Consider the following 57671-nt stretch of genomic DNA (forward strand, 5'->3'; position numbering starts at 1 on the left):
ATTCAGTCTCCGCAGTTACCGGTAAGATCGTTGTTCTTTGTTTCAGCCAATGAAAGGCTTCTTCCAGTTTATTGCCTGGAATATCAAAAGCAAGGTGGTAAACCGGATTTTCTTCCGGGGAATTTTGAAAAGAAATCAGCGTTTCGCCCAGTAAGAGAGAAAGTTCCTGCTCATTTTCTGTTTTTATGGCAGCGCCAAGTACCTGAGTATAAAATTGAGCTGTATTTTGTAAATTATTCGTCAGCAGATGTAGTTCCTTAATTCTCATGATTCTTCTCGTTTTATCGTATTCCTGTCGGGAGCCTAAAGTAGGAATATTCCCTTACAGCAATGTCACAGACAGGTATTAACTGAAATTCTCATTACTGTTTCGTAATTTATAAATATTCAACTAACTTATGCTCACCAAGATGGTTAAGATATAAGGAGAATTACTATGTCAAATACGAACAACTCAGCCAAACCGATTAACCTTCAGGGATCGGCCCCTTTATTGTCTGTTTTTAATATGCCTGCATCGGTTCGCTTTTACCGCGATTTACTGGGTTTTGATCTGGTACAAACTGATGATAAATCAGAGCGAAAAGATGATTTCCAATGGGCTTTACTTCGGCTAAACGGAATTGAACTCATGTTAGAGCCCAGAGGGGAAAAGAGCTGTCCGAAACCAATTACCGCAAATGCCTGGCTTGACCGCCATGACATGTCGATCTATTTTGGCTGCAAAGAGCTCGATAAGGTATACACTTATCTGTCGTCAAATGGGGTTGATGTACAGGAGCCATCGACAACCTCTTATGGATTTAAAGCATTATATGTCAGGGATCCGGATGGTTTCCTGCTCGTATTCCATTGGCCTGAATCTGAATAGACAGCACAGCATCCTCTTTATTTCTGAAACAAGCAGCGCGATAATTTGTTATCCTTATATACTTAAAGCAAAAAACATGACTACGCCCATAAATCCGGAAGACAATGTACCTCTAGATGATGCTGTAAACTCAGAATCAGATGATCAGCAAAGCCAAAAAGATATTCATTCCAATGGTTTCGATGAAAACTTCGACCTTCCTGAAGGACATGAACAGCCCGATACGGAAATATTGAAACAGGCTTTCGACGCTTCGGAATCGGCTTATACCTTAAATGTCGACAGAGGGATTGCACCTAAGAAGGACCAGAAAGAGAAAGACAAAAAGAACTAATTGACGGGATGCCCGTAATTCTTCTATTATGATGATCTTTGCAGTTTCAAATTTGATACTGTACCCTTTCTATGCTTCTGCTTAAATCGTCCTTCCCTACTTTCATTGTTAAAATCAGTTTATCGCTACTCCCCTTACTCTTCATCAGCTCTTTCGTGCGCGCGCAGGTAAAAACCGGAATTTATAAGGTTGAGCACCACACAGACAGCGCTTTTATAAATACTTATTTTCGGCCTTATGCTCAACAAAACACCAATCCGGATTTAAACATCAGCACCTTTTACAATTACCAGTACAAGCCACTCTTAGACAGCGCCATTGGTGTCAGATATGTAGTGGTCATCAACAAGAACGACCCGAACAATAAGGAATATTACCCGATCCAGATGGTTTGGCTGAATCAACATTCCCCGGATAATTTCCACATCACCTACAGTGACTCCCTGGTCAGAAGATATGTAGGCATGGAGCTCTATATTGGAAAACAAAGAAACTACTGGAATCCTGCCAGGCCATTTTTCAACAATGGTTTTATATGGAATCAGGCATTTGACAATTACTCTTCAGCAGACAGCTACAGGTATCAGCTAAGTGACAGCAATTTTTACTCAGATAAAAACCTGTTTATACTCAAATCAAAGAAATTTGAGCTGGTATCTGATTCTGTAAAGGTCGATTCGGGTACTTATTACAGCTACCCTTTAGGGGATTTTGGTTACAGGACCGCAAAAAAATACCTGAGCTACAAACAAGCTTTTAGCACTTTTAAACTGAAAGCAGCAAAAGCATATCAGTCTTTCTTATACTTTCCGGTTGATGTTAAATTTTATAACGGAGCTACCGGAAGCGATCAGTTTAAACAGCTCTATGCAGGTGATTTCATTGCCGTTACAAAGGAAACCGACGAATGGTACGAGGGGGAGCACATTTCAATTGATGGCCAGGTAACTCCGGGAAGGATCTACATTGATGATTTATGGATCGGAAAGCGAAAACTTCAAACCATAAACGGCCTGCAGCTGCGGATAAAATATAGTTCCTATCCGGAAGACCAATCCTTTCCTGATGCCTCAGTTCCTATTTTAGGGATAAAGATCTATAAAAACAACAAATTGATCCAGGTGATTAAAGAACCTGGTCTGGTAAACGATACGACTCAGATCATTCATCCTGTAGACGTCAATTTCGATGGTTATCCTGATTTACAAATCTACTCACATTCGGGAGGCGCCGGCCCAAACTATGGCAATAACTACTACCTGTATAATCCCAAAACAAAACATTTTGATTATCATCAAAAACTATCTGATTTATCACAACCTGCCATTGATGTAAAAAGCAAAACCATTTCCGCCGCCTGGCGCAATGGTGCCGGAAACTGGGGTTCTGAAAAATACAAATGGATCAATCATAAACTCAGACTGGTAGAATACTACGAAATCAGGTACCTTGATGAGGATCAGATTTCCGAAACACATGATAAGATGATCAAAGGAAAAATGAGAAAGAGGACCCGTGTAGTCAGAGAAGAAGAACTGAGGCAACCGTTTTAGCTTACTTCTTACATCTTCAAAATACGCATATTTAATCAAAGGTATCTCTAATTCACATTACACAAATGTCATTAGTTATACCAGTCATGGGCGATCTATGTGATCATCTTTCCATCAATGAAATAAAGAAACACTAAAAAAATGTCATAAAATCAGCACAAACATCAGATGTTTAAGGATTAACACCTACCTTTGAAACATCTGATGTTTAAATATGAAAACAACACTAAAACTTTCCGATAAAGTCATCATCGGAATCCAGAAAGATATCGCTTCGGGGAAATTGAAAAAGGGAGAAAAAATCCCCGCAGAACCGGAGCTCATGGCATTTTACGGCGTGGGACGTTCCAGTATCCGTGAAGCCATAAAAACACTGGCCATTTCCGGAATTCTAAAGGTACAGCAGGGTTCGGGGACTTTTGTTGCCTCGAAAATTAAGGATGAAACACTTTCCCAACGTTTAAAACGGGCTGATTTCGAAGAGATCAACAGCGTGCGTTCCTTGCTGGAGAAGGAAATCGTCAGGCTAGCTTGTCAGCATCGAAGTGATGAAGATATCCTTATGATGCAGGAACATTTACAACAGCGCAAGAAAGCCATTGAGGGCAATCAGCAAAAGAAGTGCGCAGAAGCAGACATTGCTTTCCACATCAGCATCGCAAAATCATCCGGTAATCATGTCCTTTCTGATCTGTATGAGAATTTCAGCACGGTGATGCGCAACTTCTTCTCCCTTCGGGATGCAGAAGACATCAAAAATTTTGCCGGCAGTCAGCATTTACATGAATCACTGGCTGCAGCCATTGCACAAAAGAACCATCAGCTTGCAGAACAGCTGGTCCTAACCATTTTAGACAATAACTATTAACATTATGAATATTTTATTCTTTACCCTCATCCTTTTACTGGGTGCTTATCTTGCAGGCCTTGCTGGTTCATTAACGGGTCTGGGCGGAGGTGTGGTGATCATTCCTCTGTTAACACTAGGCTTCCATGTGGATATCCGTTATGCAATTGGTGCCGCACTGGTGGCTTCTATAGCGACTTCTTCAGGTTCAGCCAGTGCCTATGTAAAAGAAGGCATCACCAATATCAGACTTGGAATGTTCCTCGAAATTGCCACGACCTCTGGTGCAGTCATTGGCGCCATCCTGGCGATTTATACGCCTGTAAATATTGTAGCCATCCTGTTTGGGGTAATGCTTATTTTTTCTGCGGCCATGACCCTGCGAAAGAAACATGAGACCGCCCTGACAGAAGGCAGTAAGCTCTCCTATGCATTGAAATTAAACAGCAGCTATCCGACAAAGGAGGGTATCATTGAATATAAACTAAAGAATGTTGCAGGCGGATTTTCCATCATGACTGTAGCAGGGGTTCTTTCCGGTTTATTGGGAATTGGTTCTGGTGCACTCAAAGTCCTTGCGATGGACAGCGCCATGCGGGTACCCTTTCGGGTAAGTACCACCACCAGTAATTTTATGGTAGGTGTCACTGCTGCAGCCAGTGCCGTAGTCTATCTTCAAAGAGGATATATCGACCCAGGCATCGCCTTTCCGGTGATCATCGGCGTACTTGCAGGTGCTTTTACCGGTTCTAAACTGCTCATGAGAATTAATGTAAAATGGCTGAAAATCATCTTTTGCAGCGCAATCACCCTGATCGCCATCAATATGATTTATAACGGTATTCATCATAAATTTTAATACAATGAAGATAGAAAAGATTAATAAAGTGACCGATTACGACATGCAGCAACTTATCGGTCAGGTTTTGCGATATGGTGTCCTGATTTCAGGAATAGTAGCAATTATTGGCGGGATCTGGTATTTATATCAGCACGGATCGGGAATTCCCCATTATACCGTTTTTAATGGGGAGCCTGCAGGTTATACCAGTTTAACCGGGATATTAAAAGGCCTCGGAGAGGGAAGTGCCAAAGAGATCATACAACTTGGTGTTGTCATCCTGATTGCAACCCCCATTTTGAGGATCGGGTTTTCACTGCTGGCCTTTGTATTGGAAAAAGATAAACTTTATGTGTTGATTACAGTTATTGTCCTTTCGATCATCTTATTTAGCATGTTCGGCGGACTAAAGGTTTAACAAAAAGGCTGTCCGAAAATGAAGTATACTCCAAAAAACGGACAGCCTTTTTCTATATTTCCAGTCTAATTACTGGTATTTATTCAGATAATCCTGTAATCCACCATTCATGCCCACGCCTACTGCTTCAAATTTCCATTCTCCGTTTCTGCGGTAAATCCGGCCAAACTCTACAGCCGTCTCAATAGAGAAATCTTCTTCCAGCTCATACTTCATCAGTTCTACACCATTGTGGTCAATGATGCGGACAAATGAATTTTTCACCTGTCCAAAATTCTGTTTGCGGGCATGTGCTTCGTGTATCGTCACGACAATACAAAGCTCCGAAACCTTCGGATCTGTTTTAGTAAGGTCAACTTTAATGCTCTCATCATCACCATCTCCTTCACCGGTAAGGTTATCGCCGGTATGTTCTACCGCGCCATCCGGAGAATTCAAATTGTTATAAAAGATAAAGTGTCCGTCCGAAACCAGCCTTTTATCTTCACCAAGCATAAAAACTGAAGCATCCAAATCGAAATCATGTCCGTTTGAACTATTCGTATCCCATCCAAGTCCAACAGTAAATTTTGGGGCATTTAAATTCTCCCTCTGCCCTTTTTGTAAGTTAATAGCCATATGTATTGATTTGTTTTTTGCTTTACTCTCAAATATTGCCACATTATTTTACATAAACAATACCAGGTCAAATTATTTTATAACAAATCTGTTATGCTATTTGAAAAGAACAGCGGAAAAAACTCAGGCCACATCCACATTACCCAAAGCGCAACATTATAAAGCCAAAACTACAGCAGGTATTAAAAAAAGAGAATAAAAACACAAAAGAACAATTAATTGTCCAAATAAAACCCGATTCAGCTAAATCAATTTAAAACCAATAAATATGCCTAATTTTGGAAATGACAATTAAGCACCTATTAACAAAGGAACAGGAAACCTTTCTAAAGAAACACAAGATCTCATCAGAACTATTGTTCGATGCCGAGGGGGGAGATATCACAGAAGATCTACAGAAAAGTATGACTGAGGCGGACAAGGTGATCGCCTGTAACACTGCTGCATGCAGCGAAAATGACACGCATACCTTAAAAACTATCGGAGGCTTTTGTCCACAATGCGATACGACTAAAATTGCTGCTGCCCTGAGAGAGCTAAAACCAGGCTATATCTATATCTCCGGATCAAGAAGAGGTGGTTTAATAAAAATTGGTTCTTCCAATGAAGGAAAAAGTAAAACACTAACCTTAAATTTAACCACAGCAAGAGATGGTGGTTATGATGACTGGGAATTATTATTCAGTGCAAAAACCGCAACCTTAGGAAGAGTAGAACGTATGTTTCAGGACAAGCTGAGCGAATATAAAGCGGCTTATCAGCATGAAAAGAGCGGAAAACTCCAAAATGGAGGAGAATTATACCGTTGTGCTTACCTTAAAGCCAAAGAAGCCTACCTTTCCCTGCAGGAAGAAGAACAATTCGAATTCACTCAGATCAGTGAAAAGAAACACATCATTTCTGAATACCAATTCAAGAACTTAAAAATAAAATCTAGTACGGTCGTTACTGAGGCCTAAGATTCTACTTATAGACCTCATCAAGGTCATCAATTATTATGTATCGAAGCATGTTTCCAATGCTTCGATACGTTAATTTTCTCCGCTCAGCCGGCCCTCCCCTTCCCACATTCCCAATTGGAACGCTGTTTATTCAGAAATTTTTTATCGATTTATCTATACCATTTTTACAGATAAAATTATATAAATTTATTTTTAGTAGACCAATCACCCCAATATGAACAAAGAACAGTTAAAGCAACTATTTGAAGAAAATCACCTCTCCAGAATATGGGAAATTGCAGCGCCGAAAATAAAAAACGGCATTCACATTACTTTAAATAAAAAGGCAGAGACACAAATCCATTTAGGACAATCCAAAATCGGAGGATTACCTGACTTACCGGAAAACATGAGCTGGTTTGCGAATGATGGCGCTCCGATGTCTTTTATAGCCCAGATCAATCTGGAAGAATTACATCATCTTGATCTGGAAGCTAAGCTACCTGCAACAGGAATCCTTTACTTTTTTTATGACTCCAGTCAGGAAACCTGGGGTTATGATCCTGAGGATAAAGACAAGTCCAAAGTATACTATTATAAAGGCCCTCTCAGCGCCCTGGTGAGAAAAGAAAAACCGGAGCAACTGGAAGACTGGGCATTTTTTGAGCCGGCATCTCTGACTTACAGTGCCGCTCCCGACGTTCCGGACTACCAAAGCAGCCTCATGGAAGAAGTCAATCTCAGTGATGAAGAATACGATAGTTATTACAATTTGAATGAAGACCTTAATGAAGGAAATGTCAATAAGGTACTGGGGCATTCCAACAACATTCAGGGTGGAATGGAATATGAGTGTGAGCTCGTTAGCAATGGATTCTATTGTGGTGATGCTACCGCTTATGAGGACCCCAAAGCACAATCTTTAAAAGACAATTCCGGAAATTGGAATTTACTATTGCAGATAGACAGCAATGAAGACGAATGTGGAATGATGTGGGGAGATTCAGGCAGGCTATACTTCTGGATTAAAGAAGCAGATTTAAAGGAAGAAAAATTTGAAAACAGCTGGCTGATTCTCCAGTGCTGTTAAATATCAGGATCATCAGAAAGGCCATTAAAAAGGACAACATGCCCTTTTAATGGCCTTTTTCAATTTATAACTGTTTGCTCAATAATTCTCCAACTACTTTTTTCAGACTGCCGGTGATGTGCCAGGTCTTGAGCTGAGGTATCTTCTCCAGATCTGCGACCGAACCATTTAAGGCAATCAGTTCATGGTAAATTTCCAATAGCTTTTTAAGGTTTTTAACCGGTTCTGTTTCCAGTTGGGAAAGTAAAGCCACAATCAGCTCTTCCAATGCCATATGATGAGCGGTACTCAAGCCCATCATATGGCTCATCATCAAATCCGTTAATCTTTTCAGAGGTGCCCATTCTATCCGTTCCAGCAATCCCAGTATCCTGCCGGTCTCCGCGCTGGTAATCCTTCTTTCTTCAACCCTTTCAAACCAAAGTTCTGCGGCATATCCGCGGACCGTTTTATCAGAATGGAGCATCCCTGCAGCAACAATTAAATTCCCTAAAGGCGACAACTCTCCATTCAGCTGACGGAGCGACATCAACATTTTGATCAGCGCCCTTAACCCATCACTCTCCGCATAGGAGATTTTAAGATATTGATTAATCCGGCTGCTTAAGATCAGGTCAGGATGGTTAGGAAAAGCAAAGATCAGCCTCGGGACATCCGTTTCCCATGCTTCCTGAAGTTCTTTCTCAAAGAAGTACTCTACAAACAGATAGCGCGCTCTTTTTTTGGAAGCATGGACGGGATATTTCACTAAAATCTCCGGACTCCAGGCTTTATAACGTTCGGATTTACCCGTTTCGTAATTGTATTCCCCATACGCAAGATACTCATTCAAAGAAGCTTTCCATTCAAACTCCCCCTTAAATAAAGCCTGAAGCACTTCCTGCTCAGCCTCAGCCTTCAGGGCTTGTGGGATCTGTCCGTCTTTACGGAGTATCGCCGCAGTTAACCACCAGTTGGGATGTATGACCTCCCCGTCAAGGGATGCATTTTTGTCTAAAAAGTAAGTCAGCAGCGCTTTATACTCTCCCTGCAATTCAGATTGCGCCATTCCCAAAGCCTCCCCGGGATCATCCAATGCGCATCGCTGCAACGCCAGCTGTACATCCATGGCATCAGGCTCCGCTCCTGCCTCCTGATAGGCCTTAAACCTTTGCACGAGTATTCCCGGATCAATATATGAAGGAGTGTGAGTCGAGGTAGACAACAAAGGAATTGAAGTCCCTTTTTTTATTTGCTCCAGTACCGAATCGAAAATCATTTTAAACGGATCAAACAGGTGGCAATCGATCCGGCGTCCCCAGGAATCCAGGTCCAGGTCCCCTGTCGGGTACTGCTTCTTTAACTTGATCAGTCCGGAGGCATGTTCCGGAAATTGTACCGTCAGGTAGCCACTATAGCTGATCAGAAAAGCGGCAAGTAAGCGATCAAATAAACCCAATCCGGAAGACCATTGACTGTTCGCTTTATAAGCACGCAAAAAAGCAGGTTCCAGTTGTGCGATGGTTTCTCCGGTAATCTCCTTGCTGAACTGTAGTATTGCTGCCGGCAACAGGTCAAAATGATAAGGTTCATTATTGTCCATCGATTGTCCGGCAAGAAAAATAAGATCCGTGAGGTCTTTCAGTTCCGGAATGCGGTGATCTGCACTGATCAGGCGAAACTGCAGAGGATCTCCTTCCTCCAGCTGCCCAGGACCTCCCTGATCACCAGCCTGCCCCGGTTCAAGGGTAGTTAACCAGGGTTGCAATAAAGGCCTCACCGACATAAGGATGGCCTCTGTATAAGGAACAACTGCTTCCTTTAATTCAGTATTGTCCATATCCCCATATTTTCTGATCAATTTCGCTGACTGTAACTGTAAGGCTTCATCTTTACTCAAAAAGATATTGATTGCCTGGATACAAATATCCTGCCTGCGGTCAGGCGCAGCTTCCGCGATCTTCTCTGCGATAGAAAGCGCTGTTTTCGCTACAGATTTCACCTCGGAAGAAAACAATACAGACAGCTGTGCGATAAAATCAGTCCTGCGAAAATCAGGATGGGCATATAGCTTTTTAAAAAGGATCAGTACCGCTCCTACCGCTTTAGACTGTACACTGGACAATGCAGAGAAAAGCTGATCCTGCAGCCAGATCAATTCTTTTTCTACCGGATTCAATAACAGAAAAAGATCCACAAACCAGGCTGTCTGCGTTTTGTTGAAATTACGGTTAACCGCCAGCAAACTCTCTTTTAGCACCCTCATTCTGTCCATCTGCCCGCTTTTAGTCAGCCGCTGAATTACATCCATCCATTTCTCCTGTTCCTTTTCTCCGGCAATCACGCTTAAAAACCGTTCTACTCGATTCACGATGCTGGGATATTCAAAGAGATACCAGATGTGCTGCTCCAGTGTAGTGGGGTTCTTTTCCAGCTCTTCCGGACGAAAATGAAAAGAATGTGCTATTTTATCGTCCTTTACATAGATCGACATGGGCAAAATGGCCGCCAGCAATTCCGGACTTGCAGACAGGTATCCTTTTTCCTGCCAGTCCAATACATATAGATAAGGAACCGGAAGAAACTCCTCATCCTTTAAACCATGAATAAAAGAAGAAAACCAGGAAGGGCAATGCCATTCCAGAATTTCGTCCATATCCTGGTAAGCCCGCCAGGTCCAGCCCTGCAGTGCTTTTCTATCTTCAGATCCAAAGCAGATGAATGTGCTCACAGACAGGATCCATAACTGTTCATCAGTTGCTATTCTGGAATATTTACCATTGCCCCTGAATTCATATTTATCTAAACGCCGCTCTTCCTTTTTGATCGTCTGAACAAGCGCATGTCTTTCTTTAGCGGTATATGATTTTAAAAAGGGAATCAGCAAATCTTTCCTGCCTTCTTCCAATATATCGAGGTACGCTTCTATCATTATCAATTTAAATATTCGTAATCATTTTTTTAACGGCAAGTACATGTTTACATGCGCCCCGATCTCCCTGGTACTTGCTAAACCAGGTGCAGGTACATCTGGCTTTCTCTCCTTCAAGGACGACGGTATGTTTCAGGCCGGACCCCTCCACTCTCGCATCTACTTTGCCTTCATGGCGACTGACGATCTGAACCTTAGCTTCAAGAATCAGTTTCTCCGCATCTCTCATTCTTGGATTGAGGCTCATGATCCGATCCAGGCGATAGGGCAAACGACGGTAAAAAAAACGGTTGTCGTCCAGATCAAAGCCCAGCAATCCCATCGCAGCCAACCTTCCGGTCAGGTTCTCTACCTGCCTGAAATCCAGGTCTTCTTCTACTGCCAATAAAGAAGGATTAAACTCCTGATTGGCGTAGCTGTATTTGTCCATCGCGTCCACCCAGCTATCCGGAACATCTTCAATCAGCGCTTCAAGTGCAGCCCCTTCCCCCGAAAATCCACGCCAGGATTCCCTGGATAAAGAGAGACTGAATCGCAATGGCCCGAAATAAAGCTGCCAGGTAGTAGATTGCATCCCCGGATGAGGAAATACACAAAGTTTATCCAGGTATGGCAATAAAGGTTCCAGTAAACGCAGGCGCTGAAGACCGCCGATACAGACTGCTCCCGGTGATTTCAAAGGAGAAAACAAGGGGCGGTTCCCCCGGTTAACGAGGTAATAATCATTTTTCAACACGCCTTTCGGAATGCCCTGGAACAATTGTAAGGCCTGTAATTTGTTAAAGGTATGAGATATGGCGGATTCGGACAGAAAAATTTGTACGGTCGTCAGACCTTTAATCCATTTCAATGGAAGGGGTACTTTTTTCTCCAATACTGTACCCCCTTCTTTATGCAGGGAAAGTTCCTGACTTCCAACAGAAAGCATGACCTGTTCTTCCGGTCTGATTCCGCCTAATGCCGAGATCATCGGCTGATTAAAATCGACATTGGTGGTCCCATTTTCAATAAACTCTCCGTCCAGGCCATCAGGCAAAACATCTACACGCGCATAAACACCTGCACAATGTGAAAAGCCTTCGAAGCGTAATTTTCCATTTCCGGCGGTTACAATGGGATCTTTGAGCTTCGCCGATTCTGCCGGCGAGAGGTTAAAAGACGACTGTACCACATTCGATAAGGTGATCAAACAGCGGGACAGCAGGAAAGGTTTATGGAGCTTCCCCCAGAAAAAGCAAGGTGCGACTGAACCTTTCTGGACTTCGCTATAATTGGAGAGCAACAAACTTTCATGCGCGGCTGATTTCAGTAACACAGAGGGCTGTGCATACTGATAATTGATCATGGTCTCTGTCATTTCTATTTCTTCCTGACGATCATAAAATCATCCAGACTAACCTGCTCAGCCTTCAGTTTATCCAATTCAACCTGTCTTTTTATCAAAGCGCGGCCTTCTTCTTTTGTAAATTCATTATTGCCCAAAGCATAACTTGTTCCGGCAATCTCCAGCTTTTCTGTATAGCAATCCATCAGCAGGTTATAGGCAGAGAAATCCGTAACCGGGAAAGTCATCTTATCCCATTTTATGGCGGTAGAATTTTTCTTAGCCGCATCAAATGGGTAGCTGCAACTAAATATTTTTGTTTCCTGGGGCTTGAAAATGTCTGTGCCGGAAGATCCTTTGCTGCAGCTCCAGCCATCATTCTCATCCTCTGTAGAAGAATATCCGATTACGGTGGTATAATTAAGGATTGCCCGGTCGCCCTGATTGGTAAAAGCACAATAAATGATCAGCTGACCATTCAAAAGATCTGCTTTTACAGGTTTCGCCTGCAGCACATTTAACTGAGCTTTTAGCTGATCAGTTTTCTGCTTTTTAAGCGCTTCCACTTTTACCTCAGCTTCCATTTTCTCTATTTTTCGCTGATGATCTTCTTTTACGAAGTTTTCAGCCAGAACGAAGACCTCTGGCACGGATTTTCCGTTGACTCTTTTTCTTACCACCTCATCAAAAGATCGCTTTTGGTTTGCCGGCTGATCTCCCCTTTCATAAATCACAGAAAGGGCCAATACCCTCATGGCGACCTCCAGTTTGTCTTTTTCCTTTTCAGTTATTCCAGCCTCTATTTTCTTTCTCGACGCTTCAAACTTCTCTTTGGATCCTCCTTTGAAAACATCCTGACAAATGGCCAGAGCAGGAAAAAGGATCACTAAAAGGAACAGGGGTAAACATTTTTTCATAGATCATGCACTATTTTAAATAACTAACGTTAATTGTATCACTCCTATTATACATGTTTTTCTGCCGGTATAAAAACTTAATTTCCTTAGCCAGGTGATATTACATTTCTAATACAAAATATTCCGGGCATTTAATTTATTCCAATAAAAAGCCCTTTACATAAACACGTTCTGCCTGCTATCTCCGTTTCCCGTCCTCCTTTTCAGGATCTCCGCCATCCTGATATGTCCATTGCCTTTATCTGCTCTAACATGGAGAATACTGCGGAACATTCGTTAAAAATAGTAAACTATTGAAAAGGTTTTTTGTTAATGAACTAATCATCACTGTATTTACCTTGTTCATCACCAATGACTTCAATTCCGGTCTCTTCCTCAGGAAAGAATAAAAAGAAGCTAAAGCTTGTTCTTGGTTTCACAGCCCTGTACCTTCTGGCGGAAGTTGCAGGAGGGATCATCACCGGAAGTCTGGCACTTCTGGCCGATGCCGGGCATATGCTGACTGATGTCGGAGGTCTGGCGCTATCGCTTATTGCCATCAATCTCGCGGAGCGACCTGCAAATGAACAGCGCAGTTATGGGTATTACCGGGCAGAAATATTAGCTGCATTAACCAATGCGGTCATCCTCATTGTCATCTCGATTTATATCCTTTATGAAGCCTGGCTGCGTTTCTCTGATCCCCCTAAAGTAGAAAGCAAAATGATGCTGATCGTTGCCGCAATCGGCCTGTTGGTGAACATTGCAGGAATGATGATTTTACGAAAAGGTTCCGGAGACAGCCTGAACATGAAGGGAGCATATTTCGAAGTTTTATCGGATATGCTGACCTCAGTAGGTGTGATTGTTGCCGGTGTAATCATGCTGACCACCGGATGGTATTATGCAGACCCCATCTTATCCTCTTTAATCGGCTTGTTTATCCTACCGAGAACATGGATCTTACTGAAAGAATCTGTCGGCATTTTACTGGAAGGAACACCAAAAGACATTGATATTCAGGAGCTGAGGCAGTCGACTGCAAAACTGAAGGGGGTTGCAGGAATTCATGACCTTCATGTCTGGGTACTGACCTCCGGAGTAAATGCAATGAGCGTACATGTGGTAGCCGAAGAGGGACAGCTTTCTGATGTAGTGCTAAAAACCGTGCAGCAACACATCCGGAACAACTTCAACATCAGTCATACCACCATTCAGGTGGAAGGCCGGGATTTTGAGGAGGAAGCAACCCATGACTAAAAACAACGTTTCCATTTACAGTGCTTTGGCGGCAAACCTCCTCATTGCAGTGACCAAATTTATTGCCGGAGGGTTCACAAACAGCTCTGCAATGATTTCCGAAGGGATCCATTCTCTGGTCGACACGATCAATCAGGTTTTGCTCTTATACGGACTCAAAAGAAGTAAAAAAGCACCGGATAGCAGCAGGCCTTTTGGCTATGGAAAAGAGCTTTACTTTTGGTCTTTTATTGTTTCCATTTTGATTTTTGGTCTTGGCGGAGGCATCTCTATTTACCAGGGAATACAGCACATTATCGAACCGGAACCCATCAGCAACCCTTTGGTAAACTATGCTGTACTAGGTTTATGTATTGTTTTTGAAGGCTGGTCCCTGTCTGTTGCAATCAAAGAATTTAATAAGGTCAGGAATGGAATGAACTGGTGGCAGGCCATCATAAAAAGCAAAGACCCATCCAGTTTCCTTGTCCTCTTTGAAGATGGTGCGGCTGTTATGGGTTTACTGATCGTATTGGTCTTCATGCTCATTGGACACAATTTTGATCTGGATTATATGGACGGACTGGCCTCAGTCCTGGTGGGGTTGTTATTGGTTTTTGTATCTGCAATTCTCGCGAGAGAAAGCCGGAGTTTATTAATGGGTGAAGGCATTGCTCCGGAAACAAAAGAAAAAATCAGACTGTTGACAGAACAAGACCCGGCTGTGCTCCGTGTTTCCAATGTCATGTCTATCTATCAATCACCGGAAGAAGTGCTATTGATGATTATGGTGGTTTTTAAACCTGATATGGACACAGAAGAGATCACCACTGCCATCTCAGGCATCCGTGAAATCATTAAAAAGGAATTTCCCTTTATACGCTTTGTGATCATCCAGCCTGCAGAAGGCTAACTTAATCAAGGATCTCATCGATACTCTTTTTCTCATAATCAGGAAGGTGCTTCCCTCCCATTTCCAGCAAAGTCGTTTCGATCATTTGTGCCATCGCATTTAAAGCCAGATCATTGGGGGCTGTACCAAAAGGCTCTTCTATCTCATCCGCAATCGCCTCGAGTGCAACAAAAGTATAGGCGATAAAAATAACGATGAAAGGAGTGAGCCAGCTGAGGCTGTCTACAAATCCAAACGGTAAAAGAAAACAATAAATATAGACGGTGCGGTGCAGCAGGATATGATAGGTATAAGGAATTGGTGTAGAAGCGATCCGTTCACAGCCTCCTACAATATCCGATAGTTTATTCAGGTTTTCATCGAATGCGGTCTGAAGGATGGTGTCAATTTTTCCGCTTTCCTTAGCCTGCTGAACCCATAGCCCCATTTCCTTCATCAGCATGATGGGTTTATATATAGCAGTGCTTAATTTTTTTGCAAGTGTCGGATCGAGTCTTTCCCGGAGGTCTTCGGTAGCATCCGTTCCCCTTAACTGATGTTTTAAAGCATAGGTAAAAGCAATCAGGTAGCGAAGAAAGGTATCCACCTCTTTACCATCCCGGTGATAACCGCTAAAGGTAATGGCTTGCCTGGCGAGCGAACGCGTATCGTTCAATAAAGCTCCCCAGAGTTTGCGCGCTTCCCAAAAACGGTCGTAGCTCGCATTGTTTCTGAACCCCAGGAATAAGGCCAATGCAATCCCAAAAAGGGTAAATGGCGCCGGGCTCAGGGGGATTTTGAAATGAAACAATGTCCCTTTAAGCCATACAATTCCCACCGACATCAGAAACAGCATCAGCAGCCTTGGAAGGAGTTGCGGTAAGACAGAGCCTTTCCAGATAAAAAGCATGCTAAACCAATGTTCGTTTTTCCTTTGGATCATGAGTTCAAAATTAAGCATTTATTGCAAAACAACGTTTTAAAACCCAATCTCCTCTTCAATTGTTATATAGATTATGAAAGCAACAGAAATTCCGAATCAAGGCTTTTATTCAGGAACCAGTGGCCTGCTCCTTCCCTTCCCCAATAAACAACATTATCCGGAGGAATTTCGCGATAAAAGCCGCTTAACCTTTTACGGAACTTTATTCAACAGCATAGAGATCAACAGTTCTTTTTATAAGATCCCGATGGCTTCCACGGTACAAAAATGGGCAGAAAGTGTTCCTGAAGATTTTACTTTTACCTTTAAGCTCTGGAAAGAAATCACCCATCGCCATGCGCTGGAATTTGATCCTGAGGCCGTAGGCAGGTTTATGACCGTTATCGCAGCAGCGGGCAAAAAGAAAGGCTGCCTGCTGCTTCAGTTTCCACCCAGCCTCAGAAGTGATCAGCGGAATCAACTGACACAACTGCTCCATCAGGTCCGGCTGGGCGATCCGCAGCAGCAATGGAAGGTTGCCTTAGAATTTCGCCATCCTTCCTGGTATCAGGAAGACACCTGGCAGTTGATGCGCGAATTCCGGATGGCCATCGTGCTTCATGACAAACCCGGTTCTGCCAGCCCCATGAGGACACAGGAACAGGAGTTTGTATACCTCCGTTTTCATGGTCCTGAAGGAGATTATAAAGGTGGGTATACCGATGACTTTCTGATGGAATATGCCGGTTACATTAAAGACTGGAAGGAGGAAGGAAAAACGGTATATGTTTACTTCAACAATACCATTGGAGATGCGCTTCAAAACCTGCAAAGCCTGAACAGGCATTTGAGCTCAGTTTCCATCCCAGCTTTCTGATTTTATTTCTGGGCAGTCAGCTCATTTAAGAGGTTTTGTATTTCTATATTATAGCCCTGCATTTCCTCTTTGTACTGTTCTGTATTTTCGGCAATGGCCTTATAGGCGAGATCATAGCTTTTAATCCGCAGTTCACAATATTTTTTAAGCATCACGTTCCGCTCATGAAATACAGCAGGAAGGTTCAGTTTATCCAGCCCCTCAATGATCTTTAAACTTTTTTGCCAGTTGTTCCGGCCATCCTCTTTAAGCCCTTTCAGCAGCTGCGCCTTAGGTGCATCTTTTGGCAATTTATAGACCTCCAGCGCTTTAGCTTCCAATGCGGTAAATTCGGCGAATTTCTTGTCGTAAACACCATAATCATTTGGAATTTGCCGATAGACCACAAAGGAGCTTGTCAATATCAATACAGCCATCACTCCGATGGTTCCAAATTTCAAGCCTGCATGTGTTGGTTTTTTCAACCCCGGAAGGAAGGCATAGCCAATGATTAATCCCCCGACCAGCCCGCCGATATGAGCAGCATTGTCTATTCCTCCCCGAACGCCATTTAAGAGGTTGAAAGCAACGAAAATCATAATACTGGTCAGCAATGCTTTACGTGCTGTTTTTTCGATATGATTTGTGGTCAACATGGCCAGGAATACACCGTACATTCCAAAAATCGCGCCTGAAGCACCTGCACTCACCGTCAGGTCATTCCACCACAAACTGGCAATACTTGCCGTGATGCCGCTGAGCAGATATGCCGAAATAAACCGGACCTTCCCCAGATAAGGTTCCAGAAGCAATCCGATATAGACCAATGCATACATGTTCATCAGCAGGTGTAAAATCCCGATATGTAAAAAACAATTGGTCAGTAATCTCCAGGGTTGCCCTTCCAAGGTCAAAGGGCGAAAATTAGCCCCCCAGCTGAGCAGGCTTTCCGTAGAAGGTTCAAAAACATTCACTCCGGCAATGGCCATCACAATGAAAACCAGGATATTCAGGTACATTAAAACTGGCGTAACCGTGTATCCTTTTACCGGCCTGAAAACATAGAAGAACTCTTTAATACTTTCTGCAGTTGTTGCCGGAGGAAGCTTGAGCACATCTTCTTCCGGAGCTACGAAATCCGCTTTCAACAATTCATACTTAAAGGAAAGTTCTTCCGGAGAAAGGGTTGCAAATTCATTGTAAGCCGCTAAAAACTCGTCAACAGTCTTTTTATTTCTGCCCCAGTCTATCATCTCGCTTCCTGTCGAAGCACTTTCGATCTGCACCTGTTCGGCTTCAATCGTTACCCTTAACTCTGCATTCCAGGAGAAAGTGCCTTTATTTGTATAAGCGATGACGCCTGATGCACTAAGCTGAAGGACCTTCCAGCCTAATTGATGAACTGCTTCTACACTGCGAACCAGAGCGCTTTGGGCCTCTCCGGCATTTAAGGGAATTTCTTCTGTATATTTCGGGGTAAATCCTATTGCCATATTTTTCAGGAACGTTTATGCGGTCAAAGGTTCATCTTTTATTTATGAAATACAATGATTCCTAAAAAGATCGCCATCCCTGTGATTAGTCTTTTTTTGAAAGCCTGCGGACAATTCCATTTAACAGGTAAGTCCTCAGCAGCTCTTTTGCCCTGTCAGACCGGTCCAGTTGTCTGGCCAGAAAGGGAGAAACGGCATAGTAAAACCGGACAAAAGCCCTTCCTGCTAATGAATTCATCAACTGTTCATCCCTGAATGCCCTCAATATCAGCACCTCGGGAGCAGCATAGTTTCCATAACAGGCGGTGGCAATAAAACAACCTGATTTGGGTTTCAACTCCTGTTGCTTCACAATATCGGCCAGCTGTGTTTCTCTGCTTCTACCTGCAGGACCTGCGTTTTTTAAGGGCTGTTTATCCAGGAGGGAATTCACATAATCTACACTTTCTTTCAGCCCTGCTCCGGTATGATCCTTGTAAAACTTTACGGCCTCCATTTTTCTGCCTTCCCCGATAAAGGAAAGGAGTTCCCGTTCCATATCAGCGGGATTAATGGTCAATGGTGCAACAGCAATACGTCCAAAATCATCTATAAAGTCTTTTGCCTCTTTCAGGCCGCAGTGCACGTTATCCTTGACCAGTTTAACGGCTTCAACTTTTTTTCCTTTTGATAACAGCAGCCGAATGTTACTTTCCAGTTCTTTAGAAATGTCCATAGTTCAAAAATTACCTCCCCAGGCTAAAGGAAATGGGGATATTATAAAGTACATTGACCGGCATCCCTCTTTGAACCCCCGGGATCCAGGCCGGGCTTTGCGCCATTACCCTAACCGCCTCTGCCGAAAGCTCCGCGTCCAGAAAGTTCATTACCCTGATGTCTTTTAAAGCTCCATCTTTCTTCACCACAAAACGCACATATACGATCCCTTCTATACCCCTCCGTTGTGCGCCTTTTGGATATTGAATTTTCCGTCCCAGGTATTTATAGAATTGATTGATTCCTCCTTTAAATTCCGGATGGGATTCTTTCTTTGTATAGGGGTAAACTACGCCAAAGGCGTCCCTGCTTTCTCCGGAAAGTAATTTCCCGTTTTCGTAAGTTTCTTCGAATTGAATTCCGGATTTCTTGTCTCCGCCGGTCCAAATACCATCACAAGTCCCATTCTTAACCTTCCCCTGCTCTGCAATTTCATTAAAATCAGCATTATAAAAAATCGCTTCTCCATCGCCGTTCTGCACCAGAACTCTTCCTGTAGAATCCATAACCGTATGTATATACGTTTCCCCTAATAAATTCTGCCCCGGCTTTCCCGACCAGACCATACGGGTATACAATTTTCCATTTGGATAATAGGTATCAACACTGTCCCTCAGCACTCCATCAATATAATTTCCGACGACCCGTTTATTTCCATTTTTGTAATAGGAAATAAAGGCCCCCTGGTACAATGGGGGATCTATCGTTTTAGAAAGGCCCGAACTCTTTTCTGTTCCATCCAGATAATATTCATTTACTTTATATAGCTTGGTTCCCTGTTCCGGCTCCTGCACAATCCGCAGGTAATCCGCGCTGTCACGAAGGCTTACCCGGGCCCCGTTGTCCTTAAAAAAATACTGATTTTGTCGTTGTGCGAATGTTCCTGAGGCTAGGCCAAGAAAAATAATAAAAAGTAAGCCGGCTTTATTCATGTTTTATATCAATTACCCCACTAAGATATCTAAATTTTCCTGAAAATTAATTTGGATTAATGGTCTAAATGAGCATATCCCAGGCGCTCTATATCGGCCATTTGTTTCACCAGATGGACATTTTCATCTGCCAATACATAAAGATCATCAGCAGCATCAATCACGTGGCGATACAAGTGGTCCGTAATCAGAATGCCCTTGTTTTTCTTTTCTTCTTCCAGATGTTCCCTGATCACTCCGATCATCAAAGGGCTCAAATGAGAAAAAGGTTCATCCAGCAGAAGGAATTTCGATTTGGACTTCATCACCACATACAATTCAAGTAAACGCCTTTGTCCGCCGGAAAGTCCGCTTACCCGGCTTTGATACTTTGATTTAAACTCCGGAAAATGCTTTTCAAAAGTGCTGTAGTCCAGATCAAAATCTGTAAATACCCTTTTTAGCGTTAAGCTTGCGGGGATAAAATTAAACTGAGGAAGATAGGCCAGTAATCCGGGAGTGGCATAAGCCTTTGGAACCGATACTTCATTGAAACGAACCGATTTGCTGTTGGGAATGAGGCTTCCGAAAATGATGTTCATCAGACTTGTTTTCCCATTTCCGTTTCTTCCCAGCAAACCACTTACCTTTCCCGTTTCACATTTCAGGTATACATCAGATAAGATTCGTCTGGAGCCATATTCGAGAAGAACGCTGTCTACTTCAAGTTTATTCATCATACCAGTTTTAAAGATAAGATGAAGAGCATCGCAAATATCAGCAGCTCAATACTCATGGTACAGGTCCAGAGAAAAACTTTAGAGATCCCCAGATTTTGATAGTAAAGGAATTCCTTATACTTATAGTTGCTGATATAATAGGTGATGATGCCAAGTGTAAAGACCTTAAACCAGATCAGCAGCGTTAACGAAGCCATCCCCAGGTACATAAAAAGACCCGTACAGGCCAGAGAAATCAGGAATGTAGCCGGAAAGAAGCCGGAATAAAAAGTCAGCAGCAGGCGCAGTGTTTTTCTTATGGTCATCTCATTAAAAAATAGAATAAATCAGGCCCCCTTAATCCAAATATAAAACATGTATTTGAATAAACCACACTGCCATAGGGTTGTCAGTCTGGCTTCTTTACTTTATACCGGAAATCAAAAAAAACACAAGACATGCACAATTTTAAGATAAATGAAGCTGATGAACTGATCATCAGTCCCGCCATCTCCTCTTCGGCCAGCGATTTTGACTTTTACTTTGGAAAGTGGAACATTAAAAATAAAAAACTGAAAACCAGATTGGCCAATTCTGAAGAATGGATAGAATTTGAGGCTACCGAAGAAGCCAGTCCTTTATTAAGGGGATTTGGAAACATGAACAGGTTCATCACATCGCTGGATGGAGAGCCCTTTGAGGGCATGGCCGTTCGCTTGTTTAACCCACAAACCAAACTTTGGAGCATTTACTGGGCCGATAGTAATGTAGTTTCATTTGATCCGCCACAAATCGGTTCCTTTGATGGGGATATCGGGAAATTTTATGCCTGGGATGTATTCAATGGTCAGCAGGTATTGGTCTTATTTCAATGGGACAAGAGGGACCCGGATTATCCGGTATGGAGCCAGGCATTTTCAACAGACCGGGGTAAAACCTGGGAATGGAATTGGTACATGTATGCCAGCAGGACAAGTGTCTGAGCCGGCAATTGTTTCAATTCTAAAACTATTTCCTGATCAGGATTGTTAAGCCCAAATGTATTTCCGAAAGGAAACCATTGAATTGGATCTAACAGCAGTATCAAATGGACAAGAAAACAATCATTATCAACGGGGGGAACTTTTCAGAATTAGCCACATTTTACTTAGAAACAGATAAGGTATTGAGTAAAGATCTGGACTGGCAAACCGGCCATAATCTGGACGCTTTCAGCGACCTTTTGGAAGGTGGCTTTGGCGTCCATGAATATAAAGAACCCATAAAGCTCATCTGGAAGGATTTTTCAAAGAGCAAACTGGACTTGGGAAAAAAGCTCGCCGACAAACTCGTCAGGATTATCGAAGAACATGACCATATTGAATTTTCTAAAGCTTAGTCTTCGCGTACTTTCGCGTTAACGACCAAAAGAGCAATGCCAGGAAACTAAATCCTGCACCCAGAACACAGACTCCTTTCCAGCCTGAGGCCGCAAATACTGTAGTCGCCGTGATGGATCCCAGTCCGCTGCCAATGGAATAAAAGATCATATATCCTGCAACGATCCGGCTCCTTGCTTCCGGCTGCAAAGTATAAATCATACTCTGATTGGTCACATGAACGGCCTGAACGGCGAGGTCAAGTATAATGATCCCCAGCACCAGTGCCCAGAGGGAGGATTCCGTAAAACCAATCGGAAACCAGGACAGCAGCAAGAGCGATAAGGCGATCCCTGTGGTCCATTGTGCCTTGCCCCGGTCCGCAAGTTGTCCGGCCTTTGCTGCCCCTAATGTACCCAGCACCCCTACCAGGCCAAATAGACCAATCTCTGTGGAAGACAGCGAAAATGGCGGGGCACTCAATGGGAATACCAGGGCTGTCCAAAGCGTACTGAAAGCAGCGAAAAGGAACATGGCAATCAGCGAGCGAATCAGCAGCAAAGGTTCAGCAGCAAATAGCCTGAACATAGAAATCAGCAATTTCGGATAAGAGGTAAATGTCTTGTTCGGATCAGCTACCGGCAAGACCTTCATCAGGATCCCTGTTAAAATTAAAGTCAGGCCCGCGGAGAGCAAATAAACAGCACGCCAGCCGCCAAGGTCGGCCATTGTTCCGGATATCGTACGCGCCAGCAATATGCCCACTACGATCCCGCTTGTAACCAACCCAACCACGCGTCCACGTTCAGATGGAGCGGCTAAAGTAGCAGAATAGGCCACCAGCACCTGCGTCACTACTGCAAGCAAGCCCAATAATACCATTCCGCCAAAGAAAACAAAGCGATGGTGGGCGAAACCAATGATCAGAAGTGCGAATACCGACAACAGCATTTGTCCGGAAATCAGTTTCCGCCGGTTCAGCACATCTCCCAAAGGGACGATCAGCAGCAACCCAAGCCCATAGCCGGTTTGGGTAATGGTTACAATTATTCCTGCAGCGCCTTTGGGAATTCCAAATTCGGCAGCCATGAGGTGGAGCATTGGTTGTGCATAATAGACATTGGCAACGGCCAATCCAGCTGCGATGGCAAATAGCAGAACCATTAAAGGGGGCAGCTGAGGCTGCGGAATTTCTTCTTTTTCAAGGATCATTTTGAACTGTATTTATACGAATTGGGGAAACAAAATCATTATGTACCAAACGGTACATAATAGGATAAAAAAACTACAGCAACACTTTCAGTTGCATTTCTATTAAGGGACTTAGCGATCCTGACTGAGAAGATATCCTTCTGGAAATCCCCAGACCATTCCACACGGTAATCAGATGACTGGCCAGCAGGGCCGGGTCTTCGCTGGTCCTGAGCTGTCCTTTCTCAAGGGCCCGTAGAATGACCTGATGAAAGATTTCTTCCAGCTGCTGTAAATGCTGAGCGGCGATATTGGTTAAAGCCAGATCTCTGGCAGAAAAATCGGCGATGGTATGACCGAACAGACAGCCTTTTTCATTGGTTTCTCTTGAGGCGAGGCCGATATTCCTGAAAAGGTCTTTGATGATCTCCACCTGGTTCTCCGCAATGGCCAGCCTATCCCTGAGCTGCTTCAGCTCCTGCTTGCTGACCGCTGTTAAGACCTTCTCAAAAAGTTCTCTTTTACCGCCTTTAAAAGCCAGGTAAAAACTCCCCTTTCCGATTCCCATAGCCACCAGCAATTCTTCTGTAGAACTGGCTTCGTATCCTTTTAACCAGAACAGTGCCGCAGCTTTACCGACGACTTCTTCTTCCTCAAATATTTTTGGCCTTCCAGACATATTTCTAAAAACTAAGCCACAAAGATATACTTTTTTACCGATCAGTACAAAACTATAAAACAGGCTTGGAATATCAGACCTGATCAACGGTTCCCATGCCCTCTGCAAGACCTCCCCGATCACTCAGCAAACCGAATCTATGCCTGAAGCTGTTATCGTTCAAATTCCTTTTTACAAAAACGGGGTTTTCTGTTTCATCAGAAAACCCCGTTAAGACTATAAAAGAATAGTGAATTACTTCAGGTTCACATCCACCAGAATAGGAAAATGATCCGAAACATATTTACCATGATAGGTATCGGTCAGGATCCCCCATCGCTTTGCAGTGAAGCCTTTGGTTACAAATACATGGTCAATAATTTCATATCCCCCAACGTCTTTTCCCCAGGAATTAAACGAGGAGTTATTTACATAAGGGTGTTTCACCTGTGTGTAAGTATCCGTTAAAAGACCGGAGTTCGCCAATGTTAAATACCATTCACTTTTTTGTCCCCCATTCAGGTCTCCCGTAAAGACTGCCGGGCTGGTTCCTGCGATTTCTTTAATCTTTTTCAACATCAGCTTTCCGCTTTCTACTCTTGCAATTTTTCCCTGATGGTCAAAATGCGCATTAAAGTAGTAAAACTTCTTTTTGCTTTTAACGTCCTCCAGATATACCCAGCTGCAGATTCTGTTGCAACAGGTTGCGTCCCAACCCAGTCCTGGTTTATCAGGTGTTGCCGACAACCAGAAATCTCCTTTATTCAACAGCTTAAACTTATCCTTGCGATAGAAAATAGCAGAATGTTCTCCTGCATCTTTGCCATCATCCCTTCCTAAACCATAATGTACAAACTCAGGTAGTAAGCCATCCAGATCGCTGATCTGGTTTTTCAATCCCTCCTGGGTACCAAAAATATCGAACTGATGAAAGCGAATCAGGCTGGCCGCTACAGGTCCCCTCTTTTCCCAGCGGTTGCCTTCATCTCCTGCATTGTCATAACGCAGGTTAAATGAGCCCACTGTGAATTGCTGGGCGGAAGCAGTTATGCTCAGGCCTATAAAAAATGTGGATAATATTAAATATTTGATGTTCATTATATGTGATTTAAAAAATGTGATTGAATTATAAATTACAGACCCAGCCAATCCGGATGCTGTTTAAGGTTGGGATTGAACAATACATCCGCTTCAGGAATCGGATATACATAATGTCTCTGCTTAAAAATACGGGTAGTGCCGGCCAACCAGGTGAGTTCTCCGTAAGTATCATTTGACAAACGCTGAGGATTGTCCTGACCGTTCACTTTTGCAGCAACATTGACATAGGTCACTCCCGGAACCTTTGTGGCAGGCATGACCTGATAAAAACAAACATCCATTACCCCATCTTCGTTAAGGTCCATCGGGACATTCAATGCCGGAACATAAAAACCGTTCCAGACCTTAGTCATCAGTTCCCCTCTTTTCCACCTCACAATGTCATCAAAGCGAAGTCCTTCCAATGAAAGTTCAATACCGCGCTCCCTGCGAATCTCTAAAAGCGTCGCATCAGTAATGTCAGGGAAATAATTATCCCTCAGATAAACATCCGCTATCACAGGTTTTGAGGCTAAGCCTCCGGTGATACCAGCTCTTTGGCGTAAAGCACCAATCGTTGTTACCCAGTCTGCATCATCAAATCCACCTAATTCTGCCTTTGCTTCCGCATAGTTGAGCAATATTTCCGCATAACGCATTAAAGAAATAGAATTGATATTTTTTTCACCACCGTCATATCCCGTTTCATCAAGCACCCACTTGATCGGCTGATAGCCGGTATAGGTATAAGAAAATATAGGGGGAGCTGCTTCTGGTGTCCCACCATTTAAGCGTTTATAACTTCCCATTCTAATGGTTTGTTGTAACCGTTTATCCCTGCCCTTAACCTCGTCTTTAAACGGAAGCGTCTGATAACCTGCACGGCTTGTGAAGGGTGTACCATCAATATTAAGGTAAGTGTTGACAAACATTCTTGTAAAGCTGATTCTGGAACCATAGGTTGCACTTGTCCACCACCAGTTTGCATCATTGTAAACCGCCAGGTTTGCGTCGGTTACCGAAGCCAGCATCACCTCTGTGGCTAGCGGCGAAGTACTGATGAAAAGATTTCTATACGCCATATCCGTACCACCTGATGTATTCAGGCTAAAGCTGCCTGAGCTGATAATCTTTTTTGCCGCATCGGCCGCGTCCTTTAACCATTGATTTGCAGTTCCTGTAAGCGATGCTTCTGTATGGTATTTACGGTAAGTTCCTTCATATAAACAGATTCTTGATTTAAAACCAAGAGCCACATACTTAGTGATCAATGAACGGGAATTATCGGTTGTTCTGGTCAGGTTATCACAAGCATAATTCAAATCTGCCAGTACAGAATCCATCACTAAGCTACGGCTGTCCCTCCCCTTATAAAGGTCCGGATCATCTACTTTAAATGTTTTGTTGATCCAGGGTACATCGCCAAATCTCCGGACTTTATCATAATAAAAATAAGCCCTGAAAAATCTCGCTAATGCATTATACTGTATTCTTACTGACGCAGGTACTTTGGGATCATTGTTATTCTCCAGGAAAAAGTTAATGTTTCTGAGATTTTCCCATTTCCAGCCATCGCTCTGCCTTGAGCCAAAAGCGCCCTCCAGCAAGAAATTGGGTGCCTGACTGCGTGCCGCATAGTCAGACATGGCGTCTCCCTTATGGGCATCCGAAGCCCTGGGCAACAGCTTATAAAATGAATTTGCATACAGCTCCAGACCTTTCTCGTTTCCAAATACAGCAGCATTTGTTGCAGTATCCTCCGGTGTCTGGTCTAGTTTTTTACAAGCCGAAAATAAGATTCCGGTTGCCATAAACCACAATAAGAATTTTTTCATATGAATATCTTTAAAAATATTGTTCATTTGTCCTGATTAGAAAGTTGCCGATAAACCTAAGCTGAAGCTTTTTAGAATTGGGTAGTTATTTCCGTTACCGGAACTTTTAGTCTCATCTGGTTCTAATACGCGGTCTGATTTTCCAATGTTCTCCACATCCAGATCTCTGGTAATTTTATACAAAGGCGACCAGGACCAGAGGTTTTCTCCCGTAAAGAAGATTTTTAAATTGCTTAGTCCTATTCTTTTGATGAAAGCTGGCGGCACATTATAACCAACCTGCAGGTTCTTCATTCTGATATAAGCTGCATTCTGAAGGTATTTGGTTTGTACCTGTGTAAGCGTTGCCGAGCCATTCTGAGCGATATAGCCCCTGTACCTTGGGAAATAGGCATCCGGATTTTCCGGCGACCAGATATTGCCGAGCTGAGATTTCGGAACCTTATTATACGGACGGTTGTATTGCCCCCAGAAAGTTCCGTTTTCAGAGCCCGGATACCAGTCCATCTTTCCTACACCCTGAAAAAAGGTGCTGAAGAAAAAGCCATTCCAATCGGCTCCAAGAGAAATCCCGTAGGTATAACGTGGGGTAGAATTACCGATGATCTTCCGATCTCCCGGAGTACCTACCGTATTGCCCCCGTTATTGATGACCCCATCTCCATTCAGGTCAGCAAACCTGATGTCCCCGGGAAGGATCTTTCCGGTATTGGATGATTTATACAAAACCTGGTTAGGTGAGGTGGCGATATTCTCCGCGGTATAATAACCATCGGTCACAAATCCCCAGATCTCCCCTACCGTTTGCCCGGCATAATAGTCATCCAGCCTTCTTTCCGGATTGTTGAATTTGAGGATCTTGGCGGTATAATCAGCCAAAGTCAACCGAACTGAGTAATTGAGTGGTTTGCCAGCAGCCTCGAATTTATCATTCCAGGAAACACTCGCTTCCCATCCTTTAGTCTTCAGATCCGCATAGTTCCCCTTAGGAACCCCTATTCCAAATACTGCAGGAAGGGTCATCCCTACGGTAAACATATCTGTAGTTTTACGGATGTAGGCATCTCCGTTAAAGTTTAAACGGTTGTTCAGGAAAGCGATATCCAATCCAAAATTCTGCGTCGTAGAAGTCTCCCAGGTCAAACCATCAGGAATTACTCCAGGCTGACCGGTTTGCTGAGGGCGTACACCATTTAAAACCCTGTCTGACTGCGCAATATTGAATTTCTCCATAAAAGCATAAGAGCCAATATTACCATTCCCTAAAGAACCGTAGGATGCACGGATCTTTACATCGGTAATTGCATTTGGACTTACTTTCCAGAAAGGTTCCTTGCTCAATCTCCATCCCGCTGAAACTGAAGGGAAGAAAGCATAACGCTGGTTAGATGGAAACTTGGAAGAACCATCATAACGCCCGTTCATCTCCACCAGATAGCGGTCTTTAAACGCGTAGTTTAACCGGTAAAAGCCGCCTAAGATCGCCCATTGATCATATCCTCCATTTGTAGTAATGGATTGTCCGAGCGCGAGACTGATGTCTTTGGCATCTTCAAAAATTAAACCATTACGTACGGCCTCCAGACGCTTGTAAGTAGACTGTTCATAATTATAACCTGCAAGCACTTTCACATAATGGTCCTTTCCCAATTTGGGCTCATACTCTCCGTAAATATTGGTAGCCAGGTATTGCGTTGTTCTGTACAGCTCCTGAAGGTCATTATAATTGGTCCCTACATATTCAATTACCCCTGGTTTCCTGCTATAAGGAACCGGAACACGTCTTCTGCTTTCATTATTATTGGTATTCTGAATGGTAAAATCACCTTTTACCCTGAATGTATTGTCAAAGAAATTACTGCTGAATCCTGTAGTATTGCGGAATACTTTCCGGTCCATATCAATCCCGTTCTTGCCATAATATAAATCCCCTACACCATAGGCAGCGGAGAAAGTTAAAGTTCCATCCGGATTAAACATTGGGGCAACATTATGTCCTTCATCCGCAATATTTCTCCAAATCCCTCCACCTTCTCCAACGTTAACCGGATTGTGGTATTTAATTGCAGAGTAATCGGCATTGTTGTATACTTTTAACCAGGGATACAATTCAATCGATCCCTTGGCCCTGAGGTTATAAGACTGGTAGTCGTCGGAATTATAACGGAACAGTCCCGATTGGGTAAATGACCTTCCTGAAACATAAAAATCTGTTTTTCCACTTCCTCCCGATAGGGAAACATTTTGATCTGTAGCCATATTGTGGCTTTTGTACAATTGCTCATACCAGTCGGTACTGCCATAATACACATATTCTCCGTTACTGTTTACTTCATACTTCGGTAAACCCGGGTCTTCCGATCTCCGTTTTAATTCTTCCAGATAGGCCGGAGAGAATTTCACTGTTTTATTGATGTTCTGAGGCGTTTGAGAATAGTCGTTCCAGGCCGACCAGGACTCGTTAAACATACGGGCGAAGGTGTAACCGTCAGTCACATAATCAGGAACAGTTGTCGGTTTCTTGATCGACTGTGAGATCGTATAACTGATAGACGTTCTTTCTTTTGCCGGGCTTTTAGTCGTGATCAAGACTACACCAAAAGAACCTCTGGCACCATAAATCGAAGCAGAAGCCGCATCTTTTAATACCGTAACACTGGCGATATCATTGGGATTGATTCTTGAAGGATCTCCCTCTACACCATCGATCAATACCAAAGCATTACCGCCCTGACCAATTGAAGTCGTACCTCTGATGTTATAGGCCGGCGACTGGATCGGTTTTCCATCTCCAATGCTAAGGTTCAAATTCGGGATCATCCCCTGCAAACCCTGAGCAAGATTTGGAACCGCCCGGTTCTCCAGCATTTTTGAAGTCACCTGATCGACGGCACCAGTCAGGTTTTCTCTTTTCTGAGTACCATATCCCACCACCATCACTTCATTTAACGTCCCCGGTTCTGCCGTTAAAGAAACATTTAAGCTGGTTGTCTCTCCGGCTTTTACATTTACTTTAGTCTGGGTCACACTGCCATAAGAAATATAACTCACCACAAGTGTATAAAGTCCGGGAGCGGCGCTGATGCTGTAAGTGCCATTTGTATTGCTCTGTACTACTGCATTCAGCTCTATAACTTTAATTGTTGCTCCAGGCAAAGGTTCTCCCTTTTCGTCCACAATTTTACCGCTGATCTTACCTGGCTCCTGGTTGCGGAGCAGGGTGATCATCCCCGGCACTTCTTCTCTAAAAACAATATCTGTTTCCTGGAAAATGCTCATCAGGATGGAAGAGATTCTTTTCTGATCAAAGTCCATTTCGCCGACTTTGATTTTCCGAAGGTTGAGGTAGGCCGGGTCGTAGGCAAAATCGACTCCGCTTTTCAGCCTCAATTGCTCAATAACGTTCAGCAGGTTCTCTCTTTTGAAAGAGATATTGATTCTTTTATCTAAGGCCTGTCCGTTGGAACTTTCCGCAAATAACAATTGCGAACAGGCGATAATAGCGCAGTAAACAAGAAGAGTATGACGCATAATTTTCTGCAATAGCAGTAAATGTTTTTTCATATATTTGATACATTATTGATAAATAAGATTCTTTTTAAGATCCAACAGACAGAGGGTCTCAAGCTTATGCTGTTGAATTTATCGCTCCGGATCTGCTTCAGATCCGGTTTTTTATAGATTAGTAGATCACTATTTCATTTCCTGTCCTCCTATATTTATTCTGATGTACGGAACAAATGATCTTCAATGTTTCCGTTAGTGAACGGGTCGACCTGATTTGCAGGTTATAGACATAAGTAGCCGTATGTTTATTGCCACTTCTGATTTTTACGCCGTAATTGATTTCTATGATTTTTGCAAGCTCATTAAATGAAGCATGGTTCAGGTTAATGACTTTCTGAAACCAGACATTGTGCTCCCTGATGGCAAAACTACTGACCTTCCATTGCTCATTTTTTGAATTATAACGGAGCCTCCTCCCCGGAATCAGGTCGTCCAGAACCTGAATTCCATTGCTCACCCGGACTTTTCCTTCGCTTACACTGACTTCAGTAAGCGCGGCTTTTTTGGTACTGAGGGCAAACTTTGTACCCAGCACCAGCGTTTTGATTTGTCCGCTATGGACCACAAAGGGATGATGCGGGTCTGTTGTTACTTCAAAAAAAGCAAGCCCCTGATCCATGTAAACCGTCCTGTCCTTCAGTTTAGCAAATTGCGATGGAATCCTTAAACGGGTTCCCGGATTCATCTGAATGACCGTTAAATCTTCCAGTGTCACCTTTTTATATTCACCGGCATAAGTCTCGATCACCCTGAAGTCTTGTTCTGAATTGGGCTTAGCCGGCTTTTTAAGAAAAGGCTTTCCTAAAAAAACTGCAGATATTGCGATGGCCAGTACCGCAGCATATTTATAATATTGCCGGAAGGAGAATTTTCTGATCTCAGGAGGATTTCTATGATTTAAAATCGCCTGCTGCATTTCTTTCCTGACCAGTTCTTCTTCCGCCTCATCAGAAAATACCGCAGCCTCATTTTCCCGGTCATAGGAATCATACCAGGCGGCGATGAGTTGCTTTTCCTCCTCATTTGCTACGCCATCGGCATAACGCGTTAATAATTTTTTAAACTCTTCTGGTTCCAAGTTGGTGCTTTCTTTATTACAAGTACCAACAGAACCCGGAAACTACTTTTAGAAATCGTTAAGCTTATGTTAACTAATCAGACGTTCCGGAAATTTATCTCCCAGCTTTTTCCGGAGCCTTCGCATCGCTTCGGAAATATGATTGGACACCGTTTGCTCAGCAAGGTTCAGCTTCTTTGCGATTTCTGCAGTAGACAAGTGGGCGTGCCGCATCAGATAGGCATGCCGCATTTTTTCGGGAAGTTCCTCTATTTCAATTTCAATCAGCTTCTCCAGCGCTAAATAATCAGACAGTTCATGAATAGAAACGGTAGCCCCTTCCAGCTTTTGAAGCGTATATTCCATTACCCGCTCTTCAATCTTTTCTGTTCTGAAATAATTGAGCACCTTTAATTTTACCGCACCAAATAAAAACTGATCCAGAGAGGCATTGATCTCGAGAGTATCTTTTCGTTCCCAGATGCTGATAAAAACGTTCTGAACAATATCCTTCGCAGCATCCTCATCTTTAACCCGGCTCAAGACATGGATATAGAGTTTTTTCCAATATTGCTCATATAAAAGGTCATAAGCTACCTCATTGCCCATTTTTAACTGCCGGACAAGTTCCTCATTATTTCCACTACCTTGAAGCATACCCCAAAAGTAGAGAACCAATGTAAACAAGATGTTAAGTTCCAGAAATGGGAAACACCAATGCTAAATCGAAGTACTGAGATTAAAATCAATGCACATGTACACCCGGTTGACTGAAAATATACCCGGTTTTTGCTTTCTCTTTTTTAACCATTTCTTTCACTTCTTCCAGCAATTTCTTTGCATCGTATACAATTCCATCCTTTATCGTATACTTTACTCCCCCTACCCGGACCACTTCATTTTTAGCATTCAGTTTAATCGCCCCGGTGCCATAAAGGACCTGGAGGTTTTTTAAAGGATTTTCTTCCACGATGACAAAGTCCGCAAGCTTACCGATCTCCACACTCCCGAGCGATTTCTCCAGTCCCAATGCCTGTGCACCATTCATCGTTGCGGCTTTAATCACTTCCAATGGATGGAAACCAGCTTCCCGCAGCAATTCCATTTCCCGGACATAGGCAAAACCAAACAATTCATAGATAAAACCAGCATCAGTTCCTACCGTCACCCTGCCACCTTTGTTTTTATACTCATTGATAAAAGACATCCAGAGCCTGTAATTTTCCTTCCAGTCGTTCTCCTGTTCCGTGCCCCAGGAATGCCAGTAAGAACCGTGTGAATTCCGGCTCGGACTATAAAACTCCCAGAGTTTGGGCATCGTATAATCCGCATGCCATTCTACCGTCCTGGCCCGCATGAGGTCTCTGTTGGCTTCATAAATATTAAAGGTAGGATCTAAGGTAAAATCCAGGGCCAGCAATTCATTCATCACCTGTTTCCAGCGCTCCGAAAAAGGTGCCGCGGCCTGTCTCCATAAAGTTCCGGCTTCCCCAAAGCGATCCTGTTCATTCTGATAATTATAATCAGGGGAATAATTCTGTACGGTCCGGTCGGTAAACATCGCTTCCGGTAAACCATACCAATGTTCTAAGGAAGTCATCCCTGCCTTCGCGCTGTGCAAGGCATTCCAGCGCCCCACATCTGTCTGTGCATGATGCGCCATCGACCTTAATCCCAGTTTTTTATTTTCGTCAATCGCTGCAAACATCACCTCCGGGGAAGCGCCAAAGAACTTGATCCCATCGGCACCTTTTTTCGCATTTTCGCGGGCCCAGGCCCTTGCTTCGGCGGCGGTAGAGATGGCCGTTTTACTGCCTTGTCCAAAAACGGTATAAGCCATGATCCGGGGAGCGGTAATCTCATTCTTCGCACTTTTGGCCTTTTCGTCCAACACCCAATCCAGTCCACTCATACAACCCGGCTCCCGGATGGTCGTTACGCCGTGTGCCATCCAAAGTTTAAAAACATAGTCCGCATCTGAACCTTTTTCGGCTCCCCCGATATGGGCATGCATGTCGATAAACCCAGGCATCAGGTACATCCCTTCTGCCTGCAATTCCTTACCTCCGGCTTTTAACTTTGGTCGTCTGGCCGGATCGATGGGCAATCCCGGAGCACCTACGGGTCGTATGGCCGCAATCCTGTTTCCCTCTACCACAATATCTACCGGCCCCATTGCAGGGGCTCCGGTGCTGTTGATCAGTGTTACCCCACGGATGATCAGCTGTGTCCATGGTCCTTCCCATTCCTTTCTGGCACTGGCTTTTTGGGGTTGCCCAAAACCATTCAACTGAAGCAATAGAAAAACCACCAGTAATTTCAAACTCGTTTTCATGTGTGATCAATTAAGATTTACGATCATTTCCGGATAGGTAATAAACAGGAATGCCAATCAGCACCAGTACCAGTCCCCAGCCGCAGGTACTGGTTTTATAATACAATAATCCTCCGCTTAGAACTGCCGCACAAATCATGTATAAAGCAGGAATTACCGGATAACCAAAGGCTTTGTAAGGGCGCTCCGCATCCGGATACTTCCGTCTTAAAATAAAGATCCCTCCAATGGTCAGGATGTAAAAAATCAGGACCACAAAGATCACATAGTCCAGCAGGTCGCCATACCTGCCCGTCAGACATAAAAGCGAGGCCCAGATGCATTGTGCCCATAATCCCCAGCCGGGTACCTCAAACTTATTGAGCCTGGCCGCCTGCTTAAAAAACAAGCCATCCTGGGCCATCGTATAATATACGCGTGCACCGGAGAGGATCAATCCATTGTTACAGCCAAAAGTAGAGATCATGATCATCACGGCAATCACCAATGTTCCAGCGGTTCCAAAAATATATTGGGAAGCAGCAACAGCAACACGATCTGCGGGGGCCCCTGCGATTTCCTGCATAGACAATACCGCCGTATACATGATATTCGTAGACACATAAATCACCGTCACGATGAGCGTTCCAAGAAAAAGACTCAGGCCGATGTTCTTACGGGGGTTCCGGATTTCTCCGGCAATAAAGGTCACATTGTTCCAGGCATCGCTGGAAAACAAAGAACCCACCATTGCAGAAACCACCGCAGCGAACAACGTTGCCCCGCCAATGCTGACTGCAGTTTGCGTTTCCGGATTCCAGTTAAAGGGGCTAAAGACATTTTCCCAGTTCGCATTCCAGACCTCAGACCTGAAGGCGAAAAGTAAGCCCATAATGATCAGTCCAAAGAGCGACAGGATTTTGATCACCGTTAACAGGGTTTGAATTACCTTTCCATTTTTCACTCCCCTGCTATTGATCCAGGTCAGCAGTATGATGGTAACAATAGCCACCAGTTGTGCCGCATTAATTTTAAAACTGCCGGGTTCATATAGGACATTCTGATCTCCAAGAGGTTCATATAAATAGGCCGCGAATTTCGCAAAAGCCACCCCTACTGCTGCGATCGTTCCCGTCTGGATGACCATAAAAAAGGACCAGCCATATAAAAAAGCCACCAGTTTATTGTAAGATTCTCTCAGGTAAATGTATTGTCCCCCTGCTTTTGGGTACATCGCGGAAAGCTCCCCATAGCTCAGAGCAGCCATCAGGGTAATTACCCCCGTCAGCACCCAGATGATGATGAGCCATCCTGCACTTCCTACATTTCTGGTGATATCGGCACTAACGATAAAGATTCCGGAGCCGATCATAGAGCCGACCACCAACATGGTGGCATCCAGCAGACCGAGCTCGCGCTTCATTTCATGATTTTCAGTTTGGTTTTCCATTATTGCTATAGCTGGTTAGGCTGTTAAAGGTTAGTTTTGGTTTTCAAAAGCCGGACCTGATTTGATCTTTAATCCGGAAAGGCTTGTTTTCAGTGCATCGGCTTTTGCCTGCTGACCTCCGGCAACATATGCTGGAATCAGTTCCGCATAAGCCAGAAACAGATAAGGATTGAGCGAAATGGCCTGTTCATAGGCAGCGATGGCTTCGGATTGCTGTCCTCCGGCAGCCATCAGTTTGCCCTTAGTATAATAATAATCGGCCATATAAAAAGGTTCGCCCTTGGCGGAGATTTCCTTAAATACGGATGCTCCCGCCTCCTGATGCCCCATAGCTGCAAGCAGGGTCACATACCTCAATTTATCCCCATCTCTTACCGGTGTCTTACCAGTTAAAAAGGGCTGAAGGTATTCTTCAGCAGCCGTCTTATTGGCCTGGGCCTCATAAAATGCAGCAATCCGGAGGTTGTAATCTGCCCTTGCATTTCCCGAAGCAGCGAGGATGCGCTGTGCCTCTTTCAATGTCTGAATGGCGGCATCATATTGTTTGTTCAGGGCCAAAGCATCTGCATACATATTCCGGTACTCAAAGTTCTGGGGCTTTTGTTCCACGAGTTCTTTCAACACCAGGACAGGTTCTTTATAACCCAATCCGGATTGAAGTACCGCTGCATAAGCCAATGCATCATCTCTCCTGTCTCTCAGGTAAGTAGAGACCGTTGCCCCGCTTTTTCCGTATTCCTGAGCAACGGCTATCGCTTCCGGAATCATTCCGTTGCGTTTATACATTTCACGCAGCTGCATGTTCACCCTTGCCAGTTCCTGGTAATCGTCTTCCAGCTGGAAGGATTTTTTAAGATAGGTTGCCTGTTCCTCAACCGCTGTTTTCTGGTCTGTTTCATTCGCCGCAAACTTCGCCGCGGTCAAACCTGCATAGGCAGAATAGATCGGGGCATATTTCGGGTCAATCTGTTCGGCTTTTTTAAGCCATTCCTCCGCTCCTTTAAAGTCCTTTTGTTCTATCCTGAGCTGGGCATAATCCAGATAGGCAGGTAAGTATTTCCGGTCATAAACCAATGCCGTATCGATGTAAGCAGCAGCCAGTGCCGGATTGCGTTGTTTCACTTTCGTACTCAGGTTCAGGTATACTTCAGACCAGTTACAGGCCATGGCTTGTTGATCTCCCGCCAGGTAAGCCCGTTCCTTTTTTACCAGCCCATCCAGAAAACGGTACATTTCCGGATCTTTGGATTTGAGGTCTGAGGTGGTATTCATGGATTTAAAATCCAGCGGATGCACTTTTACCGGCTCAAAATACGCAGGATAGGTTTGTGCAAAATACTCACTCTCATTGTTCTGGGAATAATAATCCAGGGTCCTTTTCTCTTTCATTGCCTGATAATACAACGACCTGATCTTCCGGTTTTCGGCATCGGTCAGCACCCGTCCATGAAAAAGATGAACATATTCATGGAGGATCACGTTTCGTTCCAGAAAGGCCCCGCGTTCCACGTATTCTATCGCCGCAGCACCACTTCCTACCCCTCTGATGTCCATCCACTGACGGTTATCGAAAGTGGTCATATAACGGAAAGAAGGAGCATTCATCGTGATGGAAAGGTCATTGTGCAATGGCGGAATCCGAAAGGCATTCTCCTGTTTGGAGAGAAAAGGAAAATAGACCACCGCAGTAAACAACTGGTTCCAGGCCATCGCTTTTACGGTTTCTCCGGGATAATAATTCACATCAGGGAATACCTTTTGAAAATTCGCCAGATCCGTAATCTTTGTGGTATTCAATTGATTCGAGATCGAATCATAGACCGCGAGGTAGGGAATCCGTTTAGACTTGATCACCGCAGAAAGGCCATTATGAGCTGGTCCGTAGTGTTTTTTCCTGGCCAAAATGCTTCTGAAAATCGACTCCGCAGAATCCAGCCTGGTTTTACGGTCCATGTCAAACGCGATGTAATAAATTGAAGCCCTGTGCATCAATGGCAATACAGAACCGGGATATTGTTTCCCGACAGTCCTGGTGGTTTCTATGGCTTCCTTTACCTGATTTCCCCGTACCTGATCATCTGCTTTTTCCAATGCTTTCCTTACGGTATCATCGTCTTTTTCCGCATAGTCCGCATAGGTCAGATTGGTATGTCCGTTGCCCCAATGCCAATGCGTTTGAAAATGCAAAGGATTGATGGCCAGCGCCAGCTCCCATTGTGCCGCCATTGCATTCAATTGTCTCGCATCCACCCTTCTCCAGATGGCATAGCCATAGCTAAACCGGGCATCCGCATTGTAAGGGTCGATTTCCAGGGATTTCTTTAATGGAGCCACAGCGAGGTCCGGTTGCTGGTCCCAGAAATATACATCGGCCTCGAGCAAATAAGCACCTGCACTTTTAGGATGAGCAGCCATCACCTTTTTCGCGATTTCCATGGCTTCCTTATAATTCTTTTGCAATAACCTTGTCCTGCCGAGCATCAGCCATAATTTCTCTGAAGGCTGATTTTTTAACGCCTGCTCACATAAGGCTGCAGCCTGTGGCAACCGCCAGGCCTGGATTTCCAGAAATGCCTTTAAAAGAATCGCCTTTTCATTTTTTGGTTGTGCCTGATGTACTTTATTCACCAGCAGTTCTGCCTTTTTCAACTCATTGGTCAGGATCAGGTAATCTGCCGACAACAATTGATAATCTGCCGAAGGTTTTGGATGTGCCGCAATTGCCCGGGTTGCTTCCTTCCACATCCCCAGTTGTAACATTCTTTGAATCCCTTCTACCGGTTTCCCGGAAGAAGAGAATTCCTTTAAGACTTTGGCTTTCAGCGCCGATAAATCTTTTAATGCTTTTCCGGCACTATCCGGACTCATGGTTTGTGCAGACAGACCGCTTACATTCAGGCAAAGCAGACAGGACAAATAAAAATGGGTTCTTTTCATAGCAATACTAATTTAAGGGAGCGGCATTAATTTCTTTCATCACTTCATCATATAACCGGTCTGCATCTTTCTTTACCTGCACTAATGATGGTTTATGGACATATAACATGTGCCCCGCTTCATAAAAAGTAAAATTTACATTTTTCTTTTGTTCCGGACGCAATCCCATGGTATTAAAAGTATATTCCGATGCGAAATAAGGTGTAGCCAGGTCATAATATCCGCAGAGCACCCACACTTTCAGGTAAGGGTTTACCGCCATGGCTTTCCTTAACGACTCCGCCACGTTTAAATAACGGTTTTGGACATTATTGTAGTTCCAGGGCTGGACCCTCCCGCCGAGAATTTCATAAGGCAGGTCATTTTTAAATTTCAGTTCTGCCCGCACATAGTGATTCAGTGCGGCACTATAGGGACCGGAAATCGTGCCGTCATTGCTGGGATCAAACTCCGGGCTCACTCCTACATCATTGTAATCCCGGCCCGTAAAGCGACTGTCCAGACGACCTACCGTAAGCCCATCCGCCCTGCGGAGTTCTTTATCAAATTTATGAATATCAATCCTCAGGTTGGTCTGGCGGATATAAGCTTTGGAGAGCCCGGTATAACGGCTCAGTTTATTGACAATGCCAGTATACTCCGCTTCGCTTAGCTCGCTCCCTTTCATGAGCGCGGTATGGTATTCCCCAAGCGCAAATGCCTCTACTTCCTTCAGCGTACTTTTCAGGTCCCGCTGCAGATCAGCATCTAATTTTTTATGGTACCAGGCTGTTGCCGTATAAGTAGGCAGGAACAGCGGAAAGGGCAGGTCATTGCCGATATCAAAACGTGCGGTTTGCATGTTCAGGATTGAGCTGATCAGCACCACTCCGTTCAGGTAAAACTTGTACTTGCTTTGCAGGTATTCCGACAATCCTGCGGCCCGGGTAGTCCCGTAACTTTCTCCGGCAAGGAATTTCGGCGACTGCCACCTGTCGTACCTGGTCGCATACAAACGAATGGCCTCTCCCATACTTTGAATGTCTTCCTCATAGCCATGAAACTGCTTGTCGTTTTCTCCTGTTACGGCCCTGCTGTATCCGGTAGTGACCGGGTCCAGAAAAACCATATCTGTCTTGTCCAGCCAGGAATATTCATTATCTACATAACGGTAAGGCGGAGGAAGGACATCTCCTTTATCCGACATCAATACCCTTTTCGGGCCTATAATTCCCATATGCAGCCATACGGAAGAAGAGCCCGGCCCGCCGTTAAAAGTGTAGGTCATTGGCCTTTTTCTTTGATCTGCCACCCCATCTTTAGTATAGGCGACAAAGAAAATATTGGCTTTAGGCTTTCCATCTTCCGTAGTCAGCTGCAAATATCCGGTTGTTGCAGTATAACTGATCAGCTGTCCTTTGATGGTGATGCTGTGTTTGGTAGATATTGGCGCCGGAATATTAGGGGAATTCGAAATGATGTATCCCGAAGGGTCCAGCGGGAGCGCCACAACAGGAGCTCCTTTACTTTCTGTCGGCGTAACTACCGGAGGAACAGCTGAAGCAGCTTCCCTGCCTCCCCTGCCTTGTGCATTGCTGTACAATGCGGTCCCGGCAAACCATCCGGCTAAAATAGCGCATCGAATAGATTCTCTCATCTTCATAACTATTTGATTTCCTGTAAAGTGTTTTTATAAAAAGAATCTGCATCCACTTTCATCTGCTTCAAAGAAGGCATATGGATATACAGCATATGACCCGCTTCATAATAGGTGAAATTGATGTTTTTCGCTTGTTCTGCTCTCAACCCCATATGATTGATCACATATTTGGAAGCAAAATAGGGCGTTGCAAAATCATAATAACCGCCCAGCACCCAGACCTTCATCGATGGATTTACCGACATGGCCTGTCTCATATATTCCGCTACGTTCAGGTATTTATTCTGCACATTGCTATAATTCCAGCGTCCAACGCCACCACCAAGAATGTAATAGGTCAGGTTATTGGTATAGTTGAGCTCCTTACCAAAATAGCTCAGCACTCCGGCGGTATAAGGTCCGGAGATCGTTCCTGTATTACTCGGATCATATTCCGTAGAAGAACCCGTATCGTCGTAATCAATTCCGGTAAAGCGGGAGTCCAATCGCCCGACCGTTTTTCCATCTTTACGAAGCAGCTCTTTATTGTATTGAGGAAGATTGATCCGCAGATTGGTTTGCCGGATAAAGCTTTCCGGGAGGCCGGTATACCTGCTCAGCTTCTGCACAACGGAAGTATACTCGGTTTCCGTCAGCCTGTCGCCTTTCATCAATGCCGTACTGTATTCATTAAGTGCAAAAGCTTCCGCTTCGGCAGTCAGCGTTTTCAAATCCTTTGCCTGCATTTCCGGACTCAGCTGCTGGTAATACCAGGAGGTTGCCGCATAACTCGGAAGGTAAAGCGGATAAGGGAGGTCATTGCCAATGGCGAAATTGATCGTCTGAAAGTTTAACACCGCAGAGATGAGCACAATTCCGTTCACATACATTTTGAATGCGCTTTGCAGGTAACTGGACAAACCGGCGGCCCTTGTTGTGCCATAACTTTCCCCTGCCAGAAATTTAGGAGAGCCCCAGCGTTTGTTCTGGGTGGTGTACAGCTTGATAAACTCTCCTACCGACTGGATATCCTCATTATACCCCTGAAATTCGCTTTTATCCACGCCTGGTGCTGCCCTGCTAAATCCGGTTCCTACCGGGTCGATAAATACCAGGTCACTCTGATCCAGCCAGGAATATTCATTATTGGTATAAGCATAAGGGGGAGTGAGGGCCGCTCCCTTATCCGACATCACAATTCTCTTTGGCCCGATTACCCCCATATGCAACCAGACAGAAGCCGATCCTGGGCCCCCGTTAAAGGTATAGGTGACCGGCCTTTTGCTCAGGTCCCCTCCATCATCCTTTGTATAGGCAATATAGAAGATATTGGCCCTCAGCTTTCCTTCTTCTGTTTTCAGGGGCATATAACCAGTCGTCGCGGTATAATTGATGACCTTGCCATTGACCGTTACCGATCCTTTGGTTTTCACAGTTTCCCCTTCTTCAGGTTTCGCCCTCAGTTCGGGAGACGTAGCTGCCGGGGATCCTGATTTCGTTTGGGCAATGGATAACTGAATACCCATTGCCAGTATAAATAAGAATACTCTTTTCATTTCTGTTCGCATTGATAAAAATTATGGACGGGTATCCCAGAACACGCGTTGTAACATATCGGCTCTGGCAGGTGTATTCGGATTACTGCTTCTTTCGGAAAGCGGATAGATAAGCACCCTTGGAATCTTGTCATAGACCGCTACTGAAATCGGAAGTGGGGTAATGGCCGGATAACCTGTTCTCCTCCAATCGTTCCATGGTTCCATCAGCACCCCAAAATTGGCGACATACTTCTCATTGATAATTTGTTCCAGCTTTTGCGCATTGGTACCTGTTAATGTCCCATTGGCTGCAACGTAGGCATCGATGGCAACAGCACTTACCCCCGATTCGGCCATTGAAGAACGAATCCCCGCTTCAAAAAAGGTTTGGGCACTTCCCGGAGCAGCTAAAGTCAGTGCGGCCTCTGCCCTGATAAAGTTGTATTCAGAAAAGGTAAGCAGCCTTGCCGGTGAGTTGCCAGCCCAGGTGATCGAACCATCAGTAATGGTTCCATCAGGATTGATCACAATGGAATTCAAACTCGCATCCCCTTTCAGAAAGGTGTTCAGCCTGGAATAAGCAACAGAAGAATTGTCCAGTGCGGAGGCGCCTTTGTAATTGCCGCTATTGTAAGGAAAAGAAACAAAATAAGACGGCCTGCGTGGATCTGCCTTAACGTTCATCATGTCTACGATTGTTCTGTTTGGGAAAAAGGCATTTCTGAACTGTCCTCCTTCTATACTCGTGATTGGGTTCTGCCGTCCGGCTTCCGCCAGGAATTTCATTTGAAAATTATCCGCATTTGAAGCCATAAACTGGGCTCCGCTATTGATGAGTGCTGTAATCTGACTGGAAGCAAAAGCCGGATCTTTCTGACTGTAATGCAAATAAATGCGCAGCTTTAAGGTGTTGGCAAACTTGATCCAGTTGTTCTTCACCGTGGCCCAGACGCCCGGATAAATGGTGGTATTTTTATCCGGCTCGAAGACAGATGCAGGGGCATTGATGTCTGCAATACCTGCATCCAGTGTGCTGATCAGGTCTTTATAGATGGCCTCATCATCGTCGTATTTAGGGTATAAATTCTCTGCGAACTTTGATGCTTCGCTGTATGGTACATCTCCCCAGCCGTCTACGGTTACCTGATACACATAGGCTTTTAATATTTTGGCAACACCTGCATAATGCGGGCTCCCTTCTTTCTCTGCTTTGGGGATAATTTTTGCGATGTCGGCAAGCAGTGTTGCAAATATAGAGCTCCACTGGTTGTTCACATCCGAATTGTTGATGTTGTAGCGTTCATACTCTTTAAAGGTCTGGGAAGTATTGGTGGTCTGACCCGAAAATTGCTGCATCATCAGGCCGCTATACCTGAAAAGGTCACTTGTGCCGAGGTAGCCCACATTTACGGTAATGGAAGGCAGCAATTGTGCAACGGGAACATCAATCACATTGTTGGGGTCATTATTTACATCATAGAATTTTTTACAGGAATGGAACAAGCTTCCAAAGAGCAACAAGCTTGTGCATATGATGGTTTTATTCAGTTTCATGGCTTTTACTTAAAAATTTCTTAAAATCAGTTAATTAAAATGTAGCCCTTAAGGTCGCCCCAAAAATTCTGGCTACCGGCTGGATTCCAAACTCCAGGCCTCTTGCATTTCCTACCCCCAATACGTTTTGTTCCGGATCAAGGTGTGGGAAATTAGGCGCATAAGTCAGCAGGTTCCGTCCATAAACAGATAGCTGCAGTCGGCTGATGAATTTCGTTCTGGCCAGTAATGTCTTAGGAAGAGAATAACTGAAGGTCGCTTCTCTCAATTTGAGGAACGTTGCATCGAGCACATACCCCTCCCATGCCACATATTTCCCTTGTAAACCCCAGTAATCCTGCGCGGATACACGGGTGGTATTCGGGCTTCCATCTGCATGCACCCCCTCGAACAGGTAAGGGGTAGCAACCGTTCCGTCTGCATTAAAACGGTCAAATTCAGCTGTCTCCTTAGCCACACCGTTGATTCTCAGATCGCCTACCGTTCTGGACAGCACATCGCCTTTGTATTTAAAATCGAGCAGGAAGGAGAAGCTAAAGTCCTTATAGGTAAAGGTATTGGTCAATCCCGCAGTAAATTTAGGATTGGGATTTCCTACTGCACCAACTTCATTCGTTGCCTGTGGCAAACCATTGGCTTTAATCACCATGCGGCCCTGCGCATCCCGCTGGTACATATTGGAATAGATCAGGCCATAGGGTTGTCCGGCCACTGCCTGAACATTTGGCGAAGTAAAACCTCCCAGAGAGATCAGAGCCACCCCCGGAGCGAGCTCCTTAACTACAGATTTGAAAGTGGTAAAATTCAGCATGGCCTCCCAGCTAAAACTGGCTGTCTTCACTGGTATACCGCTGAGCAGGAATTCCAGTCCTTTTGTAGAGAGTTTTCCTGCATTTTTAACCTGACTGGTAAAACCTGAACTTGGAGGTACCGGAACATTGAAAATCAGGTTTCTGGAATCCCTTTTATACACCGAGAGATCCAATGACAACCTGTTGTCGAAAAAACTCAGCTCTGTTCCCAGTTCTATTTCCCTGGTAAACTCAGGAAGGATATCTTCATTTCCTGAGGCATTTGCATAGGTATATCCGGCCATGTTGTTAAAAGGGAAATTGACGGCGGTAGAGCTAAATCCATCCGCTGCGCCCGCGGTACCATATACTGTTGAGGCATCGTAAGCGTTTGCCCCCTTTCCAACCTCCCCAACATTCGCCCTGATCTTGGCGGAAGTCAGCACTTTCCCTTTTAACTCCGGAAAAGCTTCTGTAGGCACAAAACTAACGGCTACTGCCGGATAGAAAATAGACCTGTTCTTTTTGCTTAAAGTAGAGGAGAAATCATTACGGGCCTTCACATTCAGGTTCAGGTATGATTTATAGCCCACAGAAAGATCACCGAAGAAGCCCATTAAGCGGGTCCTGAAAAAACGGTCTTCTGCACTGAAAGTGGTGAAGTTTTTAAGATTGGCGAAACCGGGAATGGTAATGCTCTTTCCCGTAGCGATGATTGTTTTGTCATAGTTGGAGAGAATCTCGTTCCCTAAGGTTCCGGAGAGGTTAAAATCACCAAAGGTCTTATTTGCCGTCAAGGTAAAATAGCTGCTGAGGTTTCTGGTCATGTCCTGACGTTCAATGATCCCACCGGCTCCTGCAGAAGCTGTATTTCCATTGCTCCTTACCCCTTTGTCGTCAAATCCCGTGAAATTATTGTTGAATACATCCACTCCGACCTTTAAATCTGCCTGCAACCAGCTGGTAAAATCATATTTAAGGTTCAGGTTTCCGAAAAAGCGGTTCAGCTCCTGACTTGTAGTGATGTGGTCTATCGACCAGTATGGGTTTTCTTCCGAGCTGGAATACCAGATCTGTCCACCTGCAGCATCGGTTACCGGCAAACCGGAAATGTCATAACTGCGGGGTGCATAAATGGCACGCCACAATGGATTCGCGCCCTGATTTCCGGCCTGCGTGCGGTTCGACTTATTATTGATGTAAGAAAAAGAAGTATTCATCTTCAGTTTGTCTGAGATCGTGGCACCCAGATTTCCACTGAAGGTATTTTTATAGAGTTTGTTTCCGGGAACAAGCGCATCCTGGGTATTGTTCCCGTAGGAAACCCGGTAATTGTACTTGTCGCTGGCCCCGGAAAAGTTAATGGTATTGTCGAGCGCGAGTTGAGTCTGGAGGATATCCCTGACATTGTCCGGATAGGCCTGTAAGGTCACGGTGTTTCCGAGAATATCCGTCACCTGCTGTCCGGCAATCCTTGGGCCCCAGGAAGTGGACTTAGGGTCCCATTTATAAACCTGTGCCGGTGTGGCATCTTTTCCATAAATCCCTCTGGATCCCTGTGCATACTCGTTCTGATAGTCAGGAAACCTGTTGATCGTTCCCCAGGAAGTATTAGAGGTAAAAGAAACCTCACTCCTGCTGCCCTGTTTTCCTTTTTTAGTGGTGATGAGGATGACGCCTGAAGCTGCTCTGGAACCATACAGCACTGTTGCTGCCGCTCCTTTCAATACGCTGATACTTTCAATGTCTTCGGGATTCACATCTGAAGCCCTGCTCGAACTCGCAACACCGGCGTTTACGGTATTTGCACCACCACCATTGTCGATCGGGACACCATCAATCACATATAAAGGCTGATTGCTTCTGGTGATACTGGAAAAGCCCCGGATCGTGACGTTAGAACTCGTAAATCCTCCGCCGGAGCCCGAAATCTGGACCCCTGCCACTTTACCTGCGAGTGCATTGGTGATGTCTGGTGTAGGCGCTTTGGTCAGACTTTCTGAGCTGACCTTACTGACGCCATAACCCAGGGTCTTCTTGTCCCGCTGAATGCCAAATGAGGTGACCACCACCTCTTCCAGATTTTTGGAATCTTCTGCCAGAACAATCTGGTAATCATTTTCTGTACCGACCTTTACTTTCTGGGCCGTGTAACCAATAAAACTAATGAGAAGCGTTGAATTGAGGGGTACCTGGATACTAAATTTACCATTGCCACTCGTTACAGTGCCAATAGCTGTACCTTCTACTTTGATGGAGGCACCGGGAATGGGCTGCCTGTCTTCCCTGGCAGTTACAGTTCCGGTAATCGTTTTGTTCTGTGCATCGGCTATGGAATAGCACAATAAAAGCACAGAAAAAAGAAGTAATACTTTTTTCATAATTCGGCTAGCTTGGGGTTAGTTAATCGGTTCTTTAGAAGGAGGTTCGCCTTCCTGGTTAACCAAATTTAGCGCTGCAGGCCAACAAATTATAGGCTATTATTGTCTACTACTTATCAAAAATTGTCTATTATCAGATAAAAAATGAAACAAATACAGCATCCTTCTTTTTCTACGAAAAAAGGGAATTTAACAGCAGGAGATGCTGATGCCCGAAGACAGTAAATCATTACTGATGAGCATATAAAAATAAAGAAACAGAGAACCGATGGCTTTATTAATCGGCACTTCCTCGCTTTTAAACTTATACTTTTTGATGTAATCTTTTGGCGCCATGGAAGTGATCTTTTTAAAGACCCGGTTAAAGGTGATGATGCTGTTAAAGCCAGTGGTATAAGCGACCGAGGAAATGCAGTCAAAATCACCGCTAATGATCTTTTTACAGGCTTCATTTACCCTGATCTCGTGTAAGAAGGAAAGATAAGTCTTTCTGGTATGACGTTTAAAGTACTTGCAGAACGCATGAGGCGTAATACAGGCTATGGAAGCAATTTTATTGAGGGAGATGTCCTCCGAATAATGGTCAATGGTATACTGGTACACATCATTCATCCGCAAGCCTTCTGAATCTGTAAAAGCAGGATTGGAGAATCCTGTGGATAAGGACTTCCATTCCCTGATATGACTGGCACAGGATTGCAGCAATTTAATCAGGTTCAGCAAACGGTCCAGTCCTTCCGAATTCCGAACCTCCTTCACCATTCCTGAAATCTGCAAAACATGTGAGGAAGGTACCTGCAGACCAAAGACGGTCCCCTCTATAAATCGCTTAACAGGCTCCAGCTCGGGAAGTTCGAGTAAACTGGCCAGGTTGTGCTTATGGTCAAAAAAGATATGAATGGCATGAATGTTATTCCGGTAGGCCGCTCCAAAATGACTGGCATTGGAACGGAAAAGATGGGGCTGGTCACTGCCGATAAAATAGATGTCGCCGGGTTTACAGGGCTGTGTATAATTTCCTGCAATTAACGTCCCTTCCCCTTTTATAATCAATGTAATCTGTACTTCTTTATGCCGGTGGAGGTAGTTGTAAAAATAAGGCAATATATCCTCCTGTACTACGATTGAGTATTCATTTGCAACGGGAACGGTGAATTGAAGTACTTTCATACAATCAATATTACCATAAAAACAATAATATTTATAGTGAATAAACCTGCGTAACAAGAATCATACTTTTTCCCTTTCCGGCCCCGGGTCACGGAGATAAATCACTACGAACAAAGCACTTAAGCCCATAAAAACCCTTAAAATATTAATTCCTTAAATCTCAAGTATAAATATTTTACCAGAAGTCCTCCTTTGCCGGTTGATCCGGACAATCCGGGATAGCAACAGTTAATCAACTAAGCATGCAGGTTATAAAACAGGGGGTATAGCGGGTGTTTTGAGCAAGATCGCTATCAAAGAAGTTACAAAAATATAGACAGGCCTATAAAAACAAAGCAATACTCCGGCGATTAGCCCAGGTATTGCTTTGAATATGGTGATTTTTAAAATTCTACTGAGGTATTATTCAGTGATGAGGTCCAATTGGGCCTCTTTTACTGTCAGACTGCTCAGGTCTTCCAGTTCTGCATCGTGGGTATAGCTTCTGATCGCAGCAATGCTACGTTCCATATCCAACCAATACGTATAATAACCGCTACGCCCCAGCACCTGGTTATCCGCATCCTTCAAAATAAAATAAGAACCCTGTTCGTCTGACTGACGGCTGAAACGGTGTGCGAATTTGGAATTTGCCCTAACCAGGTCAATTTGCTTTTCGCAGGCGATTTTTGCCGTTGTACGGTCCGAACTCCGCAATACGATATCGCCGGATTTCAACTTTAGGTTAAAATGGTACTTGTTGTCAAAGTCTTTTATAATCTGAAATTTTGCCATAACTCATTTAAAGTTTACGACTGCAAATTTAAGATCGCCGGAAATAAAAAACACGCATCAGTGTCAATCGAAAAACTGATAAATATCAATTATTTTAAAAAGTTATTACCGCAACATGACCTTTAATAGTTGAAGAATGCAAAAAAAATAGAAGTAACTTTGTGCCATTAAAAAAGTATTGGTCATTTAACAGGATTCAATAGTAAAGTACAGAGAACGAGAATATGAGCCTATCCGGAATTTTTCCAATTGATCAATGGAACTTTAAATCACAATCCATCCTGAAAAGTATCCCTTCAGAAGACCACGACCGCCTTTGTGTGAATATGACTGTAGAAAGTTATAATAAAGGAGATGTGATCTTTAAAGAAGGAGCTGTTCCTTCAGGGATTTTTTACATTCAAAAGGGGATCGTAAAAAAGTATAAGGTAGACCGTGACGGCCGGGAACAGATCATCTATGTGGCGGGTAGTACCGAGCTGATCGGATATCACGCCATCCTCGCCGAAGACCGCTATCCGGATTCGGCTACGGCGATAGAAGACTGCATTATCGCTTTTATCCCGAAAGAAGATTTTCTGGAGGTACTACACAACTCCGTGATCCTGTCTCAGCGTTTATTAAAGAACATGAGCCATGAGTATGCCGTTTTAACGAATAACATCGCTGTGTTTACCCAGAGAACAGCGCGGGAAAGAGTGGCCATCACCCTGATCGTGCTGAGGGAAAAATATAAAAACGAGGAAGCCAATGAAGATACCATTAACATCTCCAGAAGTGACCTTTCCAATATGGCTGGGATCGCTAAGGAGAACCTTGTTCGGATTCTAAAAGAGTTTAAAACGTTGGGCATCCTGTACACCGAAGGCCGGAAGATCATGATTACAGACATCAGAATGCTGGCTGAAATCTCCAGCTATAGTAATAAAAGCCTTAAACTTCGTTAAGATTTACCGGAACCAAACTGATAGCCAATGCTTTTCCTATCGGCTTCGGGTGCTTCTTCCCTCACCAGCAATTCATCCAGATACTGAAATACAGCCTCCATATTTTTGTCCTGATGGTCCAGTTTCTTTTTGATCTGTTCCACCTCCAGGCGAAGATCAGTATGGTCTGCCAGCATTTGTCTGATGCGGGTAAATGTTCTGATGATCCGGATGTTTACCGCTATGGCAGTCTCGCTGTTAAGGACACTGGATAACATCGCTACCCCCTGTTCAGTAAAGACCTTAGGTAATTTCCTTAGGCCCATTTTTTCCTTATTGGATATCACATTCTGTGATTTCCAATCTGTCAATTCCTGTACGGTTACCTGGAACATAAAATCAGGAGGAAAACGCTTTGCATTTCGTTTTATCGCCTGGTTCAACACCCTGGTTTCTACTCCATACATTTCTGACAGATCGCGATCGATCATTAATTTTGTCCCCTGATCAGGTATATTTTACTGACAATAAGCTCGTCCGGGATCATCACATTCTTTAGTTGACTCATATGTCTAATATATCAACATTCAGGTACCCTTGGTTATTTTTCCCTGAAAGCCTGAAGATATTTGTCAATATATTCCTGCTTCAGCTTAGATTTATACTGCATAATGTATCGCGGGTGTTCCAGGGCAACAATTTTCTTAAAAAACTGATGGGCCTCATTTAGCTTTCTGAAAAAGGCTTCATTTTTCCCTGTTCCAAAACAAAAGCAAACATCTGTTTCAAAGCCCATCGCGATTTGCGTCTGAATGTTCTTCAGGATAAAAGGATAAACTGCTTTCAACAAAGCCTTGTTGTCGTAATAGTTGTAATTGGTCTCCTTGCCATTCTCTCCCATAATGGTAAAGCCTAAAGGGCAGATGGAATGAATATAAAACTGCTGATAGAATTCTTCTACCCCACCAAAAGCCTTGATCATGTCGTAAATGTATTCGGAAGAAGGCTCATGGGTCATGGGCCCGGGAAAGTCAATCTGACAATTCGCCACCAGCCGCTTAGGGTCGGTAAAGGAAATCCCGGTAAGCCCTGAACCAAAACGTCCGGGATTGATTCCCAGAATCAGGTGCCTGGGTAACTCATCATTATAATATTTACGGTAAAACGTAGTAGAAGATTGTAAGGCAACAGGGCTTTCTTTAAAGGGGTTCATGATTCTGATTCCCTCCGGCAATGTTCCGCTAAACTCCAGATTTTCGTTAAATGAGATGATCCTTTCGGCAAATGTAGACATACACTAAATATAGAAATTCTGCCGGTAAAAAGATGGGATACCACAGAACCTCTGCTGAGAGGCAATAAAGAAAGAGCTGAGCAACAACGAAAAAGAGGCAATTTCCGATCTGAAAATTGCCTCTTTTTTATATTTATTCTGATGAGTGCTTAGCTCATTTTCAGTTTCTTCTCAATGTCATTTACATAAGCTCTGAACGTCTTATCTGTCTGGATCAGATCTTCTACCGTCTGACAAGCATAAATCACTGTAGAGTGATCTCTACCTCCAAAAAATGCACCGATCGTTTTCAATGAAGATTTGGTCATCCCTTTAGACAAATACATCGAGATCTGACGGGCCTGAACGATTTCCCTTTTACGGGTAGGCGCTTTTAATAAATGTACCGGAACCTCGAAGTAATCGCAAACCAGTTTCTGGATATAATCCATGGAAACTTCTTTACTTGTGTTTTTAATGAAGTTTTTAAGCATTGATTTAGCCAATTGCAAATCAATTTCTTTTTTGTTCATTGTTGACTGTGCCAACAGGGAAACCATTGCACCTTCCAGCTCACGAACGTTGTTGTCAATGTTGTTGGCTACGTATTCCACTACCTCATCGGGAAGGTCGATTCCATCAGCATACATTTTCTTTCTAAGGATCGCAATTCTTGTTTCCAGTTCAGGGATCTGAAGATCCGCAGAAAGTCCCCATTTGAAACGGCTCAGCAAACGCTCTTCCAGACCGGTAAGGTCTTTCGGCGACTTATCTGAAGTAATGATGATCTGCTTGCCTGATTGGTGTAAATGGTTAAAGATGTGGAAGAAAATATCCTGTGTTTTTTCTTTACCGGCGAAGTTGTGAATATCATCCATGATGATGACGTCCATGGCCTGGTAGAAATTCACGAAATCATTGATCGTATTGTTTTTCAAGGATTCCACAAACTGCTGACAGAACTTTTCGCAGGAAAGGTAGATCACCAGCTTATCAGGTAGGTTCTGACGGATTTCATTTCCGATCGCCTGTGCAAGGTGAGTTTTGCCAAGACCTGAAGCTCCATAGATCATTAGCGGGTTAAAGGAGGTGGCTCCTGGTTTTGCAGATACCGCATGTCCTGCCGAACGGGCAAGGCGGTTACAGTCACCCTCAACAAAAGTATCAAAGGTATAGTTCGAATTCAGTTGTGGGTCTACATTCATCTTCTTCAATCCCGGGATCACAAATGGGTTCTTAATATCTCTGTTTACATTTACCGGAACAGGCATTGACTGTTTCCTGTTCGTGGAAGACATGCTTCCGTTTGATGGCATATTAGTGGTGTACGGTAAAGCCCCATTGGTAGACTTATCCACCACAATATTATACTCCAGTCTTCCTTCTGCGCCAAGCTGCTGCTTAACGGTTTTGCGCAATAACGCTACATAGTGTTCCTCAAGCCATTCATAAAAGAATAAACTAGGTACCTGTACGGTTAAAACGCTTCCATCCAGTTTAAGGGCAGATATCGGTTCGAACCAGGTCTTGTAACTCTGGGCCGGGATATTATCCTTTATGATTTGGAGACAGTTATTCCATACTTGAGTACAAGTGTTTTGCATAGTTCTTCTTTAATTTTTACGGTTTATAATAATTAAAACTGCGGATGGGCCCGTCGTTTTGGGAGTGCGAAGATCATAAAATTTACCAACATTCGGATGGAAAATCTCACCTTTTTCGTAACTCGCTCATTCCTAAAATCATACGGACTGGATAACTTTTGCTTGCTGTGGATAACTCAAAAAATGTGGAATTCGTCAGCGGGAGTTCGGGCGTTTTTTTCGTAATTTACATTTTTAATTTGAGATCAGCAGCAGCAAAAAAATAATCGGCAAAAAGAGAATGGGTCACTGGAAAATTGGTATCGTAATGGTTATGGTCGTTTTATTTTCCGGTTGCGGAATATTTCTCCGGAATAGAAAAATAAACCATACCGGACTCGAGCGATATGACTACGACCTCCCCATCATCCTCTACCCTTCTGCCGATCCCGCCTCAAAAAAACTGATCTTCATTCTTTCCGGCGACGGCGGCTGGCTGGATTTCGAAGATGAGCTCGCCCGGCAGTTTTCAGAAAAAGGTTTCCATACGGTAGGCTTCAATTCCAGAAACTACTTCTGGACACAAAGAACACCACAGGAACTGAGCAAAGACATCCTGCTCCTCCTCAGAACATACAGAAGAAAATACAAGACATCCGAAATTTACCTTTGCGGGTATTCCTTCGGCGCTGATGTAATCCCCTTTATTTACAACCGCCTTCCTTTCCGTGCCAAAAGAAGGGTAATGTCCCTGCAATTGCTTTCCCCCTTTGCCAGCAGCGCCTTTAAAGTCCATACCGCAGACCTGCTCAATCTCGCAGGAGACGATAAGGCATACAAGGTGATCCCCGAAGTGGAAAAGATCAGTATCCCCATCTTTTGTTATTACGGAACGGAGGAAAACCCTAAACCCCTGAATGAGCTGAAGCTGAAAAATTTCAAAATTAACCTCCTTCCCGGCGACCACCATTATGAATTCCCTGCCAGTCAAACAATTGTGTCGGAATGTGGGAAATCATTGCCACAACATCCTTATTGATTAGAAAATTTAGGCTAAATTTGCAGATATGAGTACTGCGGACCCTTCTAATGAAATTTTTGATAAAGTCATATCTTTTATTGAATATACCAATCAAAGCATCTTCCTGACCGGAAAAGCCGGAACAGGAAAAACCACTTTACTTAGAAAAATCAAAGAAACGACCGCAAAGAAGACCGTTATCGTTGCCCCGACAGGAGTAGCAGCGATGAATGCCAAAGGTGTAACGATCAACTCGCTGTTCCAGCTTCCTCCAGGTTCCTTTTTCCCGGGGGATGTTAACCTGGCAAACTTAAAGGCCGGTGTGGTCTCCATCAAAACCCTGCTCACGGAACTCAATTATTCCAGAGAAAGAAAAAGCCTGCTGACAGAACTGGAACTGATGATCATCGATGAGGTATCCATGGTCCGCTGTGATGTGATCGATGCGGTAGACGCCATCCTGAGGATGGTCAGAAAAAATGATGCCCCTTTTGGTGGCGTACAACTCCTGCTCATTGGTGATCTATTTCAGCTGCCGCCGGTCACCAAAAGAGAAGACTGGGACTTATTAAGTAAAATATACCCCTCCCCTTATTTCTTTGAAGCCAGCGTAGTGAAACAACACCCTTTGCTGCAGGTAGAACTTAAAAAGGTATTCAGACAAACAGAACCTGAATTTGTAGACATCCTGAACGACATCAGGAACAACCAGATCGGTGATGCAAGGCTGGCCATCCTGAACCAGCGCTTTGATCCTGACTTTAAACAGGCAGAAGGATCGAACCACATTATCATTACTTCTCATAATGCAGAAGCCAATGCGGTAAACAATGAGAAACTGGATGAACTGGAAGGTCAGGACTATATTTTCGAAGGACAGGTAGACGGAACGCTCAACATTCAAACCCTGCCGGTAGAACAGTCCCTGCGACTAAAAATCGGTGCTCAGGTGATGTTCATTAAAAACGATACCGGAGAAAACAGAAAGTTTTATAACGGGAAAATCGGAAAAGTAAAATCCATCGCAGGCGAAGAAATCTACGTTTCTTTCCCTGATGAGGAAGACCTGCTTTTAGAAAGGGCTTCCTGGCAGTCATTTGAATATAAGGCCAATGAAAACCAGGCCATCGTTCAGCAGCAGGTGGGCGAGTTTTACCAGTTCCCGATCAAGCTGGCCTGGGCAGTAACGATCCATAAAAGTCAGGGTTTAACCTTTGACAGTGCCATTATCGATGCCGGAAACTCTTTTGTTTCAGGACAGGTCTATGTGGCTTTAAGCAGGGTCCGCACCTTAAACGGACTGATCCTCCGTTCCAAAATCAATAAGGAAAGCCTGCGCTCCAACATAGAAGTATTAAACTACATGAATACCGGTAAGGAGGATGAACTGAACGAATTGCTGTCTGTATCACAGGAAAGATATATCATTTATCTGTTCAGCAATCTGTTTTCTTTCCAGGAGGTCATCGAGTCTTTAAGTACGGTTACATCAGACCATGAAATCATGAAGTCTAACGATGCCGAGCTCCGGTCAATGATCGGGAACCTCAACAGGTCGGAAGAGGCGCTTCAGGACCTTTCTTTACGCTTCCAGTCTCAGCTTCGTCAGTTACAGAAAGACAACGGCTTAAAGGAACATAAAGCCATTCATGCAAGAATTGAAGCGGCCTTCAATTACTTTGCAAAAGAGATCAGCCTGCAGGTCATCAATCCCCTGAATAAACAGATCCGCAGCAAACCCAAGAGTAAATCCGATCAGCAACTGGTCCGCTTGTTCCAGCAGCATCGTTTATCAGCAGATAACAAACTGTATAAAATGCGCACTGCGACAGAAATTGCTGCAGAAGCCAGCAATTGGGAAGATCCGCATTTACTGATGAAAAAATTGAATGAACTGCTGAAAAAGAAAATGAGTACGCCCGCAGCTGCTCAAAATGCAACTACGATCCAGCTATTTTAATTATTCATATTTCAGGGCATCCACAGGATTACTCATTGCCGCTTTATAGGCTTGCCAGCTTACCGTAAACACGGTGAGCAGGAGCGAGAACAATCCGGTCAGCACAAACAACAGGACAGGTACCTCTATGCGGTAGGCGAAACCATTCAGCCATTTGTTCATCAGGATATAAGCAATCAGGAAGGCGATCAGGTTGGCCACCGCAACCAAGCCCACAAACTCTTTGTTCAGGAGCTTTAAAATCCCGGTAGTAGAAGCCCCAAGGACCCTTCTGACGGCAATTTCACGGGTTCTGACCTTGGCATTGTAAGTCGCCAAAGCAAAGAGCCCAAGTAAGGCAATGCAAAGTGTAGCGATGCTAAACACCTGCATCATTACCCCCTGACGCTGATAGTCTTCCATATTTTTAGCAAAAGACTCGTCAAGCCAGTTTGACCTGATTGGTAAGCCAGGTTCGATCTTTGCCCATTCTTCGGTGATCTTTTTCAGAGTTTCCTGAGGATTTTCCGAATGGATACTTAACAAGAGGTTTCCATATTGATACCAGCGCGGGCTTACAATAAAATGTGATGGTTTGACTTCAGTCTCAAAGCCCCGGTCATTAAAATCTTTTACTACCCCAACAATCCGGTAATTTTCCCCTCCCCTTTCATAAACAGTTCCCAGAGGATTCCTGATGCCCAGTTCTTTTACCAGGGATTCATTGACCACGACTGCTACATTTGTGGTATCTGCCTGAAAATTCGCATTGGAGAATGCCCTGCCACTCTTTAAAGAAATACCAAGGGTTTCAAAATAGTCCAGACCCACATAATAATCCTGTACCATCAGACTTTGCCCCCGGTAATTCAAATCCCCTGAACTTCCTCCGTTACCCCAGGGAGAACGGCTGGAAAGGGACACTTGTTTTACCCCTTCAATACTTTTCAGTCTTTGCCGGATTTGTTCAAATTTATCTGCAGGCATCTCTTTAATCTGGTCTGTCTGTACCCTGACAGACAAAACCTGAGCCCTTTGCAAGCCAACATCCTTATTCCGCATGAACTTCAGCTGACTATACATCACCGCAAAACAAATGATAAATGTACAGGTAATCACAAACTGGCTCACCACCAGAACTTTTCTGATGAGGATGCCCCTTGCACTGCGGTCGAAATTTCCTTTTAAGACCTTAACGGGTAAAAACCCGGAAAAATAAACAGCGGGATATAAACCGGCACAAAGGGTCACCAGAATAAAGACAAGGCCTACCTGGAATGACAGGCTCAATATGTTCCCCGCACCAAAAAAGCTGAGCCGGGTACCCAATAAACCATTAAAATAAGGAAGAAATAATTCTACAAGGGTCAGTCCGAGTAAAAAAGCACAGGTGGTCTGTAAAAAAGTCTCGAACAGAAACTGAACCACTAGCATGTTCTTTTCTACACCTAATACTTTCTTCACCCCAATCTCACGGGCACGTTTCCCTGCATGGGCAATGGCCAGATTGGTGAAATTGATACAGGCGATCACGAGCAAAAATATAGCCAGTGCCGACAAAACATACATCATGGTGGTTTTGCTTTTCCCATAAAAAACAGAACTTGTATAAACGCTGCCGACCGGCTCATAGATCAGCTCTGTTTTACTGTCCCTTCCTTCATTCAGAATTGCCTGTGCTTCGGCTATAGTGAGTAATCCTTTGGTATTTATGACCTTATTTGCATTCCTGGCAGACCAGCGCGCCTTGGCATCCATAAATAAACGGGTAAGTTTAGGAAGCGCGATATTTGGATCCACCCCTTCTTTTAACCTGATGTAAGCGTTATAGCTGAAATTGCCCCAGTGTTCTTCTTTCGGCATAGACATGGGGGTAATGACATCCGCCCAGAAATGAGTATGGTTCTTTTCATTGTCCCAAACCCCGGTAATGGTATGGACTTCTTTCTTTAAACCCAATTTTATGGTCTTCCCCAGTACCTGTTCAGTTCCAAATAACAGCAATGCAGTTTTCTTATTGACGATTACATTCTTAGGCTCGTTGAGTGCCGTATGGATGTCTCCCTGAAGGTAAGTAAAAGGAAAAGTCCGAAAAAAGGTACTGTCCGCCTGCCTCACATTAAGGTCATAATAAAACTGCCGGTTATGTTCAATGACTTCATCCCCCCAATTAGTAATACTTGCGCTCTCGACGTCCGGGGATTTCTCCCGGATCAGGGCAATAAAGCTGGCAGGCATGGTTTCCCACCATTCATCTGCCGCACCCACGCGAAAATGAACCCCAACTTTATAGACATTCTTCAATTTTGGAGACCATTTATCATAACCTGTTTCATAATTCAGGTACAATAAGATCAGGATAAAACCGGCAAGGCCTAAAGACAATCCGGCAATATTAATAAACGAAGCACTTCTGTTTTTCCAGATATTACGGAAGGCAATCTTTAAATTGAGTTTGAACATCGGTGAGGTATTTATGGGTAAAACTTGTTCAGCAGTCCTTTTAAAACCATTTCAATGCCAAATCTTTAAACGCTTCGTAAATCCATTACCAAGCGGGTAGCTTATAAAAAAGCGTTCAATATCGAACATTCATTGTTCCATATTGAACGCTTTCAATTTAGCCTGCCTGTTCTTTCTTTTTAACCAATACACTCACTCTGTACACGAAAATGCCACAAATTAAAACCATGACAGAAACGACCAGACCAAGGGTATCATAATGTTGAAGCGGACTGCTTTTTGTTTCCTGAGTAACGATCAATCCGGCACATAAAGCGGCTATTCCGCCTGCTACCTGCTGTAAAGAAGCGTTCACGCTCATAAAAGCACCTCTGTCTTTCATGTCCGGAATGCTCATCGTTAATGTAGTTGCCGGAATCATCCTGCTCATGATGCCCATAAAAAGGATCATGTTCAATACCACTACTTCCCAAAGCGGAACGGGGCTCAGGTTGGTGTAGATCAGGATCAGCACCACGGCAAGAACCGATCCGGCAGAAAAGATCATAAACTTATCTACTTTATCGCTCAGCTTACCAATCAGGGGCATCATAATGATAGAGGCAACACCGGTCAGCATGAACACCATTGGCAATTCTGTCTGGGTAATTTTAATGTTATTGATCAGGTAGGCGCTTCCAAAGGGCATGAGCATAAACCCGCCTACACTTAGAAAAGCAGTAGCCAGAAAGCCGGTTTGATAAGAGCGGTTAGAAACGGCA

48 protein-coding genes (2 of these 48 cut by a window edge) are annotated in these 57671 nt (G+C 44.0%); 16 read left to right on the forward strand and 32 right to left on the reverse strand.

Translation table 11 applies throughout. The features are described from left to right. Positions 1 to 268 carry the start of a VOC family protein gene (locus DBR43_RS17595; RefSeq protein ID WP_124583125.1) on the reverse strand. 389 nt of this gene lie to the left of the window's left edge, so 268 of the gene's 657 nt are visible here — the first part of the coding sequence; its start codon is at positions 266 to 268; its stop codon lies off the left edge, out of view. Positions 269 to 436: 168 nt separating this feature from the next. Here DBR43_RS17595 and DBR43_RS17600 point away from each other — a divergent pair, with 168 nt between their 5' ends. The 6 genes from DBR43_RS17600 to DBR43_RS17625 all read left to right on the forward strand — a co-directional run bounded on the left by DBR43_RS17600 (position 437) and on the right by DBR43_RS17625 (position 4864). Then, positions 437 to 871, forward strand: a complete 435-nt coding sequence (locus DBR43_RS17600) for a VOC family protein (protein WP_124583127.1) — start codon at positions 437 to 439, stop codon at positions 869 to 871. A 76-nt stretch (positions 872 to 947) separates the two neighbouring features. Next, complete coding sequence (locus DBR43_RS17605) at positions 948 to 1205, forward strand: hypothetical protein (RefSeq protein WP_124583129.1); 258 nt, start codon at positions 948 to 950, stop codon at positions 1203 to 1205. A 71-nt stretch (positions 1206 to 1276) separates the two neighbouring features. Then, positions 1277 to 2758, forward strand: a complete 1482-nt coding sequence (locus DBR43_RS17610; RefSeq protein WP_124583131.1) for an XAC2610-related protein — start codon at positions 1277 to 1279, stop codon at positions 2756 to 2758. 214 nt (positions 2759 to 2972) lie between these two features. Next, on the forward strand, positions 2973 to 3626 hold the full coding sequence (locus tag DBR43_RS17615) for a FadR/GntR family transcriptional regulator (RefSeq protein WP_124583133.1): 654 nt from the start codon (positions 2973 to 2975) through the stop codon (positions 3624 to 3626). Between the two features lie 4 nt (positions 3627 to 3630). After that, positions 3631 to 4464 (forward strand): sulfite exporter TauE/SafE family protein, encoded by an 834-nt coding sequence (locus DBR43_RS17620; protein WP_124583135.1) that lies wholly within the window; start codon positions 3631 to 3633, stop codon positions 4462 to 4464. A 4-nt stretch (positions 4465 to 4468) separates the two neighbouring features. Continuing rightward, positions 4469 to 4864, forward strand: a complete 396-nt coding sequence (locus DBR43_RS17625; RefSeq protein ID WP_124583137.1) for a DUF1634 domain-containing protein — start codon at positions 4469 to 4471, stop codon at positions 4862 to 4864. Positions 4865 to 4933: 69 nt separating this feature from the next. Here DBR43_RS17625 and DBR43_RS17630 read toward each other — a convergent pair whose 3' ends face one another. After that, on the reverse strand, positions 4934 to 5482 hold the full coding sequence (locus DBR43_RS17630; protein WP_124583139.1) for a TerD family protein: 549 nt from the start codon (positions 5480 to 5482) through the stop codon (positions 4934 to 4936). A 284-nt stretch (positions 5483 to 5766) separates the two neighbouring features. On the opposite strand from DBR43_RS17630, the gene DBR43_RS17635 reads away from it, so the two are divergent. Beyond that, positions 5767 to 6441 carry a hypothetical protein gene (locus DBR43_RS17635; protein WP_124583141.1) on the forward strand — a complete coding sequence of 225 codons (675 nt, stop codon included), beginning with the start codon at positions 5767 to 5769 and terminating at the stop codon, positions 6439 to 6441. Positions 6442 to 6658: 217 nt separating this feature from the next. Beyond that, positions 6659 to 7513: a YwqG family protein gene (locus DBR43_RS17640; RefSeq protein ID WP_124583143.1), complete on the forward strand. Its 855-nt coding sequence runs from the start codon at positions 6659 to 6661 to the stop codon at positions 7511 to 7513. A gap of 64 nt (positions 7514 to 7577) precedes the next feature. On the opposite strand, the gene DBR43_RS17645 is transcribed toward DBR43_RS17640, so the two are convergent. The 3 genes from DBR43_RS17645 to DBR43_RS17655 are packed head-to-tail and all read right to left on the reverse strand — an operon-like array spanning position 7578 to position 12665. After that, positions 7578 to 10424, reverse strand: a complete 2847-nt coding sequence (locus tag DBR43_RS17645; RefSeq protein WP_124583145.1) for a DUF6493 family protein — start codon at positions 10422 to 10424, stop codon at positions 7578 to 7580. Between the two features lie 7 nt (positions 10425 to 10431). Next, positions 10432 to 11781: an SWIM zinc finger family protein gene (locus tag DBR43_RS17650; protein WP_124583147.1), complete on the reverse strand. Its 1350-nt coding sequence runs from the start codon at positions 11779 to 11781 to the stop codon at positions 10432 to 10434. 2 nt (positions 11782 to 11783) lie between these two features. After that, positions 11784 to 12665 (reverse strand): hypothetical protein, encoded by an 882-nt coding sequence (locus tag DBR43_RS17655; protein WP_124583149.1) that lies wholly within the window; start codon positions 12663 to 12665, stop codon positions 11784 to 11786. A 351-nt stretch (positions 12666 to 13016) separates the two neighbouring features. Between DBR43_RS17655 and DBR43_RS17660 the strand changes: the two genes are divergently transcribed. Continuing rightward, on the forward strand, positions 13017 to 13904 hold the full coding sequence (locus tag DBR43_RS17660; RefSeq protein WP_124583151.1) for a cation diffusion facilitator family transporter: 888 nt from the start codon (positions 13017 to 13019) through the stop codon (positions 13902 to 13904). After that, positions 13897 to 14796, forward strand: coding sequence for a cation diffusion facilitator family transporter (locus DBR43_RS17665; RefSeq protein ID WP_124583153.1), 900 nt, complete (start codon positions 13897 to 13899; stop codon positions 14794 to 14796). Before DBR43_RS17660 ends, DBR43_RS17665 begins: the two co-directional genes overlap by 8 nt. A gap of 1 nt (position 14797) precedes the next feature. On the opposite strand, the gene DBR43_RS17670 is transcribed toward DBR43_RS17665, so the two are convergent. Continuing rightward, a complete protein-coding gene (locus DBR43_RS17670) occupies positions 14798 to 15718 on the reverse strand; it encodes a bestrophin family protein (protein ID WP_124583155.1) in 921 nt (306 codons plus the stop codon). A 73-nt stretch (positions 15719 to 15791) separates the two neighbouring features. Between DBR43_RS17670 and DBR43_RS17675 the strand changes: the two genes are divergently transcribed. Further along, positions 15792 to 16574: a DUF72 domain-containing protein gene (locus tag DBR43_RS17675; protein ID WP_124583163.1), complete on the forward strand. Its 783-nt coding sequence runs from the start codon at positions 15792 to 15794 to the stop codon at positions 16572 to 16574. Between the two features lie 2 nt (positions 16575 to 16576). Here DBR43_RS17675 and DBR43_RS17680 read toward each other — a convergent pair whose 3' ends face one another. The 5 genes from DBR43_RS17680 to DBR43_RS17700 form a co-directional block, all read right to left on the reverse strand. Then, the gene (locus DBR43_RS17680; RefSeq protein ID WP_199757082.1) at positions 16577 to 18046 is read right to left on the reverse strand and encodes a rhomboid family intramembrane serine protease; all 1470 of its coding nucleotides are present in this window, start codon (positions 18044 to 18046) and stop codon (positions 16577 to 16579) included. 85 nt (positions 18047 to 18131) lie between these two features. Then, on the reverse strand, positions 18132 to 18761 hold the full coding sequence (locus tag DBR43_RS17685) for a CFI-box-CTERM domain-containing protein (RefSeq protein WP_124583165.1): 630 nt from the start codon (positions 18759 to 18761) through the stop codon (positions 18132 to 18134). A gap of 10 nt (positions 18762 to 18771) precedes the next feature. Next, positions 18772 to 19734, reverse strand: coding sequence for an energy transducer TonB (locus DBR43_RS17690; protein ID WP_124583167.1), 963 nt, complete (start codon positions 19732 to 19734; stop codon positions 18772 to 18774). Positions 19735 to 19790: 56 nt separating this feature from the next. Continuing rightward, positions 19791 to 20453, reverse strand: a complete 663-nt coding sequence (locus tag DBR43_RS17695; RefSeq protein WP_124583170.1) for an ATP-binding cassette domain-containing protein — start codon at positions 20451 to 20453, stop codon at positions 19791 to 19793. Next, on the reverse strand, positions 20450 to 20758 hold the full coding sequence (locus tag DBR43_RS17700) for a hypothetical protein (protein ID WP_124583172.1): 309 nt from the start codon (positions 20756 to 20758) through the stop codon (positions 20450 to 20452). Before DBR43_RS17700 ends, DBR43_RS17695 begins: the two co-directional genes overlap by 4 nt. A 132-nt stretch (positions 20759 to 20890) precedes the next feature. Here DBR43_RS17700 and DBR43_RS17705 point away from each other — a divergent pair, with 132 nt between their 5' ends. Together DBR43_RS17705 and DBR43_RS17710 are read left to right on the forward strand one after the other, a co-directional pair. Continuing rightward, a complete protein-coding gene (locus DBR43_RS17705; protein ID WP_199757083.1) occupies positions 20891 to 21415 on the forward strand; it encodes a hypothetical protein in 525 nt (174 codons plus the stop codon). Positions 21416 to 21519: 104 nt separating this feature from the next. After that, positions 21520 to 21810: a barstar family protein gene (locus DBR43_RS17710; RefSeq protein ID WP_124583174.1), complete on the forward strand. Its 291-nt coding sequence runs from the start codon at positions 21520 to 21522 to the stop codon at positions 21808 to 21810. On the opposite strand, the gene DBR43_RS17715 is transcribed toward DBR43_RS17710, so the two are convergent. From DBR43_RS17715 to DBR43_RS17790, 16 genes are all read right to left on the reverse strand, one after another. After that, complete coding sequence (locus DBR43_RS17715; RefSeq protein ID WP_124583176.1) at positions 21800 to 23002, reverse strand: MFS transporter; 1203 nt, start codon at positions 23000 to 23002, stop codon at positions 21800 to 21802. The genes DBR43_RS17710 and DBR43_RS17715 overlap by 11 nt on opposite strands. Positions 23003 to 23075: 73 nt before the next feature. Next, a complete protein-coding gene (locus DBR43_RS17720) occupies positions 23076 to 23660 on the reverse strand; it encodes a TetR/AcrR family transcriptional regulator (RefSeq protein ID WP_124583178.1) in 585 nt (194 codons plus the stop codon). A 234-nt stretch (positions 23661 to 23894) separates the two neighbouring features. Next, entirely contained in the window at positions 23895 to 24737 is an 843-nt protein-coding gene (locus DBR43_RS17725; protein ID WP_124583180.1) for an endonuclease/exonuclease/phosphatase family protein, read from the reverse strand. 35 nt (positions 24738 to 24772) lie between these two features. Further along, positions 24773 to 26554 (reverse strand): RagB/SusD family nutrient uptake outer membrane protein, encoded by a 1782-nt coding sequence (locus DBR43_RS17730; RefSeq protein ID WP_124583182.1) that lies wholly within the window; start codon positions 26552 to 26554, stop codon positions 24773 to 24775. Positions 26555 to 26590: 36 nt separating this feature from the next. After that, positions 26591 to 30118 (reverse strand): SusC/RagA family TonB-linked outer membrane protein, encoded by a 3528-nt coding sequence (locus DBR43_RS17735; protein WP_124583184.1) that lies wholly within the window; start codon positions 30116 to 30118, stop codon positions 26591 to 26593. A 118-nt stretch (positions 30119 to 30236) separates the two neighbouring features. Further along, positions 30237 to 31199 carry a FecR family protein gene (locus tag DBR43_RS17740; protein WP_124583187.1) on the reverse strand — a complete coding sequence of 321 codons (963 nt, stop codon included), beginning with the start codon at positions 31197 to 31199 and terminating at the stop codon, positions 30237 to 30239. 69 nt (positions 31200 to 31268) lie between these two features. Then, positions 31269 to 31835: an RNA polymerase sigma factor gene (locus DBR43_RS17745; protein ID WP_124583189.1), complete on the reverse strand. Its 567-nt coding sequence runs from the start codon at positions 31833 to 31835 to the stop codon at positions 31269 to 31271. A gap of 88 nt (positions 31836 to 31923) precedes the next feature. Continuing rightward, the gene (locus DBR43_RS17750; protein WP_124583191.1) at positions 31924 to 33513 is read right to left on the reverse strand and encodes an amidohydrolase family protein; all 1590 of its coding nucleotides are present in this window, start codon (positions 33511 to 33513) and stop codon (positions 31924 to 31926) included. Between the two features lie 10 nt (positions 33514 to 33523). After that, a complete protein-coding gene (locus DBR43_RS17755) occupies positions 33524 to 34942 on the reverse strand; it encodes an APC family permease (protein ID WP_124583193.1) in 1419 nt (472 codons plus the stop codon). A 30-nt stretch (positions 34943 to 34972) separates the two neighbouring features. Next, positions 34973 to 37879 (reverse strand): tetratricopeptide repeat protein, encoded by a 2907-nt coding sequence (locus DBR43_RS17760; protein WP_124583195.1) that lies wholly within the window; start codon positions 37877 to 37879, stop codon positions 34973 to 34975. 7 nt (positions 37880 to 37886) lie between these two features. Beyond that, positions 37887 to 39521, reverse strand: a complete 1635-nt coding sequence (locus DBR43_RS17765) for a S10 family peptidase (protein WP_199757084.1) — start codon at positions 39519 to 39521, stop codon at positions 37887 to 37889. A 2-nt stretch (positions 39522 to 39523) separates the two neighbouring features. Then, positions 39524 to 41053, reverse strand: a complete 1530-nt coding sequence (locus DBR43_RS17770; RefSeq protein WP_199757085.1) for a S10 family peptidase — start codon at positions 41051 to 41053, stop codon at positions 39524 to 39526. 21 nt (positions 41054 to 41074) lie between these two features. After that, a complete protein-coding gene (locus tag DBR43_RS17775; protein ID WP_124583199.1) occupies positions 41075 to 42589 on the reverse strand; it encodes a SusD/RagB family nutrient-binding outer membrane lipoprotein in 1515 nt (504 codons plus the stop codon). A 34-nt stretch (positions 42590 to 42623) separates the two neighbouring features. Continuing rightward, entirely contained in the window at positions 42624 to 45761 is a 3138-nt protein-coding gene (locus DBR43_RS17780; protein WP_124583202.1) for a SusC/RagA family TonB-linked outer membrane protein, read from the reverse strand. Positions 45762 to 45950: 189 nt separating this feature from the next. After that, entirely contained in the window at positions 45951 to 46931 is a 981-nt protein-coding gene (locus DBR43_RS17785) for an AraC family transcriptional regulator (protein WP_124583204.1), read from the reverse strand. A gap of 402 nt (positions 46932 to 47333) precedes the next feature. After that, positions 47334 to 47705 carry a DUF1508 domain-containing protein gene (locus DBR43_RS17790; protein ID WP_124583206.1) on the reverse strand — a complete coding sequence of 124 codons (372 nt, stop codon included), beginning with the start codon at positions 47703 to 47705 and terminating at the stop codon, positions 47334 to 47336. 224 nt (positions 47706 to 47929) lie between these two features. On the opposite strand from DBR43_RS17790, the gene DBR43_RS17795 reads away from it, so the two are divergent. Next, the gene (locus DBR43_RS17795; RefSeq protein ID WP_124583208.1) at positions 47930 to 48652 is read left to right on the forward strand and encodes a Crp/Fnr family transcriptional regulator; all 723 of its coding nucleotides are present in this window, start codon (positions 47930 to 47932) and stop codon (positions 48650 to 48652) included. On the opposite strand, the gene DBR43_RS17800 is transcribed toward DBR43_RS17795, so the two are convergent. The 3 genes from DBR43_RS17800 to dnaA all read right to left on the reverse strand — a co-directional run bounded on the left by DBR43_RS17800 (position 48649) and on the right by dnaA (position 51508). Further along, a complete protein-coding gene (locus tag DBR43_RS17800) occupies positions 48649 to 49122 on the reverse strand; it encodes an ORF6N domain-containing protein (RefSeq protein WP_199757086.1) in 474 nt (157 codons plus the stop codon). The two genes, DBR43_RS17795 and DBR43_RS17800, sit on opposite strands and share 4 nt — an antisense overlap. Positions 49123 to 49232: 110 nt before the next feature. After that, positions 49233 to 49925, reverse strand: coding sequence for a uracil-DNA glycosylase family protein (locus DBR43_RS17805; RefSeq protein ID WP_124583210.1), 693 nt, complete (start codon positions 49923 to 49925; stop codon positions 49233 to 49235). Positions 49926 to 50074: 149 nt separating this feature from the next. Further along, positions 50075 to 51508 (reverse strand): chromosomal replication initiator protein DnaA, encoded by a 1434-nt coding sequence (dnaA, locus tag DBR43_RS17810; RefSeq protein WP_124583212.1) that lies wholly within the window; start codon positions 51506 to 51508, stop codon positions 50075 to 50077. A gap of 280 nt (positions 51509 to 51788) precedes the next feature. Here dnaA and DBR43_RS17815 point away from each other — a divergent pair, with 280 nt between their 5' ends. Together DBR43_RS17815 and DBR43_RS17820 are read left to right on the forward strand one after the other, a co-directional pair. Beyond that, complete coding sequence (locus tag DBR43_RS17815) at positions 51789 to 52526, forward strand: AcvB/VirJ family lysyl-phosphatidylglycerol hydrolase (protein ID WP_124583214.1); 738 nt, start codon at positions 51789 to 51791, stop codon at positions 52524 to 52526. A 28-nt stretch (positions 52527 to 52554) separates the two neighbouring features. Continuing rightward, entirely contained in the window at positions 52555 to 54468 is a 1914-nt protein-coding gene (locus DBR43_RS17820) for an ATP-dependent RecD-like DNA helicase (protein WP_124583216.1), read from the forward strand. Here DBR43_RS17820 and DBR43_RS17825 read toward each other — a convergent pair whose 3' ends face one another. Together DBR43_RS17825 and DBR43_RS17830 are read right to left on the reverse strand one after the other, a co-directional pair. After that, positions 54469 to 56910, reverse strand: a complete 2442-nt coding sequence (locus DBR43_RS17825; protein ID WP_124583218.1) for an ABC transporter permease — start codon at positions 56908 to 56910, stop codon at positions 54469 to 54471. It lies immediately after the preceding gene. 157 nt (positions 56911 to 57067) lie between these two features. Beyond that, a protein-coding gene (locus DBR43_RS17830) for an MFS transporter (RefSeq protein WP_124583220.1) crosses the window boundary here: on the reverse strand, positions 57068 to 57671 show its final stretch. It continues 653 nt past the right edge of the window; only the last 604 of its 1257 coding nucleotides appear in the window; its start codon lies beyond the right edge, outside the window; it ends in the stop codon at positions 57068 to 57070.

It is taken from the genome of Pedobacter sp. KBW06, from assembly GCF_003852525.1.
In the GTDB taxonomy this organism is placed as follows: Bacteria; Bacteroidota; Bacteroidia; order Sphingobacteriales; family Sphingobacteriaceae; genus Pedobacter.

Bases quoted from the DNA above. Each gene is read 5' to 3' on its own strand.
- DBR43_RS17600 (WP_124583127.1), top strand. From the start codon at position 437: ATGTCAAATACGAACAACTCAGCCAAACCGATTAACCTTCAGGGATCG.
- DBR43_RS17605 (WP_124583129.1), top strand. From the start codon at position 948: ATGACTACGCCCATAAATCCGGAAGACAATGTACCTCTAGATGATGCT.
- DBR43_RS17610 (WP_124583131.1), top strand. From the start codon at position 1,277: ATGCTTCTGCTTAAATCGTCCTTCCCTACTTTCATTGTTAAAATCAGT.
- DBR43_RS17615 (WP_124583133.1), top strand. From the start codon at position 2,973: ATGAAAACAACACTAAAACTTTCCGATAAAGTCATCATCGGAATCCAG.
- DBR43_RS17620 (WP_124583135.1), top strand. From the start codon at position 3,631: ATGAATATTTTATTCTTTACCCTCATCCTTTTACTGGGTGCTTATCTT.
- DBR43_RS17625 (WP_124583137.1), top strand. From the start codon at position 4,469: ATGAAGATAGAAAAGATTAATAAAGTGACCGATTACGACATGCAGCAA.
- DBR43_RS17630 (WP_124583139.1), bottom strand. From the start codon at position 5,482: ATGGCTATTAACTTACAAAAAGGGCAGAGGGAGAATTTAAATGCCCCA.
- DBR43_RS17635 (WP_124583141.1), top strand. From the start codon at position 5,767: ATGACAATTAAGCACCTATTAACAAAGGAACAGGAAACCTTTCTAAAG.
- DBR43_RS17640 (WP_124583143.1), top strand. From the start codon at position 6,659: ATGAACAAAGAACAGTTAAAGCAACTATTTGAAGAAAATCACCTCTCC.
- DBR43_RS17645 (WP_124583145.1), bottom strand. From the start codon at position 10,424: ATGATAGAAGCGTACCTCGATATATTGGAAGAAGGCAGGAAAGATTTG.
- DBR43_RS17650 (WP_124583147.1), bottom strand. From the start codon at position 11,781: ATGACAGAGACCATGATCAATTATCAGTATGCACAGCCCTCTGTGTTA.
- DBR43_RS17655 (WP_124583149.1), bottom strand. From the start codon at position 12,665: ATGAAAAAATGTTTACCCCTGTTCCTTTTAGTGATCCTTTTTCCTGCT.
- DBR43_RS17660 (WP_124583151.1), top strand. From the start codon at position 13,017: ATGACTTCAATTCCGGTCTCTTCCTCAGGAAAGAATAAAAAGAAGCTA.
- DBR43_RS17665 (WP_124583153.1), top strand. From the start codon at position 13,897: ATGACTAAAAACAACGTTTCCATTTACAGTGCTTTGGCGGCAAACCTC.
- DBR43_RS17670 (WP_124583155.1), bottom strand. From the start codon at position 15,718: ATGATCCAAAGGAAAAACGAACATTGGTTTAGCATGCTTTTTATCTGG.
- DBR43_RS17675 (WP_124583163.1), top strand. From the start codon at position 15,792: ATGAAAGCAACAGAAATTCCGAATCAAGGCTTTTATTCAGGAACCAGT.
- DBR43_RS17680 (WP_199757082.1), bottom strand. From the start codon at position 18,046: ATGGCAATAGGATTTACCCCGAAATATACAGAAGAAATTCCCTTAAAT.
- DBR43_RS17685 (WP_124583165.1), bottom strand. From the start codon at position 18,761: ATGGACATTTCTAAAGAACTGGAAAGTAACATTCGGCTGCTGTTATCA.
- DBR43_RS17690 (WP_124583167.1), bottom strand. From the start codon at position 19,734: ATGAATAAAGCCGGCTTACTTTTTATTATTTTTCTTGGCCTAGCCTCA.
- DBR43_RS17695 (WP_124583170.1), bottom strand. From the start codon at position 20,453: ATGATGAATAAACTTGAAGTAGACAGCGTTCTTCTCGAATATGGCTCC.
- DBR43_RS17700 (WP_124583172.1), bottom strand. From the start codon at position 20,758: ATGACCATAAGAAAAACACTGCGCCTGCTGCTGACTTTTTATTCCGGC.
- DBR43_RS17705 (WP_199757083.1), top strand. From the start codon at position 20,891: ATGCACAATTTTAAGATAAATGAAGCTGATGAACTGATCATCAGTCCC.
- DBR43_RS17710 (WP_124583174.1), top strand. From the start codon at position 21,520: ATGGACAAGAAAACAATCATTATCAACGGGGGGAACTTTTCAGAATTA.
- DBR43_RS17715 (WP_124583176.1), bottom strand. From the start codon at position 23,002: ATGATCCTTGAAAAAGAAGAAATTCCGCAGCCTCAGCTGCCCCCTTTA.
- DBR43_RS17720 (WP_124583178.1), bottom strand. From the start codon at position 23,660: ATGTCTGGAAGGCCAAAAATATTTGAGGAAGAAGAAGTCGTCGGTAAA.
- DBR43_RS17725 (WP_124583180.1), bottom strand. From the start codon at position 24,737: ATGAACATCAAATATTTAATATTATCCACATTTTTTATAGGCCTGAGC.
- DBR43_RS17730 (WP_124583182.1), bottom strand. From the start codon at position 26,554: ATGAAAAAATTCTTATTGTGGTTTATGGCAACCGGAATCTTATTTTCG.
- DBR43_RS17735 (WP_124583184.1), bottom strand. From the start codon at position 30,118: ATGAAAAAACATTTACTGCTATTGCAGAAAATTATGCGTCATACTCTT.
- DBR43_RS17745 (WP_124583189.1), bottom strand. From the start codon at position 31,835: ATGCTTCAAGGTAGTGGAAATAATGAGGAACTTGTCCGGCAGTTAAAA.
- DBR43_RS17750 (WP_124583191.1), bottom strand. From the start codon at position 33,513: ATGAAAACGAGTTTGAAATTACTGGTGGTTTTTCTATTGCTTCAGTTG.
- DBR43_RS17755 (WP_124583193.1), bottom strand. From the start codon at position 34,942: ATGGAAAACCAAACTGAAAATCATGAAATGAAGCGCGAGCTCGGTCTG.
- DBR43_RS17760 (WP_124583195.1), bottom strand. From the start codon at position 37,879: ATGAAAAGAACCCATTTTTATTTGTCCTGTCTGCTTTGCCTGAATGTA.
- DBR43_RS17765 (WP_199757084.1), bottom strand. From the start codon at position 39,521: ATGAAGATGAGAGAATCTATTCGATGCGCTATTTTAGCCGGATGGTTT.
- DBR43_RS17770 (WP_199757085.1), bottom strand. From the start codon at position 41,053: ATGAAAAGAGTATTCTTATTTATACTGGCAATGGGTATTCAGTTATCC.
- DBR43_RS17775 (WP_124583199.1), bottom strand. From the start codon at position 42,589: ATGAAACTGAATAAAACCATCATATGCACAAGCTTGTTGCTCTTTGGA.
- DBR43_RS17780 (WP_124583202.1), bottom strand. From the start codon at position 45,761: ATGAAAAAAGTATTACTTCTTTTTTCTGTGCTTTTATTGTGCTATTCC.
- DBR43_RS17785 (WP_124583204.1), bottom strand. From the start codon at position 46,931: ATGAAAGTACTTCAATTCACCGTTCCCGTTGCAAATGAATACTCAATC.
- DBR43_RS17790 (WP_124583206.1), bottom strand. From the start codon at position 47,705: ATGGCAAAATTTCAGATTATAAAAGACTTTGACAACAAGTACCATTTT.
- DBR43_RS17795 (WP_124583208.1), top strand. From the start codon at position 47,930: ATGAGCCTATCCGGAATTTTTCCAATTGATCAATGGAACTTTAAATCA.
- DBR43_RS17800 (WP_199757086.1), bottom strand. From the start codon at position 49,122: ATGATCGATCGCGATCTGTCAGAAATGTATGGAGTAGAAACCAGGGTG.
- DBR43_RS17805 (WP_124583210.1), bottom strand. From the start codon at position 49,925: ATGTCTACATTTGCCGAAAGGATCATCTCATTTAACGAAAATCTGGAG.
- dnaA (WP_124583212.1), bottom strand. From the start codon at position 51,508: ATGCAAAACACTTGTACTCAAGTATGGAATAACTGTCTCCAAATCATA.
- DBR43_RS17815 (WP_124583214.1), top strand. From the start codon at position 51,789: ATGGGTCACTGGAAAATTGGTATCGTAATGGTTATGGTCGTTTTATTT.
- DBR43_RS17820 (WP_124583216.1), top strand. From the start codon at position 52,555: ATGAGTACTGCGGACCCTTCTAATGAAATTTTTGATAAAGTCATATCT.
- DBR43_RS17825 (WP_124583218.1), bottom strand. From the start codon at position 56,910: ATGTTCAAACTCAATTTAAAGATTGCCTTCCGTAATATCTGGAAAAAC.